This window comes from Pseudobutyrivibrio sp. OR37 (assembly GCF_900113655.1).
Lineage (GTDB): Bacteria > Bacillota > Clostridia > Lachnospirales > Lachnospiraceae > Pseudobutyrivibrio.
Genome location: NZ_FOQF01000020.1, coordinates 1 through 57,671, shown reverse-complemented (window position 1 = coordinate 57,671; position 57,671 = coordinate 1). Strand labels below are relative to the sequence as shown.

General features: G+C 40.1%; 54 protein-coding genes and 1 pseudogene (1 of these 55 running past the window's edge). 49 read left to right on the top strand and 6 right to left on the bottom strand.

What is annotated here, in order from left to right; all coding sequences use genetic code 11:
• From BM097_RS10470 to BM097_RS10425, 10 genes are all read left to right on the top strand, one after another.
• Nucleotides 1-155 carry the end of an amino acid adenylation domain-containing protein gene (locus BM097_RS10470; RefSeq protein WP_090549130.1) on the top strand. Its footprint begins 1,357 nt before the window's first position, so 155 of the gene's 1,512 nt are visible here — the last part of the coding sequence; the start codon falls outside the window, past its left edge; its stop codon occupies nt 153-155.
• A 248-nt stretch (nt 156-403) separates the two neighbouring features.
• Nucleotides 404-637, top strand: a complete 234-nt coding sequence (locus BM097_RS10465) for an acyl carrier protein (RefSeq protein WP_028243032.1) — start codon at nt 404-406, stop codon at nt 635-637.
• Between the two features lie 4 nt (nt 638-641).
• Complete coding sequence (locus tag BM097_RS10460) at nt 642-2,234, top strand: MBOAT family O-acyltransferase (RefSeq protein WP_090549127.1); 1,593 nt, start codon at nt 642-644, stop codon at nt 2,232-2,234.
• A 54-nt stretch (nt 2,235-2,288) separates the two neighbouring features.
• Nucleotides 2,289-3,347: an SGNH/GDSL hydrolase family protein gene (locus tag BM097_RS10455; RefSeq protein ID WP_242944697.1), complete on the top strand. Its 1,059-nt coding sequence runs from the start codon at nt 2,289-2,291 to the stop codon at nt 3,345-3,347.
• Nucleotides 3,348-3,447: 100 nt separating this feature from the next.
• The gene (locus BM097_RS10450) at nt 3,448-4,263 is read left to right on the top strand and encodes a flagellin (protein ID WP_090549124.1); all 816 of its coding nucleotides are present in this window, start codon (nt 3,448-3,450) and stop codon (nt 4,261-4,263) included.
• A gap of 162 nt (nt 4,264-4,425) precedes the next feature.
• Nucleotides 4,426-6,558, top strand: coding sequence for a hypothetical protein (locus BM097_RS10445; RefSeq protein ID WP_090549121.1), 2,133 nt, complete (start codon nt 4,426-4,428; stop codon nt 6,556-6,558).
• A gap of 144 nt (nt 6,559-6,702) precedes the next feature.
• Nucleotides 6,703-8,913, top strand: a complete 2,211-nt coding sequence (locus BM097_RS10440; protein ID WP_090549118.1) for a hypothetical protein — start codon at nt 6,703-6,705, stop codon at nt 8,911-8,913.
• A gap of 165 nt (nt 8,914-9,078) precedes the next feature.
• Nucleotides 9,079-9,951: an NAD(P)/FAD-dependent oxidoreductase gene (locus BM097_RS10435; protein ID WP_090549115.1), complete on the top strand. Its 873-nt coding sequence runs from the start codon at nt 9,079-9,081 to the stop codon at nt 9,949-9,951.
• 30 nt (nt 9,952-9,981) lie between these two features.
• Nucleotides 9,982-10,293: a thioredoxin gene (gene trxA, locus BM097_RS10430; RefSeq protein ID WP_090549113.1), complete on the top strand. Its 312-nt coding sequence runs from the start codon at nt 9,982-9,984 to the stop codon at nt 10,291-10,293.
• A 19-nt stretch (nt 10,294-10,312) separates the two neighbouring features.
• Nucleotides 10,313-10,753, top strand: coding sequence for a MarR family winged helix-turn-helix transcriptional regulator (locus tag BM097_RS10425; protein WP_090549110.1), 441 nt, complete (start codon nt 10,313-10,315; stop codon nt 10,751-10,753).
• A gap of 18 nt (nt 10,754-10,771) precedes the next feature.
• Here the strand turns inward: BM097_RS10425 and BM097_RS10420 are convergent, their stop codons facing one another.
• Nucleotides 10,772-11,956 carry a hypothetical protein gene (locus tag BM097_RS10420; RefSeq protein WP_090549106.1) on the bottom strand — a complete coding sequence of 395 codons (1,185 nt, stop codon included), beginning with the start codon at nt 11,954-11,956 and terminating at the stop codon, nt 10,772-10,774.
• A gap of 25 nt (nt 11,957-11,981) precedes the next feature.
• Entirely contained in the window at nt 11,982-12,929 is a 948-nt protein-coding gene (locus BM097_RS10415) for a tetratricopeptide repeat protein (protein ID WP_090549103.1), read from the bottom strand.
• A 182-nt stretch (nt 12,930-13,111) separates the two neighbouring features.
• On the opposite strand from BM097_RS10415, the gene BM097_RS10410 reads away from it, so the two are divergent.
• Together BM097_RS10410 and BM097_RS10405 are read left to right on the top strand one after the other, a co-directional pair.
• Complete coding sequence (locus BM097_RS10410; protein WP_177197435.1) at nt 13,112-15,448, top strand: hybrid sensor histidine kinase/response regulator; 2,337 nt, start codon at nt 13,112-13,114, stop codon at nt 15,446-15,448.
• A 13-nt stretch (nt 15,449-15,461) separates the two neighbouring features.
• The gene (locus BM097_RS10405; protein WP_090549097.1) at nt 15,462-15,704 is read left to right on the top strand and encodes a hypothetical protein; all 243 of its coding nucleotides are present in this window, start codon (nt 15,462-15,464) and stop codon (nt 15,702-15,704) included.
• 59 nt (nt 15,705-15,763) lie between these two features.
• Here the strand turns inward: BM097_RS10405 and BM097_RS10400 are convergent, their stop codons facing one another.
• Nucleotides 15,764-16,219, bottom strand: coding sequence for an acyl-CoA thioesterase (locus BM097_RS10400; RefSeq protein ID WP_090549094.1), 456 nt, complete (start codon nt 16,217-16,219; stop codon nt 15,764-15,766).
• A gap of 115 nt (nt 16,220-16,334) precedes the next feature.
• Between BM097_RS10400 and BM097_RS10395 the strand changes: the two genes are divergently transcribed.
• The 5 genes from BM097_RS10395 (at nt 16,335) to BM097_RS10375 (ending at nt 22,496) form a co-directional block, all read left to right on the top strand.
• Nucleotides 16,335-17,681, top strand: a complete 1,347-nt coding sequence (locus tag BM097_RS10395; protein ID WP_090549091.1) for a butyryl-CoA:acetate CoA-transferase — start codon at nt 16,335-16,337, stop codon at nt 17,679-17,681.
• Between the two features lie 213 nt (nt 17,682-17,894).
• Nucleotides 17,895-19,457, top strand: coding sequence for a family 43 glycosylhydrolase (locus BM097_RS10390; RefSeq protein ID WP_242944696.1), 1,563 nt, complete (start codon nt 17,895-17,897; stop codon nt 19,455-19,457).
• A gap of 275 nt (nt 19,458-19,732) precedes the next feature.
• Nucleotides 19,733-21,259: a glycoside hydrolase family 43 protein gene (locus tag BM097_RS10385; RefSeq protein ID WP_090549084.1), complete on the top strand. Its 1,527-nt coding sequence runs from the start codon at nt 19,733-19,735 to the stop codon at nt 21,257-21,259.
• Between the two features lie 48 nt (nt 21,260-21,307).
• Nucleotides 21,308-22,255, top strand: coding sequence for a glycoside hydrolase family 43 protein (locus BM097_RS10380; RefSeq protein WP_177197434.1), 948 nt, complete (start codon nt 21,308-21,310; stop codon nt 22,253-22,255).
• Complete coding sequence (locus tag BM097_RS10375; protein ID WP_242944695.1) at nt 22,227-22,496, top strand: DUF6171 family protein; 270 nt, start codon at nt 22,227-22,229, stop codon at nt 22,494-22,496. The genes BM097_RS10380 and BM097_RS10375 overlap by 29 nt, the downstream gene beginning before the upstream one ends.
• 172 nt (nt 22,497-22,668) lie before the next feature.
• On the opposite strand, the gene BM097_RS10370 is transcribed toward BM097_RS10375, so the two are convergent.
• On the bottom strand, nt 22,669-23,589 hold the full coding sequence (locus tag BM097_RS10370) for an ArsR/SmtB family transcription factor (RefSeq protein WP_090549078.1): 921 nt from the start codon (nt 23,587-23,589) through the stop codon (nt 22,669-22,671).
• A gap of 404 nt (nt 23,590-23,993) precedes the next feature.
• Here BM097_RS10370 and BM097_RS10365 point away from each other — a divergent pair, with 404 nt between their 5' ends.
• The 9 genes from BM097_RS10365 (at nt 23,994) to BM097_RS10325 (ending at nt 32,072) form a co-directional block, all read left to right on the top strand.
• The gene (locus BM097_RS10365) at nt 23,994-25,418 is read left to right on the top strand and encodes an ABC transporter substrate-binding protein (protein WP_090549075.1); all 1,425 of its coding nucleotides are present in this window, start codon (nt 23,994-23,996) and stop codon (nt 25,416-25,418) included.
• A gap of 61 nt (nt 25,419-25,479) precedes the next feature.
• Entirely contained in the window at nt 25,480-26,376 is an 897-nt protein-coding gene (locus tag BM097_RS10360; protein WP_036948544.1) for a carbohydrate ABC transporter permease, read from the top strand.
• Nucleotide 26,377: 1 nt separating this feature from the next.
• A complete protein-coding gene (locus tag BM097_RS10355; RefSeq protein ID WP_090549072.1) occupies nt 26,378-27,247 on the top strand; it encodes a carbohydrate ABC transporter permease in 870 nt (289 codons plus the stop codon).
• Nucleotides 27,248-27,389: 142 nt separating this feature from the next.
• Nucleotides 27,390-28,910 (top strand): alpha-N-arabinofuranosidase, encoded by a 1,521-nt coding sequence (locus BM097_RS10350; protein ID WP_090549070.1) that lies wholly within the window; start codon nt 27,390-27,392, stop codon nt 28,908-28,910.
• Between the two features lie 165 nt (nt 28,911-29,075).
• Nucleotides 29,076-29,963, top strand: coding sequence for a DegV family protein (locus tag BM097_RS10345; RefSeq protein WP_090549066.1), 888 nt, complete (start codon nt 29,076-29,078; stop codon nt 29,961-29,963).
• 3 nt (nt 29,964-29,966) lie between these two features.
• Nucleotides 29,967-30,539: a DUF308 domain-containing protein gene (locus BM097_RS10340; protein ID WP_090549063.1), complete on the top strand. Its 573-nt coding sequence runs from the start codon at nt 29,967-29,969 to the stop codon at nt 30,537-30,539.
• A gap of 1 nt (nt 30,540) precedes the next feature.
• A complete protein-coding gene (locus BM097_RS10335) occupies nt 30,541-30,786 on the top strand; it encodes a hypothetical protein (RefSeq protein WP_090549060.1) in 246 nt (81 codons plus the stop codon).
• An 8-nt stretch (nt 30,787-30,794) separates the two neighbouring features.
• Nucleotides 30,795-31,367: a TetR/AcrR family transcriptional regulator C-terminal domain-containing protein gene (locus tag BM097_RS10330; protein WP_090549057.1), complete on the top strand. Its 573-nt coding sequence runs from the start codon at nt 30,795-30,797 to the stop codon at nt 31,365-31,367.
• A 120-nt stretch (nt 31,368-31,487) separates the two neighbouring features.
• Nucleotides 31,488-32,072, top strand: a complete 585-nt coding sequence (locus BM097_RS10325; protein WP_090549053.1) for a manganese efflux pump — start codon at nt 31,488-31,490, stop codon at nt 32,070-32,072.
• Here the strand turns inward: BM097_RS10325 and BM097_RS10320 are convergent.
• Nucleotides 32,016-32,648 (bottom strand): hypothetical protein, encoded by a 633-nt coding sequence (locus BM097_RS10320; protein ID WP_090549050.1) that lies wholly within the window; start codon nt 32,646-32,648, stop codon nt 32,016-32,018. The two genes, BM097_RS10325 and BM097_RS10320, sit on opposite strands and share 57 nt — an antisense overlap.
• A 180-nt stretch (nt 32,649-32,828) precedes the next feature.
• On the opposite strand from BM097_RS10320, the gene BM097_RS10315 reads away from it, so the two are divergent.
• The 20 genes and pseudogenes from BM097_RS10315 to BM097_RS10220 all read left to right on the top strand — a co-directional run bounded on the left by BM097_RS10315 (nt 32,829) and on the right by BM097_RS10220 (nt 54,487).
• Nucleotides 32,829-34,526: a VanW family protein gene (locus tag BM097_RS10315; protein ID WP_177197433.1), complete on the top strand. Its 1,698-nt coding sequence runs from the start codon at nt 32,829-32,831 to the stop codon at nt 34,524-34,526.
• Nucleotides 34,527-34,544: 18 nt separating this feature from the next.
• Nucleotides 34,545-35,543 (top strand): AIR synthase family protein, encoded by a 999-nt coding sequence (locus BM097_RS10310; protein ID WP_090549041.1) that lies wholly within the window; start codon nt 34,545-34,547, stop codon nt 35,541-35,543.
• A 199-nt stretch (nt 35,544-35,742) separates the two neighbouring features.
• The gene (locus BM097_RS10305) at nt 35,743-36,225 is read left to right on the top strand and encodes an Lrp/AsnC family transcriptional regulator (protein WP_028243004.1); all 483 of its coding nucleotides are present in this window, start codon (nt 35,743-35,745) and stop codon (nt 36,223-36,225) included.
• The gene (locus tag BM097_RS10300) at nt 36,222-37,391 is read left to right on the top strand and encodes a pyridoxal phosphate-dependent aminotransferase (protein ID WP_090549038.1); all 1,170 of its coding nucleotides are present in this window, start codon (nt 36,222-36,224) and stop codon (nt 37,389-37,391) included. Before BM097_RS10305 ends, BM097_RS10300 begins: the two co-directional genes overlap by 4 nt.
• A gap of 268 nt (nt 37,392-37,659) precedes the next feature.
• On the top strand, nt 37,660-38,157 hold the full coding sequence (gene trmL / locus BM097_RS10295; protein WP_090549035.1) for a tRNA (uridine(34)/cytosine(34)/5-carboxymethylaminomethyluridine(34)-2'-O)-methyltransferase TrmL: 498 nt from the start codon (nt 37,660-37,662) through the stop codon (nt 38,155-38,157).
• A 9-nt stretch (nt 38,158-38,166) separates the two neighbouring features.
• Entirely contained in the window at nt 38,167-39,930 is a 1,764-nt protein-coding gene (locus BM097_RS10290; RefSeq protein WP_090549032.1) for an energy-coupling factor transporter ATPase, read from the top strand.
• Nucleotides 39,931-39,976: 46 nt separating this feature from the next.
• Nucleotides 39,977-40,777, top strand: coding sequence for an energy-coupling factor transporter transmembrane component T family protein (locus tag BM097_RS10285; protein WP_090549030.1), 801 nt, complete (start codon nt 39,977-39,979; stop codon nt 40,775-40,777).
• A gap of 1 nt (nt 40,778) precedes the next feature.
• The gene (gene truA / locus BM097_RS10280) at nt 40,779-41,516 is read left to right on the top strand and encodes a tRNA pseudouridine(38-40) synthase TruA (RefSeq protein WP_090549027.1); all 738 of its coding nucleotides are present in this window, start codon (nt 40,779-40,781) and stop codon (nt 41,514-41,516) included.
• Between the two features lie 208 nt (nt 41,517-41,724).
• Nucleotides 41,725-43,947, top strand: coding sequence for a family 43 glycosylhydrolase (locus tag BM097_RS16690; RefSeq protein WP_090549024.1), 2,223 nt, complete (start codon nt 41,725-41,727; stop codon nt 43,945-43,947).
• A gap of 236 nt (nt 43,948-44,183) precedes the next feature.
• Nucleotides 44,184-44,612, top strand: coding sequence for a 50S ribosomal protein L13 (rplM, locus tag BM097_RS10270; RefSeq protein ID WP_090549021.1), 429 nt, complete (start codon nt 44,184-44,186; stop codon nt 44,610-44,612).
• A 13-nt stretch (nt 44,613-44,625) separates the two neighbouring features.
• Nucleotides 44,626-45,024 carry a 30S ribosomal protein S9 gene (rpsI, locus tag BM097_RS10265; protein WP_028234846.1) on the top strand — a complete coding sequence of 133 codons (399 nt, stop codon included), beginning with the start codon at nt 44,626-44,628 and terminating at the stop codon, nt 45,022-45,024.
• 341 nt (nt 45,025-45,365) lie between these two features.
• A complete protein-coding gene (locus BM097_RS10260; RefSeq protein ID WP_090549018.1) occupies nt 45,366-46,715 on the top strand; it encodes an MATE family efflux transporter in 1,350 nt (449 codons plus the stop codon).
• 303 nt (nt 46,716-47,018) lie between these two features.
• The gene (locus tag BM097_RS10255; RefSeq protein ID WP_177197432.1) at nt 47,019-48,140 is read left to right on the top strand and encodes an acyltransferase family protein; all 1,122 of its coding nucleotides are present in this window, start codon (nt 47,019-47,021) and stop codon (nt 48,138-48,140) included.
• Entirely contained in the window at nt 48,137-48,571 is a 435-nt protein-coding gene (locus BM097_RS10250; protein ID WP_090549016.1) for a helix-turn-helix domain-containing protein, read from the top strand. The genes BM097_RS10255 and BM097_RS10250 overlap by 4 nt, the downstream gene beginning before the upstream one ends.
• 139 nt (nt 48,572-48,710) lie before the next feature.
• A complete protein-coding gene (locus tag BM097_RS16885; RefSeq protein ID WP_330389623.1) occupies nt 48,711-49,691 on the top strand; it encodes a DUF3795 domain-containing protein in 981 nt (326 codons plus the stop codon).
• 110 nt (nt 49,692-49,801) lie between these two features.
• Nucleotides 49,802-51,136 carry a serine hydrolase domain-containing protein gene (locus BM097_RS10240; protein ID WP_090549013.1) on the top strand — a complete coding sequence of 445 codons (1,335 nt, stop codon included), beginning with the start codon at nt 49,802-49,804 and terminating at the stop codon, nt 51,134-51,136.
• Nucleotides 51,137-51,842: 706 nt separating this feature from the next.
• Nucleotides 51,843-52,355 (top strand): GNAT family N-acetyltransferase, encoded by a 513-nt coding sequence (locus tag BM097_RS10235; RefSeq protein WP_242944694.1) that lies wholly within the window; start codon nt 51,843-51,845, stop codon nt 52,353-52,355.
• A 40-nt stretch (nt 52,356-52,395) separates the two neighbouring features.
• A pseudogene (locus BM097_RS10230) lies at nt 52,396-52,506 on the top strand (TIGR04076 family protein); the annotation flags it as partial.
• Between the two features lie 45 nt (nt 52,507-52,551).
• Nucleotides 52,552-53,325: an SDR family NAD(P)-dependent oxidoreductase gene (locus BM097_RS10225; RefSeq protein ID WP_090549007.1), complete on the top strand. Its 774-nt coding sequence runs from the start codon at nt 52,552-52,554 to the stop codon at nt 53,323-53,325.
• 169 nt (nt 53,326-53,494) lie between these two features.
• A complete protein-coding gene (locus BM097_RS10220) occupies nt 53,495-54,487 on the top strand; it encodes a serine hydrolase domain-containing protein (protein WP_090549004.1) in 993 nt (330 codons plus the stop codon).
• A 30-nt stretch (nt 54,488-54,517) separates the two neighbouring features.
• Here the strand turns inward: BM097_RS10220 and BM097_RS10215 are convergent, their stop codons facing one another.
• The gene (locus tag BM097_RS10215) at nt 54,518-55,393 is read right to left on the bottom strand and encodes a LysR family transcriptional regulator (protein ID WP_090549001.1); all 876 of its coding nucleotides are present in this window, start codon (nt 55,391-55,393) and stop codon (nt 54,518-54,520) included.
• 146 nt (nt 55,394-55,539) lie between these two features.
• Between BM097_RS10215 and BM097_RS10210 the strand changes: the two genes are divergently transcribed.
• From BM097_RS10210 to BM097_RS10200, 3 genes are read left to right on the top strand one after another with little or no spacing between them, the layout of a single operon-like run.
• The gene (locus BM097_RS10210; RefSeq protein ID WP_090548997.1) at nt 55,540-55,764 is read left to right on the top strand and encodes a hypothetical protein; all 225 of its coding nucleotides are present in this window, start codon (nt 55,540-55,542) and stop codon (nt 55,762-55,764) included.
• Nucleotides 55,765-55,779: 15 nt separating this feature from the next.
• Nucleotides 55,780-56,781, top strand: a complete 1,002-nt coding sequence (locus BM097_RS10205; RefSeq protein ID WP_090549153.1) for an alpha/beta hydrolase — start codon at nt 55,780-55,782, stop codon at nt 56,779-56,781.
• 12 nt (nt 56,782-56,793) lie between these two features.
• On the top strand, nt 56,794-57,336 hold the full coding sequence (locus BM097_RS10200) for a flavodoxin family protein (RefSeq protein WP_090548994.1): 543 nt from the start codon (nt 56,794-56,796) through the stop codon (nt 57,334-57,336).
• Nucleotides 57,337-57,671: the final 335 nt, after the last annotated feature.

Sequence of the window (57,671 nt, the reverse complement as noted above, 5' to 3'; positions counted from 1 at the left end):
GCGACATCACAGAAGGCGACCTTATCAAGGCACTTAAAACAAAGCTGCCACGCTACATGCTGCCAAACAAGGTAAATCGCCTTGAAGAAATGCCATTCACAGCCAATGGAAAGATAGACCGTGTGCGTCTTACCAAGATGTTCGAAAGCCGTTAGTCCGCCTGTTACGCTAACAAGCATTATATTTCTCCGTCGAGCTGAAGAAAGCTCTCCTTGAGAAATATAATATCTTGTTAACTACAGGCTCATATAATAAGCGGCAACTCAACCTAGGCAAGCGCGAGGAGGAGGGCCCCATGTAGTTAAGGAGGGACCCCGAAGGGGAGGTTCCCTTGACTGCAATGGGAGGTGGCCTCCGGGAGCACGGAGTACTAAGAGGCCGCTACACGAAAAGGAGATAAAACATGGAAGAATTACTTACAATTTTAGGAGACTTACACCCAGAGGTGGATTTCACAACTGCAAAGGATTTAGTGACAGGAGGAATACTTGATTCATTTGATATTGTGTCACTGATTTCGGAGATTAATGAGGAGTTTGATGTTACAATTGGTGCAGCAGAGCTTACACCTGAGAATTTTGCATCAGCAGAGACAATCTATGCTTTGATTAAAGCTAAATTAGATGATGAGGATTAATTAAATGTTATTTACAAGCTACGAATTTTTATTATTTTTATTAGTAGTATTTATAATGTATTATTTGTTGCCAGGAAGGGCCCAGTGGTCCTTCCTGCTTCTTGCAAGTTACGCATTTTATTTTATGTGTGACCCAAGATATTTGATTTTTATTATGGTCACTACAGTGACTACTTTTTTTGCCGCCAAAAAGATTTCCGATAAAAAGGAAAGCTTTGATGCATGGTTCAAGGAGCATAAAAAGGAATATGAAAAGGAAGAAAGAAAAGCTCTAAAGGCTAAGGAGCATGCAGCTGAAAAGAAGATTTTCCTCGCCTGCCTTCTTTTGAATTTAGGTATTCTTGCGGTTACAAAATACACAAATTTCACCATCGCAAATATCAACGGCATTATGGCAAGCTTTGGAAGGCCAGATGGAATCTCATTTGTGGATTTGATTATCCCAATGGGTATTTCCTTCTACACCTTCCAGTCTATGGGCTACCTTATCGATGTATTCAATGGCAAGTTCAAGGCTCAGGATAATCTGTTCAAGTTTGCACTTTTTGTTTCATTCTTCCCACAGCTGGTGCAGGGTCCTATCAGCCGTTACGCTGATTTGAGCCAGACTCTTTATGAGGAGCACAAATTCGATTGGAGAACTGTAAGCTTTGGCTTAGAACGAATCCTTTGGGGATTTTTCAAAAAGCTTGTTATTGCAGATAGAATACTTGTGGCTGTTCAGGCAATCATTGCAGATCCAGATACCTATAATGGCTTCTACGCCTTTGCAGGCGCAATGTTCTATGCCTTAGAGCTTTATGCAGATTTTACTGGTGGTATTGATATTACTATCGGTGTGGCAGAGACAATGGGAATTAAGGTTACAGAAAACTTTATTCGCCCATACTTCTCAAAGAACATCAAGGAATACTGGAATAGATGGCACATTACCATGGGAACATGGTTTACAGATTACATTTTCTATCCTATATCTGCCAGCCAGTTTATGATGAAGCTTTCAAAGAAGAGTAGAGCACGCCTTGGAAATAATCTTGGCAAGCGTGTACCAGTTTACCTATCCAGCTTTATAGTTTGGTTTACTACAGGTATCTGGCATGGAGCCAGCTGGAACTTTATCGTATGGGGACTTGGCAACTTTGTAGTCATCATGATTTCCCAAGAGCTAGAGCCATTCTACAGATGGTTCCACAGCAAGGTTCATGTAGATGGCACCTTCGGCTGGAGATTGTTCCAGGTAATCAGAACAGTCCTTATCATGTCATCACTTCGTATGTTTGACTGCTACAGAGATGTACCACTTACCTTCAAAATGTTTGGAAGCATCTTTGCAGATTCAAGCTTTGCTCAGCTTACACCAGCAGCCTTTACAGGAATGGGCATTACAGGCTTTGACTATGCTGTTGTATTTGTAGGAATGCTTATTCTTATCACAGTAAGCTTAATTGGCCGAAGTGGAAGCGTCCGTGGCAAAATCGCAACCTGCGCCGCCCCAGTACGTTTTATCATCTGGTACGGATTATTTATGGCCACCCTAATCTTCGGCGCCTACGGCATCGGATATTCGGCCAGCCAGTTCATATATAATCAATTTTAATAATGCCTTCCCCCTCTGGGGGAAGGTGCCCCGAAGGGGCGGATGAGGGCATACATGAAAAAATTTATTTCAATTATATTAATTCTCACCATATCCATCACCGGCATCTTCTTCACCACCAAACTCCTAGAGCCTAAATACATGACAGGCATCCTAGAAGGCGCAATGATAGGTGAATACTACGACGACCCAACAGACCATGATGTGGTTTTCATTGGCGACTGCGAGCTTTATGAAAACATATCACCCGTTTACCTGTGGGAAAATTATGGCATCAATTCGTATATACGTGGCAGCGCTCAACAGCTTATCTGGCAGTCCTACTATCTGGCAGAGGAGACTATTAAAAGAGAGCATCCTGACATGATAGTTTTCAACGTGCTATCAATGAAATACAACGAGCCACAGAACGAGGCCTACAATCGCATGACCATCGATGGCATGAAATGGTCAGAAAGTAAGGTAGGTTCCATCAAAGCATCCATGATGGAGGATGAGCATTTCATTGAGTATCTGTTCCCAATATTGCGTTACCACAGCAGATGGAGCGATTTAAATTCAGACGATTTTAAATACTTACTTCACAGAGACAAGGTTTCCTTCAACGGCTACTACATGCGTGTAGATGTCAAGGAAGCCACAGATGTTCCTGAGGGTAGACCTCTTGCGGATTATCAATTCGGCGACAATGCCTATTACTATCTGGACAAGCTCACAAAGCTTTGCAAGGACAATGATGTTCAGCTTGTGCTTGTAAAGGCTCCAACACTTTATCCATATTGGTATGAAGAGTGGGACAAGCAGATGGTAGATTATGCAAAGGAAAACAATCTTACTTATATTAATTTCCTTGAGGCCCAGGATGAAATGGAATTAGATTGGACAAAGGACACCTACGACGGTGGCTTACATCTTAATCTTGCTGGTGCCGAAAAGCTTTCAAAATACTTTGGAGAGATTCTTTCAAAGGATATGCAGCTTCCAGATAGAAGAGGGGATAAAGCCCTTGAAAATTATTGGGATTCTGTTGAAAAGCGCTACAATGCAGAAATAAAAAGACAGACTACAAATTTAGAAAAGTTTGGTAACGTCCACGGCGATACTGAGGATTAGTAACAGATTTTTCACAGACAATATAATGGCACGGTGTTATAATAGTGTTAAGAATCGGAAAATGTTAAAACATGTATAACGAAAGATTGAGGTGTGTGTTATGAATATTCAATCTAACCTAAATACATCACAGTATAAGAACACTATTAATCACATGAAGGCCACTGAGGCTCACCAGAAGAAAAGTGCAAGGGAGCTTTCATCAGGCAAAAAGGTAAATACCGCAGCTGATGATGCAGTTGCACTTGCTATTTCAAAGCAGATTGAAAAAGAGGTTAACAGCTTAAATCAGGGCAGCAAGAATATATCTTATGGAATCGATGCGGCAAACATTGCCGATGGTGCACTTGCTAATATCTCGGATTCCCTTGGAGATGTTCAGCAGAACACAGTTCGTGCAATGAACGGTCTGTATTCAGACAGCGACAGAGCTATCCTTCAGGAGGCTAATAAGCAATCCATTGCCACAATTAATCAGACTATCAACCAGGCTCAATATAATGAAAAGAAGCTTTTGGATGGAAGCACTGGCGACATCAATATTTATACAGGCAATTCAAGCTCTACAATTGCAGAGGCTGATGCAAAAGCCGCAATGTCCGAGTTAGAGAACTTTGATATTTCAGGAAATCCAGACAAGATTTCCACAGATGCCCTAGATTCTACTTATTCAAAGCTTTCTTCTATGCGAAGCAAGATTGGAGCTGAAACTAATGGTCTTGAGGCTGCCTATAATGTAAATGGTAACACAGCAGAAAATCTTACAGCAGCTCAGTCTCGTAAGGAGGATGCAGATTTTGCAGATGCAATTACCAGAAGAAAGACTAGCCAGGTTGTTAATCAGGCTCAGAACATGGCGCTAAAAAAACAAATGGATAATGAAGCAAATCTTGTAAACAAGATGTTTGAGGCATAAAATTAATAAACTCATTAAAACCAAGCTTTTCGGAGCTTGGTTTTTTATGCCCTGTGTATTCTTACTCAATAATGGAAACTCGTGTCGTAAGTTTTAGTATCCCGCATATTTTCTATATGGTATAATAATCCACGGTTTTTATTTTTATGGGAGGATATTTTTATGAAGAAGAATTGCAAATTTGTTGCAATGATTCTAGCGGGTGCCATAGTTTTTCAGGCAGTTTCACCAATAACAGTATTGGCTGATGATGAAGTTACTGAAGTGACAGAAGCTTCAGAAGTAACAGAAACTACTACTAGCGAAAACGACACAAAAACAGAATCAGACACAACACAAGACGAGACTTCAAAGAAAGAAGAAACAACCAAGTCTGAAGAGGAAAACAATCAAAATGAAATCGATTTAGACAAATACGAGCTAATTGATCCAAAGGCTGATGAAGATTTCAATAAGGATGGTATTTCTGATTTAATGACAAAACGCCTTTGCGATGGAGACGTTCTTACCGAGGATGGCAAAAAGATATTTGGAAATGCTACCTATTTGGAGGTTCAAAGCTCAGACGATTTTGATTCAGATGGCCTCAAGAATGGTGAAGAAATTATTATCAAGGACGATAAGTACGCAGTACTTTTATCAGATCCTACAAAAGTAGATTCAGATAATGATGGCTACAACGATATTGACGAAAAGCAAGAAGACCGCATGGTCTATGGAATCAACGGAGGAGTTGTTGGTTCAGTTAGATTGGTGGCTCGTCATGATGAATCAACCAAGAATCCAACACATGGCCATGTTTACATTGTATACACCAGCTATGTGGATAATCTTAAGATTGATGTAGATGATATTTACGAATATTACGTTACAAACGAAGCTTACAGTAAAAAGCTTCAGGATGCTGCAAAGGCAGCTGAAACTGATGCTGAGGGTGCTGAAATCACATCATGGAGAAGCACTGTAGATGAAGTAAATAAGGCTAATAAAGAACAGCGCGCACAGGCAGCTAAGGATATGTACATTAGGGATGATAATCATGGCACGCATTCGCCAGCAGTAGTTATCCTTAATAGAGGTGATTATGTATCTATTGGCCACTATTCAATGGAAGATGCTAAGACACAGCAGATTTACTACGATATTGTTAATGGCATCTATTCAGAGGAAGTTGTTAATAAGCTTATGGAATTATATGCTGCAGCAACAGGCTCAAATCCTGATATGGAATATGTTAAGGCTCATTTGCCAGAGGTGGCAGGAGTTGTTCTTCCAAAGCTTCCAGAGCTTCTAAATAAGGTTTATAATGCTACTACTCCAGGTGGTGTTTGCATTAATAGAGAATTATATAATCAAAAATTAGAATATGACCAGGGGCCAAATGAAATTGTTGAATGTGACATCACTTTCGACCAGACAAGAAAGCTGTTAGATTATTATGGTGCTGAAAGTGTTAAGGAATATCAGTTCATGCCACATAACTGTACTACAGTTACAACCGAAGCATGGAACACAGTATTTGGATTTACAACAGATGATAATGGAAATGTTGTGAAGACTCAGTACTATGCAAATTCTGGTATCAAATATTTAGACTATCGCGCAGACCTTCCAGTTATGGTAAAGAATTCTATCCGTAACATGGGACTTATGGGCGTAAAGGGTTACGTAGGACCTAGAAAATATGTTACAGGTAAGGCTTTAGATAAATACGAAAAATCAACTGGAGCTACACCAACTACCTTTACAAAGCTTCAAATGATTGGAGCTATCATCAAGGAGAAGATTCAGCCAGTTGAACCTACACCAGCTGAGCCAACACCAGCTCCAGTAGTAGGTCCTACAGCACCTACAAATAATGGAAACAACACTTCTGTTAGCACTCCTGCTCAAAATGCTGCCCAGCCAGGACCTGTTGCAGTAGTAACTGCAACAGAACTTCAGCTTACAGCTCCACCAGCTACTGCAGCACTAAATACTACAAAGCAGGAAAAGAAGACTGCTGTAACTACTTCAAAGACTACAGCACCAGCTGTTGAAGAATCAGTTGAAGCAGAAGATGAAGAAAATGTAGAAATTGAGCCAACAAATGATGTGGCAGATAATACAAAAGATAGTTCAAAAGATAGTACAAAAGATAGTACAAAAGAAACTACAGTAATAAGTGATGAGGATGCACCTCTTGCAATTGGAAATAGTTTAATGGCTGATTTCCCATGGCCTGTGATTGGGGCAGTTGTAGCAGTAGGCATAGCTTGCGTTATCGCTGTAGCTTTAAGAAAAAAGGCTAAATAGCCTATTTATACGCTAAATTTAATAAATATAGCATATACAACAAAAATATCCTCTTGGAAACTAACAGGATAAAAAAGAGTTTCCATATAAGAAATTATATGGTATACTGTTCCTGTTTTTCGGTTTCAGGGAGGATATTTTTTTATGAAACAACATTACAAATTTGCAGCATTGGTACTTGCTGGAGTACTAGGTTTTCAAGCAATTTCACCTTTATCAGTATTAGCTGATAACGATGAGCTTCATGCAACAGAAACTGTAAATGCAGTTGAAGAAGTAGCTGAAGAATCAGTTGAAGAAGCTACTGATGAAGTAGTTGACGGTGAAGAGACAGAAATTTCTTTTGAGGAGCCTGTTATTAATGAAGAAGCAGTAGAAACAGGTGTGGTAGTTAGGGCTGAAGAGAATGACACAACAGATAAAACTACAGAAGAGAATATTTCTAATGAAGAGGAAGAAAAAGCAGAAGAAATCAACTTTGATGAGCTTGAAATGCTTGAGCCAAAGGATGGCGAGGATTTCAACGAGGATGGTATCTCAGACCTGATGACAAAGCTCCTTTGTGACGGAGAGATTCTTACTGAGGATGGCAAAAAAGCCTTCGGTGATAAGACATATCTTGAGGTTCAGGCTAGCAACGATTTAGATGCTGATGGTCTTCTCAATGGCGAGGAGGTTAAAATCCAGGTCATCGATGGCAAGGAATATGCAGTACTTATTTCAAATCCATTACTTGCAGATTCTGACAATGATGGCATCATGGATTTTGATGAAGCTGAAGAGGACAGAATGCTCTATGGTATCAACGGTGGTGTAGTTGGTTCTATCAGACTTGTTGCTCGTCACAGAGAATCATCATTCAATCCTGTAGATGGTCACGTTGGTATTGTTTACACCAGCTACGTTGATAATCTTACACTTAGCATTGATTCCATCTACAAGTATTATGTAACAAATGATGCTTACAAGGAACAGCTTCAGGATGCAGCCAAGGCTGTTGCTGAGGGTGATTATAAAGCAGCTGAAATAGTTTCATGGAGAAGTACAGTTGACGAAGTGACTGAGGCAAATGAGACAGAACGTACAGAAGCTACAAACGAAATGTTTATGCCTCATACAGAAGCGGAGGGCGATGTTTACCATAAGGAAAATACACCTGCTTCTGTTACACTTAACCGTGGCGATTATGTTACTATTGGTCAGTACACAGTAAATTATGTATCAGATCTTGTTGCAGATTATTATGAGCTCGCTAAGCAGATTTATGGTCCAGAGGAAATTGAGGCTGTACAGAAGCTTTACGAAGCAGCTACAGGAGAGAAGATTGACTATGCTTACGTTAGTCAGCATTTAGTTGAAGTTCTTAAAATCCTTGGCGCAAAGGCATATCCTTTATTTGAAGCAGTTTACAACAGTAAGACACCAGGTGGTGTTTGCTTTAATCAGGAGCTTTACAACCAGAAGGTTGGTTATGATCAGGCTCCTAACATGATGATTGAGCATGACATCACAATGGGCGAGACAGAAGCTGTACTTGGTGTTTTTGGAACAAGAGGTAAGGACAAATACAATGTAATGCACAACAACTGTGCATCTATAGCAGTAGAGGCATGGAATACTGCATTTGGTACTTGCACAGATTCAAAGGGCCATAGCTACTATATTCCATCAGGAATCAGCTACAATGGCTACAATATTGATTTACCTTTAATCGTCAAGAATACAATCAGAATTATGGGTATGATTGGTGTTGAAGGCTATGTGGGGTCAAAGCCTTACATCACTGGTAAGGTAGTTGAAAAGTACGTACCACAGCAGGTTGCTACACCTAAGACCTTTGATATTGTAAAGTTATTTATCAAGAAGGTTCAGCCAGAGGTTACACCTGGTAACACAGGCGCTGACAAGCCAGCCAACACACCAGCCAACACACCAGTATTAGTTGTACCTTCACAGCCTACAAGCAATCACACTGTAAACGTAGTAGCAAACGCAGCTACAGTTCCAGCAGAGCTTGTTACAGCTACAGATATCTTACTTGCAGCTCCACAGGCTACTCCAGTAGCTAACGCTAAGGTTGCACCAGCAAAGGCAACAGTTACTTCTACATCAGAGGCTTCTACATCAGAGGCTACAGAAGCTGAAGAAGAGGAAGAAGCTGTAGAGACTGAAGAAGAGTCAAAGGGCAATACAGCTATTGATTCAAAAGAAACAACAACAATCAATGATGAAGAGGCTCCACTTGCAATACAGGAAAATGTATTAAGCTTATCTTCATGGATTGCTATTTTTGCGGTAGCTGCATTAGCTATTGCTTTCATTATCGTTGTAATTGCTAAAAAGAGAAATAAATAGTTTAGCGTAATATAGGGCTTTAGGATATTTATCCTAGGGCCTTATTTTTTTTATAAAAAATTGTGTTGACAAAGGCAATTAGATTGAGTACAATTAAATCAACCTAAAAGATTGTACAAAATCTAATAGGCTTCCTGGGGATTTATCAAGGAGGTATAAAATAAAATGGAAAGATTTGATATTGCAATTATTGGTACTGGCCCAGCCGGCTTGGAGGCAGCCATTACCGCAAAAGTTAGAAATAAGACAGTATTATTGTTAGGTCAGAAGGGCTCATCGGATAAGGTTTCAAAGGCGCACACCATTCAAAACTACTTAGGTCTTCCTAATGTAGCAGGTGATGAGATGGCTAAAGCATTTTTAGACCATGCCGCATCAATGGGCGTTGAAATTACAGAAGATAAGGTAAACGCAGTTTACTCAATGGGTAAATACTTCGCTATTCAGTGCCACGGTGGTGATTACGAAGCCAGCTCAGTTATCGTAGCAGCAGGTATGACCACTATGAAGCCATTCCCAGGTGAGATGGAGTTCTTAGGCAGAGGAGTTAGCTACTGCGCTACCTGTGATGCAGCACTCTATAAGGGAAAGACAGCTATCATCATTGCTTACAGTGCTAATGATGAGGAAGAGGCAGAGTTTTTAGCAGAGCGTGCTGAAAAGGTTTACTACCTACCTCAGTACGAATACGCAGGAAGTCTTTCAGGTAATATAGAAGTAACAACAGGCGTGAAGCCAGCTTCCATTGCATACACAGATGGTAAAGCTTATCTTGCAACAGATGGTGAGACATACACAGCTGATGGAATATTTATCCTAAGAGAGCAGATAGCTCCATCACAGCTTGTTCCAGGACTTACAATGGATGGTAATCACATAGCTGTTGATAGACAGATGGCTACCAATATTAAGGGCTTGTTTGCCTGTGGTGATATTACTGGTGCACCTTATCAGTACATCAAGGCAGCAGGTGAAGGAAATGTAGCAGCACTTTCCGCTGTTTCATATTTAGCAGAGCTTAAGAAGGCTGAAAATTAGCAGTTGATTTAATTTGAAAGGAGATATAACATGGTAAAGAAAATTAATCAGGATGAATTCAAAACAATGGACAAGGCAGGAATCTCAGTTTTAGATTTCAATGCTACATGGTGTGGCCCATGTAAAATGCTTGCTCCAGTTCTTGAGGAAGTATCAGAGGATTTGGCTGGAAAAGCAAATTTCTACAGTGTGGATACTGATGAAAATCCAGATTTAGCTAGGGAGTATGGTATAATGAATATACCAGCCATCGTTGTATTAAAGGATGGAGAAAAAGTAGACATGAATGTTGGCTTCGTTCCAAAGGAAGCTCTTACAGATTTTGTGTCTAAGAACATATAATTAATAGAGGTGAATAACAATGGGCGATAAATACGATTGCTTAAAAATTACAAATCAGCTATGCTTTCCACTATATGCATGCTCTAAAGAAATAGTGAAAAGATATAAGCCATTTCTTGATCCAATAGATCTTACCTACACACAGTACATTACTATGATGGTTGTATGGGAAGAAAAGGAAATCACAGTTAAGGCTTTAGGAGATAAGCTATTTTTAGATTCAGGCACACTTACACCAGTGCTTAAGAAGTTGGAGCAGAAGGGTTATGTTAAGCGCAGCCGCTCTAAGGATGATGAAAGAAATCTTATCATTACACTTACAGATGAAGGTTTGGAATTAAAAAAGCAGGCATGTGAAATACCTGCTAAAATGGGCAAATGCGTTCAGCTATCGCCACAAGAATGTAATCAGCTTTATCAATTGCTTTATAAAATTTTGGGAAGCTTTGCAGAGGATTAATGATATAATAGCAAGTTTTTAGTCGAATATATCAAACACATCTACATTTTCACGAGCTTTATTAATGACATCGTCTATGAAAGAGGCGGTGTCATTTTTTATTGTGTCCCAATCGATAACATTAACATCAGATAAATCTGCGCCAGCATTTTCGAAAACATCACCCATGTTTTCTTCAGCTTTGATGGAACCCTTAATGTAGCCTTCAGCAAGAATTGTGCTGTTTTTGGCTACCTTGATGTTGGTAAGCTCTGTTTTGATTCCAGAATCAACATAGTTTAAAAATACTCCACAATCAATAGTGAAGACATCACCTGCATTTGTTTTATATGTAAGGTTGTCCTGATATGCGTTTGTATATGAAGACTCTCCATCACGCTTAATAGTAGCTGTAATCTCTTCATCATCTGGAAGAGGAGAATAAAGCTCAAGAGTACCAAGATTCTTACCATAGACAGAGATATAAGCACCTTTTGTTTTGTAGGAAAGGTCAAATACAATCTTTCTGGTGTGATTTAATTTATCCAAAAAGAGTGAACACTTCATATCATGGTCAGGAGCCTCCATTCCAAGAAGGTCCCAAATAAAATCACCCTCACCTTGAGGGATTACAATATCAAATTCGCGAGCCTCAGTTCCGTCTTCATCTACGTAAACATTATCAGTTTTGGTTATTTCGATGCTGCGTACAAAATTGTAGATGTTTTTCTTGTTGTTGTGGAACCATTCCCTGTTAATATCGTTGTTAAGGTTTGGAGCCTGAGGGAATAGATTGTCCCCAGTATCAAAGCCGTAGGAAATATCCCCTAGCATTGGAGCTACCAGATAAACTGTACTTTTATCTGCGTAAAAATCCATCTTTCCAATGTTTAGTACAAGAACATCCAAATCTGCCTTGCAAGAAAATTTTTCCTGCTCTGAGGAGCGCTGACCCTTAATGCTTCCACTGATTGAATAAGGAAAGCCTTTGATTTTTTTGATGTAGGCGCTTCCAGAATAACTAATATCCGAGTTGGTGTAGTTACGGAATAAGTCCTTCAAATCGATATTGTAGGCCAGATAATCTGGACTTTTAAGGGTGGACTCGGAAAAGTTGATAACCGATGCAAGCACCCTGACAGACGGGTTGAAATCTAATTCTGCCTTAATGAAAATAACTAGTGTAAAAATAATAATTACTGCAATTCCAATTTTTTTCTTCATGTTTCATTACTCTCCATAGAAGAAATTATAATAAATCGGAAGGTGTATCGGCAATAGACAATGCGATTGCGGTGTCCATCTCCAACAAATGCTGAGTAGCTTCAGCTTCCTTTACTGCAATGGTACCTTCGGCAAATTTAACACAGGCTGTGTGGTATTTTTCAGTATCCCCGCTAAGCTTGTACACCATCATATATAGCTGGGCTGCGTTCAGCTTCATATGTACATCATTTGAGATAGTGGCAGAGGATTCAAGGCTGATAGCAACAGCCTCGGCACGTTCAAATTCCTTCATTCCACAGAAGGTTTCTATCAAAAGGCGAAGGTCTTGAATGTAATCCTGAATAGTAATCCTTGAACTTTTTATAAATGTTACCAGCTCATCGATGTGCTCATAAACGTAATCTTCATCGCCCATGTGATAGTGAAGATTTGCATTGAGAACTGAAAGACTTAAATCGTGATGATGCATATCGTTTTTTATGGCAATCTCTCTAGCTCTATCTAAAAATGCTTCTGCATCAGAGTAGCGGTGGATATGCAAATACGAATAAGCCAAATTCATACATGCGACCATATAAGAATGAGGCTCATTAGGAAAATCAGTGCCATGGTCTTCCAAATCCTGCAAAGCCATTCGGCCATAGTTGATAGCGCTATCATAATCTCCAAGTATCATATAACGGTCACAGATGGTGGTGTAGAAGAAATGCTTTGCACCCAATACCCCTTTTTTATCAATATAGTTTAGAGCAGCCAGGCATTTGTGGAGCATCTTGCTATCGTAACCAAGGATGCCATAAGCAATGGCAAGCCCACGAATTGTCCAAATATATGAGATGTTATCATCTAATTCCTCATAGATACTAAGGGCCATATTTAGATTATCAATGGCAGGCTCAACGCTGTTGGCGTGAATCAGCTCCATCCCTTTATCATAATATTCTCGTGCAATCTGTTCTGAACTAGCCATATTTACCTCCTGTGAAACCATTAATCTACTAATCTTCGTAAAACTACCTCATACATTTTTAGTATAGCATGTTACACTTGTGCTAATGTTTAAAATTCTGTGACATTTTTCGTAACTTGTTGTTTTGGCTACTGTTAATGATTAAAATAAAACTAGTATATTTTGATTATTGGGGAGTTAATATGGAGAAAACTAATAAATTTGTATACCAGATTATTGTTACCTGTGGAATAATTTTATTTATTTTCGTTCTTGTCCTGATGATTTGGGGAGAGCATGCCCTACCTGAAGAACGAACATATAGTGATTTTTCTTTACGTGATTATAGTACTGGTTGGCAACGATTAGATGAGAATGGAAGGCTTGTAGATATACAGGTTCCGGGGGAGTATGAGCAATCCAATGTGAATCAGCTTGTAATTCAAAAGAAGATTACGGATGTTTCCGAGGATGGCTTGTACGTAACCTTCGATTCAGCCAAGCAGGATATCTTCGCTTATGTGGATGACAAGCTTGTTTATGAATATTCTACAAAGGATACCAGGCTGTTTGGTAGCAATAGCCCAGGCGCATTGATGTTTGTCCCTGTTGCAAAAGCTGATGAGGGCAAGAACTTAAAAATTGTTTTCGTAGGTGATAACAATTATTCAGGAGTTGTTGGTCAAATCAGAATAGGTACCCAGCTTGGAATAGTCAGCGATTTATTTGAAAGAGAAAAGCTTTCCCTGTTTCTTGCCGGTTTGCTCCTTATGGTTGGTTTTATAGCCTTCATTATTGGAGTAGGCGTTAAGATTTCCTACAATAAAACATTGCCACTGTTTTATGCTGGCTGGGTTGTAATGTGTGCTGCACTTTGGGCACTTGCTGAATCAAATGCAAGACAGTTTATAGCTCCAAACTTTACACTTATTTCCTATATTACATACCTAAGCCTGATGATGATTCCTTTTGTAATGGCCATGTATTTTGATAAATTGCAGGATAACAGATACCACATGTTTTATATGGTAGTTGAGGTGCTTGATTTGTTCGTGGCATATATTGGGCTGATTTTGCAGTTCTTTAACGATACAGATTTAAGCGGAATACTTCCATTTGCATTTATTGGAATTATTCTAACAGTGATAATATTTGTTATCACATTGATTTGTGATTTCATCCAGGGAAATTTAAAAGGATTGTTACCTGAAATGATAGGTATATTAGGTGGCATAGTTGCAGGGCTTATACAAATTAATGCCTACAGGACTCATCCTACATCTATCGACAGAGTGATTATTCTTTTGGGCTTGCTGTTTATGGTAGTTATGTCTTATATCAAGGCTCTTAATAATGTAAGAACCATGGAAAGAGATATGTATGCAGCAGTCCAGGCGCAAGAAGCTAGCACCGCCTTCCTTTCAAGAATGTCACATGAAATGCGTACACCTATAAATGCCATCCTAGGTATGAACAAAATGATTTTAAGGGAAAGCAAGGAAGAGAATATTCTTGATTATGCCCGTGATGTAAATGGCGCAGGCAATTATCTTCTTAGCATTGTAAACGAGGTCCTTGACTTAGCAAAGGTTACCGCAGGTAAAATTGAAATCGTGGAAGAGGATTACGACCTAATGGAAATGGTCCGCGAGTGCTATTCACTGGTACGTCCTAGAGCAAAGGCCAGCCGTCTTGCCTTTGAGGTAGACATGAGTGATGTTTTGCCTTCTGTATTACGAGGTGACAAGGACCGCATCATTCAGGTTATAACAAATCTACTTACCAACGCAGTAAAATACACTCCTGAAGGACGAATCACCCTTACTATTCGAGGTAAGATTTTTGAAGGCAGACTACTTCTCATTATCACTGTCAGTGATACTGGTATAGGTGTGGAAAAGGAAAACATACCATATCTTTTCGATTCCTTCAGACGTGTTGGGGAGTTCCAACACAAGAAAATAGAAGGAACAGGACTTGGCCTTACTATCACAAAACAGCTTATTGATTTAATGGACGGTTCTATTTCAGTAGAATCAGAGGTTGGAAAGGGAACCTCCTTTACTGTTGTAATCCCACAGGAGATTCGTTCTGTAGAACCATGCGGAGTATTTTCAATGGGCCCTAACGGTGATAGACGTGTGGCTGATCGTCATGAAATTTTCGACATACTTGGCAGCATCCTTGTGGTAGATGATGTGGCCATAAATCTTAGAGTATTTTCGATGCTTCTTAACAACACTGATATTACAGTGGATACAGCAATCAGTGGAGTAGAAGCAATTGAGAAGATAAAAAAGACAAAATATGATATGATATTTATTGATCATTTAATGCCAGGCATGGATGGTATCGAATTAAAGAATATTTTAGATTCTTTAGACGACAATCCGAACAAGGATACACCACTTATCATGCAGACGGCAAATGCAGTGGTCGGCGCCAAGGAAGAGTACGAGCGCCTTGGCTTCAGTGACTACATTGAAAAGCCAATCAAGGAGGAAGAGCTCCGCAAGCTAATTCGTAAATACATAATGTAAGGAGAATAATATTATGGCATTCAATCCAGCAGATTTATTAAGAGTGAGAAGTGCAGCTGCAAACTTCAATGCAAATCATCCAAAGCTTCTCCCATTTTTTAGCGCAGCCCGCACAAAGGCTATGACACCAGGTTCAATCATCGAAATCGCCATCTCAGATCCAAACGGCGAAAAAATCGAGACAAACCTTCGCGTCCACGAATCCGACATCGAATTCATCAAACTCCTAATGGAAATCGGCGCCAAGGGACAATAAATTATAAATGCCCGCCACCTACCCTGTGGTTCCACACCCCAAGGTAGGTGGCGGGCATTTTATTTAAATTCGAAGAATTTGGTGTCCAGTTCGGGATAGGCGCGCTTAATGGAAATTGGTAGCCCGCTGCGATCTATGAAGCAGTGGGTGGTACGTGCTACGGCCCGGTCCTCTCCGGTGGCTTTATCGTATATACGATATGCAACCTCCATTTCGTGGCCATCGTAGGATACCAGCTTTGTGTCTACCACGATGGTTTCGTCAAATTTTACTTCGCTTCTGTATTCAATGGAATGAGATATGATAGGGGAGCTGATTTCCATATCAAGCATTTGCTTGAAGGAAAGTCCCATCTGCTCCATAAGATTCATTCTGGCATCCTCAATCCAGTTTAGATAATTGGATGTGTGAATAATACCTTGTTGATCTGTTTCGTGATATTTAGTGCGATGCTCAAAAGGGGTAATTTTCATCTGCCTTTTAGCACCAGCAACTTCAATTTCTTGTTTTGCCATAGTCTCTTACCTCCTGATGAAATTCTATCTTTATTATACCACTTATATTGAAGTGAGAGTTGTAAAGTGATAAAATATATCTAATTGATAATTTTTTAACGAGCGGAGGTTTATTATGGATTTTCAGGCTGAATACAAAAGCAAGCTCACAACAGCTGAAGAGGCTGTTAAGGTTGTAAAGAGCGGAGATTGGGTAGATTATGGTTGGTGTACAGGTACACCAGATGCACTTGATAAGGCACTTGCAGCACGTACAGATGAATTACGTGATGTAAAGGTTCGTGGTGGTATTTTAATGAAGCTTCCAGCTATCTTCGAAAGAGAAGATGCAGGTGAGCATTTCTGCTGGAACTCATGGCATATGGGTGGTATCGAGCGTAAGCTTATTGCAAGAGGCTGCTCATACTATGCACCTATCAGATACTCTGAACTTCCTAGATACTATCGTGAGCACATCGAGCCAAACGATGTTCTTATGATTCAGACTACAACAATGGATAATCATGGATATTTCAACTTCGGACCTAATGCTTCACATCTTATGGCTGCAGTTGAAAAGTCAAAGCACATCATCGTAGAGGTAAATGAAAACATGCCTCGTTGCCTTGGTGGTTTTGAGGAAGGCATCCACATTTCAAAGGTTGATGCTATCGTAGAGGGCAGCAATCCTGCTATTTCAGAGATGGGCGCAGGCGGTGCTCCTACAGATGTAGATAAGGCTGTTGCAAAGCTTATCGTAGAGGAGATTCCAAACGGTGCATGCTTACAGCTTGGTATCGGCGGTATGCCTAACACAGTTGGTGCTATGATTGCAGATTCAGATCTTAAGGATCTTGGTGTTCATACAGAAATGTACGTTGATGCATTTGTAGATATTGCAAAGGCTGGCAAGATTAACGGTTCTAAGAAGAACATCGATAGATTCCGTCAGACATACGCCTTTGGTGCAGGTACTAAAAAGATGTACGATTACATGGATGAGAATCCAGAGCTTATGAGTGCACCGGTTGATTACACTAACGATATCCGTCAGATTTCTGCACTTGATAACTTTATCTCTATCAACAATGCTGTTGATGTGGATTTATTCGGTCAGATTAATGCTGAGTCAGCTGGAACAAAGCACATCTCTGGTGCAGGCGGACAGCTTGACTTCGTACTTGGCGCTTATCTTTCAAACGGTGGTAAGAGCTTTGTATGTCTTTCATCTACATTCACAACAAAGGATGGTACAGTAAAGAGCCGTATCCGTCCTACACTTGCAGACGGTTCTATCGTTACAGATACACGTGCGAACACACATTATCTTGTAACAGAGTATGGTAAGGTTTGCCTCAAGGGCCTTTCAGCTTGGGAGCGTGCAGAAAAGATTATCAGCATCGCACATCCTGATTTCAGAGATGAGCTTATTGCAGAAGCAGAGAAGATGCACATCTGGAGAAAATCCAATAAGATATCATAGAGTGATTTTAATTAAATAGCTAGATTATTTATTTAGGGCTTTGCGACTGCAAGGCTCTTTTTACTTTATTTTAGGAAATTACAATGTAATTCTTATAAAGAAAAACAAGCTGTCCTTGGAAGCTGTATCTAGCTATTGCCAGTTAAGGAAAATAGTGTTATATATAATGTTGAATTAATTTAGATAATTCTAAAATCAATAAAGGGGGATATGATGAAAAGAAGAGTTATCGCGATAATGCTTGGCATGGTATGTGCCTGCAGTATGGTAGGTTGTGGAGCGCCAAAGGAGGTTAGCATTGATAAATGTGATAAGGGAAATCCTATGGTAGCAGACAATCAGAATATCACTTATGGTGGTGACCCATCAGTGCTTGTTGATGGGGATACTGTGTATCTATACACAGGTCATGATGCTTCTACTGATGAAGAAGTAGGAAAGTCAATTTATAATATTCCAGAGTATCTTTGCTATTCATCAACAGATATGGTGAATTGGAAGGAAGAGGGAATAGTGATGTCTATGTCTGATGTGAAATGGGATAGTAATGACTCAAGCGCCTGGGCATCACAGGTAATGAAGCACACTGACCCTAGTGATGGTAAGGATAAATATTATCTTTACTACTGTAGCTGGGATAAGACAGGAAAGCAGTGCATAGGTGTTGCAGTTTCGGATTCTCCAACTGGTAAGTTTGAGGATATTGGGCAGCCACTTGTAAAGAGTACTGTAACTAAGCCTAATACCAGCACTTTCAATGATATTGATCCAACGGCCTGGATTGAGACAGATGAGGATGGTAAAGAGCACCGTTATCTTGCATGGGGAAATGGAATGTTTTTCGTGTGTGAGCTTAATGAAGATATGATTTCCATAACCGATGTAAATGGCGATGGCAAAATTACTAATGGTAAGGTGCCGGGTGAAGCTGACATTATTACCCGCACTGATGGCTTAGAAGCATATACTGAGGCACCTTGGATATATAGAAGAAGTGATGAAAAGGGAAATTACTATGGTGATTACTATCTTTTCTTTGCTCATCAGTGGAGAGAGTGTATGGCGTATGCAACTACAGATGATTTGCTTGAAGGCAAATGGTCTAAGACTACTAAGATAATGGAGCCAACAGCCACCTCCAATACAAACCATATGGCGGTATTTGATTTTAAGGGAAAGACTTACTTTGTTTATCACAATGGTTCCCTTCCAGCAGGTAGTGGCTTTAGGAGAACAGCCTGTGTGGTAGAGCTTTCCTTTAATGAGGATGGTTCTATAGATATGTTTGAGGAAAGTGCAGTAGGTTTAGATGGAACCATTTCTCAGATTAAGACTACCGATGCTAAGAGTATTGTATGCCATGAACCATTTGTTAATTCTTCTGCTGATGCAGATTATCCATATAGCAATATGAAAATATACTCCCAGGAGAAAGCTGATAATCCTAAGGATGGACAGTGGGTTATTCGTCCCGGTAAGGCGGATAGTGCCAATGATACTTATGTTTCTATAGAATCGGAAAACAAGCCAGGACTCTATATTAACGTAAATTCTGAGGGAAAAGTTACACTTTCTCAGGATACAAAGGCAAATGCTAATTCAGCAGCCAATCAGACATTTAAGACAGTTCAGGGCTTGTCTGATAAAAATGGGGTTTCCTTTGAAAGCGTAGCAATTCCAGGTAAGTACCTTACAGTGGAAAATGGTGTATTGGCTCTTTCAGAGGGTAAGGATAAGGAAAATGCTACATTTATTGTGGAAAACCAACAATATTAGGATTTCTTGGATTTTCCATAGCAAGCCTTTGCACCATATTCTTGATTCTTAGATTCTTCGTTAAATGGTTGAGTAAAAGAAGAAAAAGAAAATACGGTAAAATATTTTAGTTATTAAAAGCTGTTTCACATTAGTGGAGCAGCTTTTTAGTTTAAATATAATTAAAATAATTATTGAAAATCTAAACCTATTCTGATATATTATTTTTTGAAAAATAGCTAAGCATTTTTATTAGGGGCTTGATGCATTAGCAATAAGACAATAGGAGGAAAAGCATGAAAAGATTCTTTTCATGTGTTTTGGCTGTTTCTATGATGGGAAGTCTTGTGGCGTGTTCAGGCTCAGAATCTAAAAATTTTACAGTTAGCTATGACGACATTGCTACAGGCGATGTCTCTTCGGGCGTTTCTGTCCATGATCCATCCATTTTAGAAGTAGACGGAACATATTATATTTACGGTTCACATATGACAGCTGCTAAAAGTACTGATTTGCTTAATTGGGAGAGTATTGCAGATGGATATATGAAAACAAATCCAGTTTATGGTCAGATTTATGATGTGAAGGACAAGGCCTTCGCTTATTCTGGCTCAAAGGATAGTATTATCAAAACTGATGATGGTGGCACTCATGTATGGGCACCAGATGTGATTTATAACGAAACCACTGGTTTGTACTACATGTATTATTGCACTACCAGTACCTTCAATGCTTCAAATCTTTGCTTTGGCACAAGCACTTCGCCAGAGGGGCCATTTGAGTGGCAGGGAGCACTTATCTATTCAGGCTTTACCAGCAAAAATATTGATGCAACAGATGTGCTTGATTATGTAGATGAAGATTATGCCAAGAAGCATTACATCAAGGGTGGCGCCTATAATTACGAGGATTACCCAAATGCCATCGACCCAACAGTTTTCTATGATAAGGATGGCAGAATGTGGATGGTTTACGGCTCTTGGTCAGGAGGAATCTATCTGCTAGAGCTAGATCCTGAAACGGGACTTGTTATTCATCCTAAGGCGGATGAGGCAAATAATGTAGATGTCTACTTTGGTAAAAAGCTTTTAGGCGGCGGTCACATCTCTATTGAGGGACCATACATTATGTACGACGAGGCAACAGATTATTATTATCTGTTTGTTTCCTACGGCGGCCTTACCAGCAACGGTGGATACCAAATCAGAGTATTCCGTTCAAAGACAGTGGATGGAGAATATGTAGATATGAAGGGAGCGTTCCCTGAAAAGAGCGCATTGCATGAAAACTTTGGCTTGAAGCTTTCAGGAAACTACAAGCTACCTAGCCTGGATAAGGCTTATATGGCAACTGGCCATAATTCAGCATTTGTGGATAGTGATAATAAGGTATATGTGATTTATCACACCAGATTCAATGATGGTACAGAAAATCACTCACCACGAGTTCACCAAATGCTCATGAATGCAGAAGGCTGGCCATGTGAACTTCCATATCAGACTCAGGGGGAGACTGTTTCTGATACTGGATACGATAAGGCTGATGTGGTAGGCCGTTATTTTGTGGTTAATCAGGGTACAGATATTTCCAGCGATATTGCTAATCCAAGAATCATTTATCTTAATAAGGATGGTTCTGTGGAAGGAGTAGATGTGAAGGGAAGCTGGAGCATGACAGATGGCAGCTACTACATGAACATAACTATTGGAGATAAGGAATTCAGCGGAGTCTTTTGTGCTATGAAGGATGAGGCGGGCACAGATGTGTTTACCTTCTCAGCAGTGGGAGATAACGAGAGTCTTTGGGGAGTAAAATACAACTGATTTATAAGGTTGTATTTTGTAAATAATAAAGGAGAGTAGAGTATTAAAATGGACAAGAGTTTTGAATACAATAAACCATGGATTTTGCAGCGTGCAGATCCATACATATATAAGCACACAAATGGAAAATATTATTTTACAGCATCAGTGCCAGAATATGACAAAATTATCTTAAGATGCAGCGGAAGTCTTGAAGGCTTAAAGGATGCCAAGGAATTAGAAATTTGGCACAAGCATGAATCAGGCCCAATGTCAAAGCATATCTGGGCACCAGAGCTACACTATCTTTTTGGTAAATGGTACATCTATTATGCAGGTGGAGAGGAAGAGGATATTTGGAAAATCCGCCCATACGTACTTGAGTGCCAGGGTGATGACCCTATGCGTGACCCTTGGATTGAAAAGGGAAAAATGACCAGAGCTGACAGTGATGAATTTTCATTTGAAGCATTTTCTTTGGACGCAACTGTTTTTGAAAACCAAGGAAAGTGGTATTATATTTGGGCAGAGAAAACTGGTGTAGGCAAGCAGATATCTAATCTTTACATTGCACGTATGAAGAATGGTTACACTCTCGAAACAGATCAGGTATTACTTACAACCCCTGATTATGATTGGGAGCGTCATGGCTTTTGGGTTAATGAAGGCCCATCAGTGATTAAGCGTAATGGTAAGATTTTTATGACATATTCTGCCAGCGACACAGGCGTAAATTATTGCATGGGTATGCTTACTGCTGATGAAGACAGCGATTTACTTGATCCTTTATCATGGAAAAAGGAGCGCTACCCAGTACTTAAGTCCTCTGCAGAGCATGTAGTATACGGACCAGGTCACAATTCATTTACTGTTGATGAAGATGGAAACGACATCCTTGTATATCATGCCAGAACAGAAACTGAAATAGTAGGAGACCCACTTTACAATCCTAATCGCCATGCTATGCTTATGAAGTTCAAGTGGCAGGATGGAAGACCAGTATTTAGCTATGATTAATAATCGAGTATGTACCAGATGTTTGCTGAGAGATATGATTGATGCAGACACATCTATGATTGAGAAATACAAGGCGGCTTTAAAGGCAGAAGATATAGTCAGCGATGAAGAATATGAAAGCCGCCTGGATATATGCAAGGGCTGCGATAAGCTAAACGAAGGCACATGCATGGCATGTGGCTGTTACGTTGAGCTTCGCGCCACTGCCAAAGTATCCCGCTGCCCGAAAAAATTATGGTAAAAAAATAGCCTTCCCCCTCTGGGGTTGCTAGGCTCCAGTGGAGCCTGTTTAGCAACGACCGAGCCGGGAGGCGAGACAAGGTGGCTGCGTAGCAGACGGATGAGGGTTATCTCTACATACAGCCCTCATCAGTCACCTGCGGTGACAGCTTCTCCCAGAGGGGGAAGCCTTTTTATTTTACAGGACAATAGTTGATTGCTACACGTATATCCTGTCCATAATTACCGAAGGTCTTTCCGAAGAGTGTAACACCTCCAATGTGTTCAGCGTCATCCTCAACTGCAATTCTAAAATCAAGTGGCGCGCCCTGCGCAAGTTCTAAATCCTCGATGGTGATATCTGAAATCTGTAGACCATCAATGAAAGTTCCATGCTTATTTACAACTAAAAGCTTTAATAAGCCGTATTGATTCCAGTTAGGTGGGAACCAATCTGGTGTAAACATTCCGCGGATGTCTCCGCCAAAATCTCCAGGGCTGGTCCACATTCCAAGCTTTTTACCGTTAAGTGAAAATGATATATCGCTAGGCCAGTTATTATCAATGCCTGGTGCCTCAGATGAAATCTCGAAGGAGATGGAAATCTGAGTAATTTTGTTATTGCTAGGAATAAGGTTTGGAAGAGAGTATTCTACATATCCCTTTGTAAACCATAATATGTCTGCATTAAAGTGATCTGGATGGCTGAAGTATCTGCAGTCATCAATCTCGCCAATAACAGACTGGCTGTTAGCAAGACCGCAGGTTGGGCAAATTTCGTATTTAGAGAACTGGCCAACCTTAATATCAGTAGTAAATGCATTGTTAAGTTCTTCTGGTTTTTCAATTTCTACTACGATTTTGTCCTGGATTACAGAACATATTTTGGAATTGCCATGGCTGGCAGATTCATTAGATGTAGAAATAAGGCCGCATTCTTCTAATTTTTTAATGTGACCTGTTAGAGCGCCGTTTGAAAGCTTTAATTCAGTAGCAAGCTGATTCATGCTCATGTGGTCATTTTCTAATAGTATGTTTAAAATCTGGATTCGTACGTCAGAGCCTAAGGCTTTAAATAATTCAAGTCCATCATCCAGCGAAGTGATGTGAATCATGACACTGCTCCTTTTTAATTTATTCTAAAATATTCTTTTTTATTATAAATTTTCTTATATATGCTGTCAATAAAAGTAGTAAACGTTTAAGTAATATTATTTTAATAAAAAGTAAATTTATTGCTATTGTGATTTATTAAAATTGAGGATTTGTAGACTGATTGTTAAATATGACCAAAAATACTATGTCGAAATTGTGAAGAATAAAAGAATATCTGAAATACTTTAGAAAAACCTAAAATAATTATTGACTTATCTTTAGACCGATTTATAATAATTACATAATCGTTAAAGAACTTTTACAGAAGAGGTACAATTGGCTATCAAGCCTCTGTCAATTGTACTACAAAATAGGGGTTCTAAACAATTAAAAAACACATTTCTTTTTTACAAGGAGGAGAAGAATGAAGAAGAAATTGATTAGTGCATTACTTTGCACATCAATGGCAGCCAGTTTATTTGTTGGCTGCGGCGGCGCAGCATCAGAAGGTGGGGTAGATCCAGATGCAGCAGCCGATGAGACAGCTGAAGAATCAGCTGAGTCTGAAGTAGTAACAAATACTTTCGGTGATCCAAACGGTACACATCTTGAGATGTGGACATTCGTTGAGCTTCACGGTCAGCACTACGGTGTTATGGCAGAGGAGTGGAACAAGGAACACCCAGATAACACAATCGAAATTACATGTACAACATATCCTTATGGTGATATGCATACAAAGCTTCTTACAGCTCTTGAGGCTGGCACAGGTGCTCCAGATATCTGTGATGTAGAAGTTGGTCAGTTCCCTAACGTAGTTGAAGGTCTTGATCAGTGGCTCGTACCACTTAATGATTACGCTAAGGATTATCTTGATACAATGGTTCCTGCAAGAATGGAGACATATCAGGGTGAAGATGGTAACTACTATGGTGCTCCATACCATGTAGGTGCTACAGTAATGTATTACAACGTTGCTGCAATGTCTGAGGCAATGGGCCTTAGCCAGGATGAAGTAATTGCAAAGATTGATGCAGTTAAGACATGGAAAGATTACGAAGCTCTTGGTAATGAATACCTTACAGCTTTAGGAGATGATACAAAGTACTTTACATCAGTTGATACAGGCGGAGTTGATTGGCTCTGGATTGCAATGGCTGAGTACGGTGATGATTGGACAGGTGGATTCGATAATCCAGCAAACGTTCAGCTTGATTCAGTTAAGGAAATGCTTTCAATGCAGCAGTCTTGGTTAAAGTCAGGATTTGCTGAGGTTTCTCCAGATGGTCACGTTGACCTTGAAGCTGGTTTCCAGAATATTATGGATAGAAACATCGTTTCATTCCCTAAGGCAATGTGGTATATGTCACGTTTCACAAACTACATGCCTGATGAAAAGGGCAACTGGTACATTGCTAAGTGTCCAGTATTCAAAGAGGGACAGAAGTGCTCAGTTGGTGTAGGTGGTACAGGTACAGTTGTAACACAGCAGTCTGCTAACAAGGAGCTTGCAGCAGAGTTTACATGCTGGGCTAAGATGTCAGAAGCTGGTGAGCAGCATATCTGGGATACACTTGGATTTGATGTATGTAACACAGCTCTTTGGGGTGATGAAGCATTCGCTCATGATGATAACAACCAGTACAACCAGTTCTTTATCAACTATCCATACGATGTATTAAGCGATATCGGAATGGACAACATTGGTAAGATTTCAGTTGTATCTATCAGCCCAACAATCAACGAGTATCTCTGCACAACAACACTTAATGAAGTGCTTGAAGATCCAGACTACTCAATCGATGATGCCCTTCAGGAGGCACAAGACGCTATAGACATGGAGCAGTAATACGAAGGGTTGCCAGCCATTGGCAGGCAACCCTATTTTTAAAAATGGAGAAAGGTGCATTATGAAAATCAAGAACTTTTTATACTCTCAAAAGGTGGCACCATATGTATTTGTTTTACCTTTTATTTTAAGCTTTTTCATTTTCTGGGTTTACCCACTTATCACAGCTTTCACAATGAGTTTCCAGGATATTGGAGCAATTAAATCTGAATGGATTGGTTTTGCTAACTATGCAAAGCTTCTTAAGGATAATGTATTCCATATTGCTGTATGGAACAGTGTAAAATACATGTTCTTTACATTAGTACTTCTTATCCCATTTCCAATGCTTTTTGCAGTGCTTCTTGATAGCAACTTGGTAAAGGCAAAGGGCGTATGGAAAGCAATTCTTTACATGCCAGCATTAACATCAGTAGTTATTTCTGGTACTTTATTCCGCCTGATGTTTACAGAATATACAACAGGTCAGATGAACATGATTACAGCGGCTTTAGGCCTTGGAACATATAAATGGTTAAAGATGGGTTGGTCTGGTATGCTCGCCCTCTTAATCGTTGCCTGCTGGAGATGGACAGGTGTAAATATGCTCTATTTCCTTTCAGGTCTTAAATCAATCGATACTTCATTATATGAAGCTGCAGATATTGATGGTGCAACAGGCTGGCAGAAGTTCAAGTATGTAACACTTCCACTTCTTAAGCCTACAACAGTTTATGTCCTTACAATTTCAGTATACGCTGGTCTTGCAATGTTCCTTGAGTCATACATGTTATGGGCAGGAAATTCATCACCAAACAACATAGGTCTTACAATCGTAGGTTACTTATACAAGCGTGGTATTGAAAAGAACGATATGGGATACGCATGTGCAGTAGGTGTAGTACTTCTTGTGGTAGCACTTATTATCAACTTTGCACAGCTTATCGTAAATGGTACATTCAAGAAGGGAGAGGATTAATATGGCAAAGCAAAAGACTATGGCTAGCTCTCCTAAAAGAGTAGTAGGCACAGTACTTGGAACAGGATTTTTTGTTATCCTTTGTTTCATTATTATATTTCCTGTTTTTGCAGGTTTACTTGCATCATTCAGACCTGGTACAGAACTTATCCGTAGAGGACTTTCTGTAGATTTGAATGTTACTACAATGAATCTTAACAACTACAAATATTTATTCGGTGGCAATGCTGATAGTATTAAATATTTCATGTGGTACAAGAATTCGTTATTAATTACCATTATTTCGGTAGCGCTTACACTTATAATTTGTTATTTTGTTGCTTATGGATTAACAATGTATGAGTTCAGATTCAAGAATGCACTCTTCACAATAGTACTTGCAACAATGATGGTGCCTTTTGAAATTCTTATGCTTCCATTGTATAAGGAAATCATCGCACTTAAGCTTGTTGATACTTATGTAGGTGTTATTATCATCGGACTTTGTTCCGCATCAACAATTTTCTTCTTTAGACAGTACCTTTCAGGACTTCCAAAGGATTTGCTTGATGCAGCACGTATCGATGGATGTAGCGAATACGGTATCTCAGTAAGAATCATCCTTCCACTTGCAAAGCCAGCCTTTGCATCAATGGGTATTCTTAGCGCAATGGGTGCATGGAATGCTATTCTTTGGCCACTTCTTGTACTTAAGGGAGCAGAGAAGTTTACACTTCCAATCGGACTTAATACACTTTTAACACCATACGGCAACAACTATGATGTACTTATTGCAGGTTCGATGTTCGGAATTTTACCAATCTTTATAATCTTCCTCATCTTCCAGAAGTACATTATCGATGGAATGACAGCAGGTGCCGTAAAAGGATAAGGAGATTTTTTGCAAAACTTGATTTTGCAAAATGTCTCCCACGACGCACCCCATTGCCGGAGGCAATCTTAAATGGTGCGTCTTCCCGTAGACTGCCAAAAAGTAGTGGCTAGCCAATGAGCAAGACTATAAAGGAGAGAATATGGCAAAACTAGTAATTAACAACGAAAACAAAAAGAGCACAATTGCTCCAGAAATCTATGGACATTTTTCTGAGCATTTAGGACGCTGCATCTATGAGGGACTTTATGTTGGTGAAAACAGCGACATCCCTAATGTAAATGGTATGCGTACAGATGTAGTAGAAGCTCTTAAAGAGATGAAGGTACCAGTTCTTCGCTGGCCAGGCGGATGCTTCGCAGATGAGTATCACTGGATGGACGGAATTGGTCCAAAGGAAAATCGCAAGAAGATGATTAACACTCACTGGGGCGGTGTTGTAGAAGACAACAGCTTCGGTACACATGAGTTCTTCGAGCTTTGCAAGCAACTTGGATGTAAGACATACGTAAATGCGAATTTAGGCTCAGGTACTGTTCGCGAAATGAGCGAATGGGTAGAGTACATGACATTTAATGGTGTATCTCCAATGGCTGATCTTCGTAAGAAGAATGGTCACGAGGAGCCATGGGTAGTAGATTATCTTGGTGTTGGTAACGAAAACTGGGGCTGCGGCGGAAACATGCGTCCTCAGCACTATGCAGATGAGTACAGACGTTACCAGACTTATGTAAGAAACTACAATGGAAACAAGCCTATCGCAAAAATTGCTTGTGGTGCTAACGTAGATGATTATCACTGGACAAAGGAAGTACTTGATACTTGCTTCGACCACACACCTGCACAGTTCCACGGCTTTATGGATGGTCTTTCACTTCATTACTATACACTTCCTGAGACAGAGGACGACTGGAATATCAAGGGAAGTGCTACAGATTTCACAGAGGAAGTATTCTACCAAACACTTAAGCGTAGCTACTTCATGGAAGAGCTTATCAACAAGCATGGTGCAATCATGGATCAGTATGACCCAGAAAAGAAGATTGGCCTTATGATTGATGAGTGGGGAATCTGGACAGATGTAGAGCCAGGCACAAACCCAGGCTTCTTATATCAGCAGAACACAATGCGTGATGCGCTTGTAGCTGGTATGAACCTTAATATATTCAACAAGCATGCTGACAGAGTAAAGATGGCATGTATTGCACAGATGATTAACGTTCTCCAGTCTGTAATGCTTACAGATGGAGCTCAGATGATTAAAACCCCTACATATTATGTATTCAAGATGTTCCGTCACCACCAGGGCGCTACTCTTCTTGGCAGTGACTTACTTGAAAACGGTACAGTAGGAAGTGGTAAGAACGAGCTTCCTAAGGTATTCGAATCAGTATCTGAGGATGAGAACGGTGTTATCACAATTACTCTTACAAACAATTCACTTGAGCAGGCTGAAGATGTAGAAATTCAGCTTACAAAGGACGGTGGCTCATACAATGTTTGTGAGGCTGTATATGTTACAGGCGCAATGGCTGCACACAATACATTTGAGAATCCAGAAGTTGTAAAAGAGCAGGAATTCAAGGATTACTCAAAGACAGCTGAAGGCATCAAGGTTACACTTCCTAAGTGCTCAGTTGTTAGCATCCGCCTAAACAAGTAAATTTCTTTTTCATAAATCCTTCCATATAATATAATTCATAATGGGCCGGCAGATTTTCTGCTGGCCTATTGCCTTATTACTGTTTTAATTTGGAGAGGTTGAAGTGGCGGATACTTTGCGTTATACTCAAACGGGTTAAAAATTTTAGAAAGAATAGGAATAAATATGGGAGAATATATAATCAGTTGCTGTTCAACTGTAGATACTACAGAAGAATATTTGAAGGAAAAAAATCTTGAACACATCTGTTTTCATTATTATTTAGATGATGTGGCTTATACAGATGATTTATTCAAATCTATTTCTGCTAAGGATTTCTACCAGAAGATGGTAGATGGAGCCATGACAAGAACATCACAGGTTAATGCAGAAGAATTTGCTACATACTTTAGAGGCTTTCTTGAGAAGGGCTTGGACATTCTTCACTTAACATTATCAAGTGGTATTTCTGGTGTTATTAATTCTGCACGAATCGCAGCAAGTGAGCTTGCAGAGGAGTTTCCTGATAGAAAGATAGTTGTTATCGACAGCTTATCAGCATCAGCAGGCTATGCTCTTATAATGGATAAGCTTGCAAGCCTTCGTGATGAAGGAAAGAGCTTTGACGAGCTTGTTGATTGGACAAATGAACACATTCAGAATCAAAACACATGGTTCTTTACTACAGACCTTACCTTCTTCATCAGAGGAGGTAGAATTTCAAAGCTTTCTGGATGGTTTGGTACAGCACTTAATATCTGTCCACTTCTTAACATCAATGATGAAGGAAAGCTTATTCCAAGACAGAAATGTCGTGGTAAGAAGATGGTTAAAAAGGCTTGTCTTGCAGCTATCAAGGAGCGCGTGGAAAACGGTGCAGATTATGACCAGAACATGTTCATAACTCACTCAGTTTGTTATGAGGATGCCAAGGAAGTAGCAGAAATGCTTGAAGCGGCCTTCCCTAAAATGAAGGAAAAGGTTCGTATTTTCGATATTGGTCCTACTATTGGTGCACATACAGGTCCTGGTACAGTCGCTGTTGGTTTTTGGGGTAGCAAAAAGGAGAAGTAAATCATGAAAGATAAGATTAAAGAATTTAGACTAAACATTACAATCCCTGCAATATTTACTGTTATTGTTGGTGCGTTACTTCTGATTTATCCAGTGGAGAGTCTTGCTACAATTAGCAAAGTAATAGCAATAATAATTATTTTGTCTGGAATCTTTATTGTTATTAATCAGATTTTTGAAAGAGGCTTTGAAAATGGCCTTGGAATAGCTGTTGGCGTTATTGTTGCCATTGTTGGTGTATGGCTTTTTTATGATTCTGGCAAAATTATTAGCATTATACCTATTGCTATCGGCGTGATTTTGGTGATTCACGGCGTACAGGATTTAGGCCTTGCCATCGAAGCCACCCGCGCAAGGGCAGCAGGCTTTTGGATAAGCTACATTCTTGCGGCAGTTAATATTCTTTTTGGCGTAGTGTGTATCGGTGCTGCCTTTAAGGTAGTCAGCCTTGCAACACAGCTTATAGGTATCATGCTTATTTGGGATGGTATTACAGATTTTGGTATTGTTCACTCTGTTAGAAAGGCTACTGGTTCTGTTGTAGATGGAACCATCACCAGAGAGGAAGATATCTAAAATGAGACAAATGGAATTTAAAATGGAACGCACAGGCTTGCTAGAGGTAGGAGATGTGCTTCCAGTTACAGAATATGCCCTTTCTAACTCATATTATTATGTGTTAGGAAGGTCTTATGCTATGTCAGCAAATTATACCACTTTAGAGCGTGTCAAAACCCAAAACGGTAAGACAGAAGCAAAGGTAGTGGACATTAAAGAAACCCCGAAGGGATTCTATGTGACAGTTGAATATGAAGATTCTTGAGGAGAAATATGAATAATCAATCACAGAATGCTATAGATATTGTGCTTGCAGAGAGCTTGAAGGAACTGGCGGCTGTGAAGCCTATCGATAAAATCACTATTAAAGAAATAACAGACAAAGCTGGAGTGATTAGACCTACTTTTTATAATCATTTCCAGGATAAATATGAATTGTTGGAATGGATTACTGTAAATGAATTATTTGCACCAGTTGATCCATTACTTTCCAACGGAATGTTAAAGGAAGGGGTAACCTTCATTCTTACTACGATGGAGCGTGAGAAGGAGTTTTATAAGAGAGCAGCAGCTCTTGAGGGGCAGAATTCCTTTAATGAAATTTATAACAGATGCGTTGCAAAAGCTGTACTTAAGTACATCGATGTTGAAAGACTTGCAACCATGGCTGATTATAAATGGCTTAAGAAAGAGCTTGTGGCAGACTTTTTAGCACATTCCATAAGCTGGGTAACTATTCAATGGATTAAGCGAGGCATGAATGTGCCTGTTGAAGAACTGGCGGATGTTTACATCAAAATCTTCAGAAGTCCTATCATTGAGGTTATCACTAACGAAAAGCGATAATACAAATCTGGATTAATGTAGCTTTGAATCTAACAAGGTAACATATTTGAATATTTTAAGCAGATAGGTATTGAGCTATTATTATTAAGCAAAGTGTAAAAGAATGGAGTAAATATAAGTATGACTTGGTTGGAAAACCTGCTAATTATAGCAGGGATATTATTAGATGTTTTTGCAGCTATGGAAATACAGGGGGCAATGATTGCAAAGCTTAAAAAGAGAACAATTTTTGTTGCCAGTGTAGTTGTTGCGGCATCAGAATTGGTTTTTTATTTTGGCGGATATGCAGTCTGCAGATTATTAGCCATCAATGGATATATTGTTAATCCGGTTAAGCAGGGCGAAGTACTGGCTGTTATCGTCCTTGCACTTCTTGGAATTAGGCTTATATTAAAGGCTTTAAAAAGAGAATTTATACAGGAAAGACGACGTGAAGCACTGATTGTATTTGATTACATCAGAATCGTTATTGTTTCTAGCTTCTATACAACAGCTGCTGGTTGTGCCTGCGGACTTGTTGGAAATACTGTATGGCAGATAATTGCACTTATTCTGGCAATTTCTGTTTTAGTAGTATTAGGCGGCTTGTACACAGGAATGCACTTTGGCTTCGAGAAAAAGACTATTGCTTATATAGCAGGTGCCTTATTACTCTGGGCTGCTGGTGTAGAAATTTTCCTCAGTAGAGTTGTCGATCTTATTTAAAATTGAATCTTTCAATAGTAGATTACTATTTAAAATGCGCTCCCTGAGAAAGCCTAGCTTTTCTTGCTGTGAGCGCTTTTTGTATAAATTGGCTAGCATGATATAGCTTTCGCTAATATCAGTGCCTACACCGATGGCAAATTCCAAAACCTTAACGGCATCCTCCTCTTTGTCAGAAGAGATTAGTATTTTGGAATAGGAATTTAGCAAAATACACATTTTATCAAAATCTTCGCCGATTTGTGTCATTGTTTCAAAGTTTGGAACACCATAAGTTAGCTTTAAATCGGTGTTGGAAATCCCAGAAAGATTGAGAAGCTTGTGGGTGGATAATTCTATAAGTTCACTTTCTATTTCCATAACTTTTTCGTCATTACTAAAATTTAATGGAAATTTCTCTATTGGAATGGTAATATATCTTAGATTAGATATATCCATTGCTGGGGTAGCATTAGCGGCTTTTTCCTTAGCCCAGAATTCAGCTTCCTCCTGCTCTTGTTTAGCATCGAGGGTTTTGATTCTAATTGCTAACCAGATTAAAAATAATAAGACAAAAGGTAATATTGGGAAGCCCATAGTTGCTCCTTTACTTATGCGAGGTATTTTATGAAAAGATCAAAAAAACAACAGCTTATAGCTGGAATAATTTTAGTAATTGTTGTGGTTTGTATGGTATTTACCACATTTGCAAGTGCTTTAATTTAAGTTTATTTTAATAGATTAGCGATGTCAAATAATAATGAGGGCAAGAATATTATGAAAAAAAGATTTTTATCAATTATTATGTCTTTGACATTTGCGGGTACCCTTGTAGCTCCTACAAATGTCTATGCAGAGGAAGCAGGCGAAGCAGCCTCAGTCTCAGAAGAGGAGCTTGCTAATGAGGAAGCAGAAGCAGTTTCCGAGGATGAGGACAATCTACGAATCATTCCAAAAGGAATTTCAATAGCAGGTACATCTGTAGGCGGAATGACAGTAGCAGAGGCTAAAAGCGTGGTAGATGATTATTTCGCCCAGTATGATGATGTTTCCTTTACATTATCGGCCAATGGCCAGCAGATTAATGCAACTGGAGCAGACATTTGCATCGGAGCTAAAAATAGCGATGTAACCACCAAGGCAGCCAACTACGGCTCATACGGAAATTTTGCCGAAAGATTCAAGGCCAGCAAGGACTTAGAGGAAGGAAGAGGAAAGGACTTTGCTCTTTCTTTAGGAGTAGATAGAGCAGCACTTAACACCTATCTTTCATCAGCCTCTTCTCAGGTAAATGACGAGGCTAGCGATGATTATCTTACAAGGGAAAACGGACAGTTCGTATTCCACGAAGGTTCTTCCGGTGTAGTAGTGCAGGTGGATGAATCGGTTGATATCATTGCAGATTTCATAGAAAACGATTGGGACAAGCAGTCAGCTACTATCGAGCTTTCAACTATCGTTAAGGAGCCTAGAGGAAGCAAGGAAGAGCTCGCCGAAATCAAGGATTTACTTGGAAGCTTTAATACAGATTATAGTTCTTCATCTACAGCCAGAAAGAACAACGTTGCAAACGGTGTAGGCTTTATCAATGGAACTATCCTTTACCCAGGAGATGAATTTTCAGTTTTAAATACAATCACACCTTTCTCTGCAGAGAATGGATACATGCTTGCAGGTTCCTACGAAAACGGAACTACTGTTGAAACCTATGGCGGCGGTATCTGCCAGGTTTCTACCACACTTTATGGTGCTGTCAGAGAGGCAGAGCTTGGGATTGTTACACGTTCCTGCCACTCCATGATTGTTACCTATGTTCCACCTTCACAGGATGCAGCTATTGCTGAAAGTGGCGGCAAGGATTTCCAAATCCGTAACAACAAGAATTACCCTATTTATATAGAAGGCTATTGTGACGGAAACAAGGCCTACTTCAATATCTATGGTAAGGAAGAGGATGACCCGGCACACAGTGTAAAATACGAAACAGAAATCACTGGTGTAAACGTGCAGAATACACAGTGGGTGGCAGATCCAAATGTACCACTTGGCAAGATGACAACTACTGTTGGCGGTCATACAGGCTATTCGGCTCGTCTTTGGAAAATCGTTTACGAGAATGGCGAGGAAGTAAGCCGCGAGGTATATAATAATAGTAAATACAATCCATCTAACAGAATGGTTACAGTAGGTATTGCATCAGAAGACCCAAATCTTTCCTATGCGATGCTTCAGGCAGTCAACACTCAGGACGTAACAACTATTGCAAACGCAATTGCAACCTACGCTCCAGGAGTTGCCAATTCAACACCATTTGTTATTACACCTAAGTACAAGGTGACAAATCCACCTGAAAATGCTCAGGATGGTGCCGCACCAGCTACACCGGAAACACCAACTCCAGCACCGGATGCTACAACACAGCCAGTGCCAGAGGAGATTCCAGCACCACAGGCAACAGGAGACACAGCTAACTAGTTTTTTAGGATAATATTTATGGAAATCGGAAAATTAAAGGAGAGTGTTCTTAAACGCTCGGTTATTAAACAATTACACGTTAAAAGACCAGAAGTTGGCAATGGTCCTAGCATTGGCGAGGATTGTGCCACTCTTCAGGTAGGACCTGATGAAGAAATCGTAATGTCCACAGATCCTATCACAGGCACAGCTTCTGATATTGGAGAGCTTGCAGTTACTGTTTCAATCAACGATTTGGCCAGTGCAGGAGCAGAACCAATTGGCATTTTGCTTACAGTTTTGCTCACTCCTAGGATGAGGGAGGCCAAACTCAAGGCGATTATGGAGCAGGTTGATAATGCCTGCAAGAGATACAACGTCCAGGTTATGGGCGGCCACACCGAGGTTACAGAGGCAGTCAATCAGCCACTTATTTCTGTAACAGCAGTTGGTAAGGTTAAAAAGGGTTGCATGGTTTCCACTGGCGGCGCTAAGCCTGACATGGATATCGTGCTTACCAAATGGATTGGCCTTGAAGGCACATCCATCATTGCAAAAGACCACGAAGAGGAGCTTCTTACCAGATTGCCTCAAAGCCTTATAGATACAGCCAAGGGCTTTGACCAGTACTTAAGCGTTCTCCCAGAAAGCCGCATTGCAGTAGAGCATGGGGTAGCAGCTATGCATGATGTTACCGAAGGCGGTATCTTCGGTGCATTATGGGAAATGGCAGAAGCCTCTGGAGTAGGAGTTGATGTAGATTTAAAGGCCATCCCTGTTAAGCAGGAAACAATAGAGGTGTGCGAGTTCTTTGGAATCAATCCATACGAACTCATATCATCAGGCTCTATGCTGATAGCCACAAACGATGGCAATGGACTTGTTAGAAAATTGCGTGATGCGGGGGTAGCATCCGCCATTATCGGAAAGTCCAACTCTTCAAACGATAAGTGCGTCATCAGTGGCGACGAGGTCCGCTTCCTCGAACCACCAAAAGCCGACGCACTCTATTCCGTACCAAACGTAGAACGAAAATAAAGTATTTATGTAAACTAAGCCTGCTAGATGGAGGCTGAATATATTGCCATGAGCCCGTGGAGTAACGTCAGCACTTAGTGAGCGCAGAGCGCGAGCTTAGTACTGCTACGTTACGTATAGAGCGAGAGCGTGGCGAATGGAAATATATTTAGACTTCATATAGCAGGCGTAGGCTAGAGAAAGATTAAGGGGTGAAAAAATGAGAGAGAAGATTTTAACTTATATTGAGCATAACAGTAAGATTGATTTAGAGGACTTGGCAATGATGCTTGGCTGCGACCAGGCCACAGTAGTGAACGAGCTGGAGGCTATGGAAAGCGAGCATATCATTTGCGGTTATCCTACTCTTATTAATTGGGAGAAGGCCAGCGTTGAAAAGGTTTCAGCTCTTATTGAGGTTCGCGTTACACCTCAGCGTGGCATGGGATTTGATAAGGTTGCAGAGCGCATCTACAATTATCCAGAGGTAGATGCAGTTTATCTTATTTCAGGAAGCTATGATTTCATGGTTTCAATTGAAGGTCATACACTTAGAGAGGTTGCAGATTTTGTTTCTGCAAAGCTTTCTCCACTTGATTCAGTGCTTTCAACACAGACAAACTTCGTCCTTAAGAAATACAAGGATCACGGCATCATTATGGCAGAAAAGCACGTTGATGAGAGGGAGAAGGTGAGTCTATGAGAAATCCTTTAAATCATACTATTACAGAGATAAAGCCTTCTGGCATCAGAAAGTTTTTTGATATTGTGGCAGAAATGCCAGATGCTATTTCACTTGGTGTAGGTGAGCCAGATTTTGATACACCATGGAAGGTTAGAGACGAAGCAATCTATTCATTGGAAAGAGGCCGCACCTTCTATACATCTAACTCAGGATTGAAGGAGCTTAGAGTAGAGATTGCAGATTTTTTAAAGCGTCACTATAATTTGGATTATAATCCACTTACAGAGATGCTTATGACAGTAGGTGGTTCAGAGGGTATTGATATTGCTCTTCGTGCCATGCTTGATGTAGGAGATGAGGTTCTTATTCCTCAGCCTTGCTATGTAAGCTACGAACCATGTACAATACTTGCTGGTGGTGTGCCAGTTCCAATCAACCTTAAGGAAGAAAATGAATTCAGACTTAAGCCAGAGGAATTAGAGGCAGCAATCACCGATAAAACAAAGATTTTAATCATGCCTTTCCCTAATAACCCTACAGGAGCTGTTATGGAAAAGGAAGATTTAGAGCCAATCGTAGAGCTTGTTAAAAAGTACGATTTGTTTGTGCTTACAGATGAAATCTATGGAGAGCTTACCTATACAGGGGAGGGGCATGTTTCAATTGCCAGCTTCCCAGGTATGAAGGAGCGCACCATCTACATCAATGGTTTTTCAAAGAGTCATGCCATGACAGGATGGAGACTTGGTTATGTTTGTGCTCCAGAAATTATAGTAAAGCAGATGACAAAGATTCATCAGTTTGCTATTATGTGTGCACCTACTACCAGTCAGTACGCTGCAGTAACAGCTATCCGTGACTGCGATGAGGATGTAGCTCACATGCGAGAGGAATATAATGACAGACGTCGTTATCTCCTTAATCGCTTTAAGAAAATGGGAATCAAATGCTTCGAACCATACGGAGCCTTCTACATTTTCCCATCCATCACAGAATTCGGAATGACTTCCGAAGAATTCTGTACACGCCTCCTTCGTGAGAAAGAGGTTGCCGTGGTTCCAGGAACAGCCTTCGGTGAAAGCGGAGAGGGCAACGTACGTATTTCCTACGCATACTCCCTTGAAAGCCTAAAGCGCGCTATGGACCGCATCGAAGAATTTGTCGACGAACTACGTAAATCGTAGGCTGAGCACAAAATCAGCGTAGGCTGTGTGCATAATTCTACGTTAACAAAGAAAAAATATTCTTCATTCGACTAAGAATGTCTCATTCAGAACATTTTTACTTTGTTAACTGAATTATGTTCGTTAGGTTTATGAGACGTAGTTGATTAAAAAAAACGTATAGAACAGAATGTAAAAGGCTTCCCCTTGAGGGGAAGCTGTCAGCTTTAGCTGACTGATGAGGTGGATTGTCGCCGTAACACTCTGTACACAGACTAGAGGTTTTAAAATGTTAAATATTGTATTACATGAGCCTGAGATTCCTGCAAATACGGGGAATATTGGGCGAACATGCTGTGCTACAGGAACTCGTCTTCATTTGATTGAGCCACTTGGTTTTGTGCTTACAGATAAGACAGTAAAGCGTGCCGGCATGGATTACTGGGATAAGCTAGAGGTTTTCCGCTATGATGATTGGGAAGACTTCAAGGCAAAGAACCCAGATGCTAAGGTTTATATGGCTACCACAAAAGCCAAAAGAAAACATACAGATGTTCATTACGAACCAGACTGCTACATAATGTTTGGCAAGGAATCAGCAGGAATCCCTGAAGAAATCCTTGTTGATAATGAGGAGAATTGTGTTCGTATACCAATGGGACATGATATCAGATCCCTTAATTTATCAAATTCAGTTGCCGTAGTTTTATACGAGGCACTGAGACAAAACGACTTCCTCGATTTAGAGACCGAGGGTAATTTGCATAGACTTGACTGGAAGGAATAGCAGGTACCAATGTCAATTATCAGATCTAAAGATTTAGTACATGAATATATAAGACGTGACGAAGAGGGCAATGTTGAAAGCATTCACACTGCCCTCGACCACGTTAATCTTAATGTAGAGCCAGGACAGTTTATATCCATTTTAGGACATAACGGTTCTGGTAAATCTACTTTCGCAAAGCATATTAATGCTCTGTTAACTCCATCGGAGGGCACTATTTGGGTTGATGAAATGAATACATCTGATGACGAGTATACATTTGCAGTTCGTCAAACAGCTGGCATGGTTTTCCAAAACCCTGACAATCAGATAATCGCTTCTGTTGTAGATGAGGATGTGGCCTTCGGCCCAGAAAATATCGGCGTGCCAACTGAAGAAATTCTTGTTCGCGTAGACAAGTCTCTCAAGATGGTTGGAATGCAAAAATACAGAAGCCATTCACCTAACAAGCTCTCAGGTGGTCAGAAGCAGCGTGTTGCCATCGCAGGCGTTATGGCCATGGAGCCAAAGTGCATTATTTTGGATGAGCCAACAGCCATGCTTGACCCAGATGGAAGAGCAGACGTGCTTAGAGCAGTTCACACTCTTAACCGTGAAAAGGGAATTACAGTTATTCTCATTACACATTACATGGAAGAGGTTGTTGATTCTGATTATGTATTTGTAATGGAAAAGGGTAAGGTCTTCATGGAAGGCACCCCAAGAGAGATTTTCAAGGATGTTGAGCTTCTAAAGGAGCACAGCCTTGATGTGCCACAGGTTACACTTTTGGCGCATGAGCTTAGAAAATCTGGCCTTCAGATTCCTGAATGTATTCTTACTAGAAAGGAATTGTTAGAGGCTCTTTGCCAATTAAACTTACGCAAGCTAGCAGCAGGTCAGGCATCAGTTGCATCACAGCCAGAAGATAAAAAATCATTTGGTGACAACGTACTCATTCTTGACCATGCATCATATAAATATTCGCCAGGAACAGCCTACGAGGTTACAGCCTTAGACGATGTTAGCCTTTCAATAAAAGAGGGCGAGTTCATTGGTGTTATCGGCCACACAGGTAGTGGCAAGTCTACACTTGTTCAGCATTTGAACGGCCTTATTAAGGCTACAGACGGTCATATCTATTATCGTGGGCAGGATATCTACGATAAGGATTTTGATTTGAAGGATTTGCGTACTCAGGTGGGTATGGTATTCCAGTACCCTGAGCATCAGCTTTTCGAAACTACAGTATTTAAGGATGTTCAGTTCGGCCCTAAGAATCAGGGCTTGGATGAAAAGGAACAGATAAAGCGTGCCTATGAGGCACTTGGTCTGGTTAAGCTTCCAGAGGAATTATATCTGGCATCCCCATTCGAGCTTTCTGGTGGACAGAAGCGTCGTGCAGCTATTGCCGGTGTTATCGCCATGAAGCCAGCAGTTCTTATTTTGGATGAGCCAACAGCAGGTCTGGACCCTAAGGGACGTGATGATATCTTAGGTCTTATCAAGGACATGCACGAAAAACGCGGCGACACAGTTATCCTTGTATCTCATTCAATGGAGGATGTTGCCAACTATGTTGATAGAATCATCGTTATGGATGCAGGTCGCCCAGCATTTGATGGTACACCAAAGGAAGTTTTCGCTCACTACAAGGAGCTTGAGAAAATGGGACTTGCAGCTCCTCAGGTTACATACGTAATGAACGATTTGATAGATGCAGGCTTTGATGTAGATGCAAGTGCAACTACAGTTACAGAGGCCAGAGATTCTATTTTAAAGGCGTTGAATTAATAGCAGATACCAGTTTTGGATTTGACTAAAAAAGGAATTTATAAATATGCTTAGAGAAATAACATTAGGACAATATTATCCAGCAAAGTCTATTCTCCATTCATTGGACCCTAGAGTGAAGCTGTTTTCTACACTAGTTTTTATTATCACTTTGTTTTCTGTGGATAATGTTGTTTTATTTGCAATAGTTTTACTTACACTTTTTGGAATTATAAAAATGAGCCATGTGCCATTTTCATTTATGGTTAAAGGACTTAGGTCCATAGTTGTCTTGCTGATAATCGCAGGCTTGTTTAACTTGTTTTTGACACCTGGTATTACCATCTTTTCATTTGGCTTTTTAACAATCAGTGATGTGGGACTTAAGAACGCAGTGCTTATGACCAGCCGTATGATTCTTCTTATAATCGGTACATCTTTAATGACACTTACAACCACACCAAATCAGCTTACAGATGGTTTGGAGAAATCTTTAGGATTTATGAAGAAATTTGGCGTTCCAGTTCATGAGATTTCAATGATGATGTCTATTGCCCTTAGATTTATACCAATCCTCATTGAGGAGACTGATAAAATCATGAAGGCGCAGATGGCCCGTGGTGCTGATTTTGAATCAGGCGGTCTTATCAAAAAGGCTAAAAACATGGTTCCACTTTTGGTTCCACTTTTCGTATCAGCCTTCAGACGTGCCAACGATTTGTCATACGCAATGGAAGCAAGATGCTACAATGGTGGTGAGGGCAGAACTAAAATGCGCCCACTTAAATACAGCTCACTTGATCAGAGAGCTTATATTTGTATAGTAGCTTATATAATCATTTTTTATGCGGTAAAGGTAGTTTTATAATATGAGAGTAATGATAGTAGTGGCCTACGATGGGTCAAACTATAGCGGCTGGCAGATTCAGCCAAACGGAGTGACAATAGAACAGAAATTAAACGAGGCTCTTACAGATCTTTTGCAGGAGCCTATATCTATTATGGGCGCAAGCCGTACAGATGCAGGCGTGCATTCGCTTGGCAATGTAGCAGTTTTTGATACTAATTCCAGAATGCCTGCCGATAAAATCAGCTTTGCACTTAATCAGCGCCTTCCAGACGATATTGTAGTTCAGTATTCATGCCAGGTTGAGGATGATTTCCATCCTAGATATGCAGCTTGCCGCAAGACATACGAATACAAGATTTTAAACCGCAAGATGCCAGACCCAACCAAGCGCAAGGATACATTCCATTACTATTACGATTTAGATGTAGATAAGATGAATGAAGCAGCGGCCTATCTTATAGGTCAGCATGACTTCACTTCATTTTCATCTGTAAAGGCACAGGTAAAATCCCGTGTTCGTACCATCTACACTGCAAAAGTATACAAGGAGGATGACGTAATCCACATCCGCCTTACAGGAGATGGATTCCTTTACAATATGGTTCGAATCATTGCAGGTACTCTTATCAAAGTAGGTGCCGGTGAAATGGAACCAATGTATATGCTTGAAATTTTCCGTGGTCGCAACCGTGAGCTTGCCGGCCCAACAGCCCCAGCTCACGGCCTTACCATGATAGGAATTGAATACGAAGAATAAAGCCTTCTCCTTGAGGAGAAGGTGCCCCGAAGGGGCGGATGAGGTGTTATATTCCTGGAACAATTATATGTTATGGAGCTTCCAACTACTGGAAGCTCTTTTATTTTTAGAAATATTTTATATAGAACCACATAATAATATTATTATGGTATAATTGGCGTTAGGAGAGTTATGAATAAAAATAAGGGGAGAGAAAGGGAGAAAAGAAATGAAAAAAATGAGGGGGATAGTAGGGTTGATGGCCGCAGCAATTATTCTTGCTGGGGCTAATCCATCTGTGGCAAAGGCTGATAATCCGATTGTGCAAACAATCTATTCCACAGATCCCGCACCAATGGTGTACAAGGACACGCTGTATGTGTACACCGGACATGATGAGGACGGAGCCAAGTACTACGACATGAGAGACTGGCACTGCTACTCAACAAAGGACATGGTTAACTGGACAGACCATGGAACTGTTTGTTCACTTAACACCTTCAGCTGGGCAAAGTCTGATGCCTGGGCTGGCCAAGTCGTAGAACGAGGCGGCAAATTCTATTATTATGTTCCTGTCATTGCAAAACAGGGTGGCAATTCTATCGGAGTGGCTGTATCCGATAGTCCAACAGGCCCATTCAAGGATGCAATAGGACATCCACTTTGCCAGGGTTATGGCTTCATCGACCCAACAGTTTATGTGGATTCAAACGGACAGGCATATCTCTATTTTGGAAATCCAAATTTATGCTACGTAAAACTTAATCCAAACATGATTTCATATTCAGGTGGAATCAACAAGGTCAACACAACAACTCAAAGCTTTGGACCATACCCAGGACGTGCCAGTGCATACGAGGAGGGACCATGGTTCTACAAGAGAGGTAACCTTTATTACATGCTTTTCTCTGGTAATGGTATTCCAGAACACATCGCATATTCTACAAGTACATCACCAACTGGTCCATGGACCTACAGAGGCGTAATCATGCCAACAGAAGGTAGAAGCTTCACAAATCACTGTGGTGTTGTAGATTTTAAGGGACACTCATATTTCTTCTATCACAATGGAGCGCTTCCAGGTGGTAGCGGATTTGCTCGTTCAGTAGCAGTGGAGGAGTTCAAGTACAATCCAGATGGAAGCTTCCCAACCATTAAGATGTCTACATCTGGACCAAATCCAATAGCAACTCTTAACCCATACACAAGGGTAGAGGCTGAAACAATCTGCTTCTCAAGCGGTGTTAAGACAGAGGCTTGTGGGGAGGGTACGCAGAATGTAGCCTTCATCGAAAACAATGATTGGATTAAAGTAAGAAACGTTGATTTTGGCAAGGGCGCTAAGGCATTTGCAGCGAGAGTTGCATCACCAGTAGGCGGCGGAACAATTGAGCTTCACCTTGATTCACTTACAGGAAGAATTGTAGGTACAATCAAGGTTCCTAACACAGGCAACTGGCAGAAATATGTTACAGAATACTGTGATGTAAATAATGTCAGCGGACGCCACGATTTGTATTTTGCATTTAAGGGCAACGGTGGTTCGTTGATGAACTTTAACAATTGGCAGTTCTTCCCTGTAGAAGAAACACCTACTCCACCACCTGCGCCTAGCACAGAGAATGTTAATAACAACAGCACCGCTCACATTGATAATGGCTGGTATTATTTGAAGAATACAAATTCTCAGAGATATCTGGCTGTTGAGGGCGACAAGGCAGAAGCCGGTACAAACGTATGCATCTTCAAGGGAACAGGCGCTGATGGACAGAAGTGGTATGTTGAAAACACATCTGACGGATATATCACATTAAAGTCTGGCCTTGGAAACTTTATGCTTGATGTGGCCAATGCAGAAAATGTGGATGGTGCAAATATCGGTATTTACCATGGATATTCAGGAGATGCTCAAAAATTTGTAGTTAAGAATACAAAAAAATCTGGTGTTTATACCATCGGCACAAAGGTTTCCTCAGCTACTAAATATATAGATGTTTATGAACATAAAAAGACTGATGGTACTAATGTATGCCAGTGGCTATACTATGGTAATCCAAATCAGGAGTGGATATTTGAACCATGCCAGGGACCAGCTTCTGGCACACAGACAGATGTTCCTTCAGTTCAGCCAACACCAGCTCCAACACCTACACCATCTGTAAGCACAAAGGGGCTTGAGGCAACTGCTACAGTAAACAGCTGGGGCTCAGGCTATACAGCATCTGTAAAGGTTTCTAATTCTACAGGCCATCAGGTAAACGGATGGACTGCAAAAATCAAAAAAAGCCAAGCAAAGATTGATTCAATCTGGAATGTAAATCTTAAGGAATCTGGCGACTATTATGTTATTACACCAGTAGACTGGAACACATCTATTGGAAATGGTGGAAGTGTAGAGTTCGGCTTTAATGGAGTTGGCTCAGTTGATAATATTTCCATTGAAATTGAATAGTAAATGATGTTAAAATATCCTTGGTTACTTTGTGCACCAAGGGTATTTTTTGTTACTCCAAAATACAATTTTTGTGTTGACGTAATATGATTCCTATAGTACAATGTAACGGTTGATGTAGTAAGGAGACTTGTGTCCATTAGCCCGGAGACAGGTTTTACTATAACATTTCTTGTGGGTGCCCGGACATCACCGGCAGGAAGCTTTTTTACAGATTTATTTAAGGAGGAATTCTCATGAATACTTATATGCCAAACCCATCTCAGCTTGAGAGAAAATGGTATGTAGTTGATGCAGAAGGACAGACACTTGGTCGTCTTTGTGCAGAAGTTGCAAAGGTTTTAAGAGGTAAGAATAAGCCAGTCTTCACTCCACACGCTGATTGTGGTGACTATGTTATCGTAGTTAATGCAGAGAAGATTAAGGTTACAGGTAAGAAGCTTGATCAGAAGGTTTACTACCATCACTCAGATTACGTTGGTGGTATGAAGGAGACAACTCTTAAGGAAATGCTTAACACACATCCTGAGAGAGTTATCGAGCACGCTGTTAAGGGCATGCTTCCAAAGGGACCACTTGGTCGTCAGATGTACACAAAGCTTTTCGTTTACGCTGGACCAGATCACAAGCAGCAGGCACAGAAGCCAGAAGTGCTTACATTTTAATAGGAGGTAGATCATGGCTAAGAATACAACAAAGTATTATGGAACTGGTAGAAGAAAGTCTTCAGTTGCTAGAGTATATCTTGTACCTGGCACAGGTAAGATTACAATAAATAAGAGAGATATCGACGAGTACCTTGGTCTTGAGACATTAAAGGTAGTTGTTCGTCAGCCACTTGTAGCTACAGGTACTGTAGAGAAGTTTGACGTTATCGTTAACGTTAAGGGTGGCGGATACACTGGCCAGGCTGGTGCTATCAGACACGGTATTTCACGTGCACTCCTTGAGGTAGATGCTGAGTACAGACCTACACTTAAGGCTGCAGGATTCCTTACAAGAGATCCTCGTATGAAGGAGCGTAAGAAGTACGGTTTAAAGGCTGCACGTCGCGCACCTCAGTTCTCAAAGAGATAATCGTTTCTCTATACGAGATTACAAAGCATTATACAAGAGAGTCATCCGATTGGATGGCTCTTTTTATGTTTAATAATAGAGAAACATTGATTCTATGGGATTTTCAATGGGGTTGTATAGAGGATAAAACTAAATAGCAATAAATTGGTTGCTGTAAATACATATTTGTGAAAAACAATATATTTTTCCCTTGGCGATAGAGAGGCACGCACTCGCAACACGCTTCTTAGCACAGTTGAAGATAAGACCGGAAAAGTTTATAATCAATACAAGAATAAGGGCATAGAAACTACGTTTGAAATGAATCCCGGAAATCATTTGAAAGACCAAAGAGAGCGGCCATGACAAATACAGAACAGACCACACAAAATATGACCTCAGGAAACAGTATGAAACAGATCATACTGTTCTTTTTGCCCTTATTATGGGGAAACCTTTTCCAACAACTATATAGTCTTGTGGATAGCATTATAGTTGGCAAGGGAATCTCGGATCAGGCGCTGGCTGCTGTTGGGGCAACCGGGACACTTAACTTCCTTATACTTGGATTTGTTGTGGGGATGACCAGAGGATTTGGCATAACCTTTGCCCAGAGCTTTGGAAAAAACGATATGGCTATGCTGAATGCATACATCAGAGCAGCCAAGAAGCTCAGTATCACGTTTGGAATAGCCTTTACTGTTGTATGCGTTTCTTTGCTCAATAAGATGCTGACGTTCTTGAACACTCCTGAAGATATCTTTGACGATTCGTATAGATATTTTGCTGTGATCTTATTGGGAATTGTAGTGACGGTTATTAATAACCTTGAGATTACAATTCTCCAGTCAATGGGAGATTCCAGAACGCCCCTCACTGCTATGATCTGCTCATCACTCGTGAACATCATGCTTGATATTATTTTCATAATGGCCTTTGGCACAGGAGTTGTCGGAGCAGCAGTGGCAACAGTGGTCTCTCAGTTTGTATCATACCTTTTGTGCCTTAAAAAGCTTAGAACCATCGATTTTATGAGTCTGGGAAAAGACACGTCAGAAATAGCAGATGAAAAGAATATATTGGTTGAACTGATGAAAATAGGACTTCCTGTGGCACTTATGAATTCGGTCACAGCTGCAGGGGCCATGGTATTGCAGTACTTCGTAAATCTTATGGGAAGCGCATATGTGGCAGCCTATTCAGCCTGCATGAAATTTGCATCACTCTTTGAGCAGTTCGGAATGTCCGTAGGTCTTTCCATGATGACATTTGTGGGGCAAAATAAGGGCGCTGACAAATATGACAGGATACGCACAGGAGTAAGACAGGGTCTGATGCTCTCTACACTTGTGAATGTGCCTATATCGCTCCTTATGATATTTGTGCCCAGAAGCCTGGCAAGGATGCTGTTGACTGACAACATGATAATCGGTTATTGTACCGATTTCATGCCGATCATGGGAATAAGCTTTTTTGCCCTGGGCTGGCTTTTTGTATACAGATACTCTGTTCAGGGGTTGGGCAATACCTTTATACCAATGCTCTCAGGCGGGCTCGAAGTCATTATGAGACTGATCTTTGGCTTTTTGGTAGGAAGGAACGGATTTAAGGGAATTGCCATTTCTGAAGTATCTGCATGGATAGGCGCTTTTCTGATGCTCATGGTGACATACTATTGTTTAATTGGCAAAAGAACTAAAGCAATAGCATAAAGTAGCACTGAACTTTCTACCGTACGCAGCAGGTAAACAGCAACTTGAAGGAGAAATGCCTAAAATACGGAACTTTCAGTTCATTAATAGTTCTCAAAGAGGTAATCTGCGCGAACTACAAGCGGTGCAAAAGAAATGCAATCAAAACTCCCTGGATGCTTGCATCCATGGGAGTTTTTTATTTGTGTTTGTTTTATAGCGCGACAGCAAACACATTATGTAATAATGCTTTCGCAACCAAATTTAACAAAAAAAGCAAAATGTGTAAGCTTCGCTTGGTAGACAGGCGGAGCTTACTTTTTTATGATTAAGAAAAATGTTATATTATTTAACAAAGGTGGTATAAATATGAGAAAGATATACTTGGATAATATTCGTTGGATAACAGTAGTGCTGGTTGTCATCTATCATGTAATCTACATATTCAACGGTGTAACACAACATGGCATCATCGGACCTTTCAGTGAACATCAGCCCCAGGATACATATCAATATATTGTATATCCTTGGTTCATGTTACTTCTGTTTGTGGTATCCGGTATGTCAGCCCGCTATGAACTAATTAAACGAACAGAAAAGGAATTCATCAGAGTAAGAACGAGAAAATATCTTGTGCCATCAACAATCGGCCTTCTGGTTTTCGGCTGGATTCTTGGCTATTACAACATGCTGATGTCTGGTGCATTTAATTCCATGAACAACGTACCGGGGCCAATTCTTTTCCTGATAATGGCAGTCAGCGGCTCAGGTCCTCTGTGGTACGTTCAGATGCTCTGGCTCTTTAGCCTAATGCTGGTACTGCTCAGAAGGATTGAAAAGGACAGATTCTTTAATATCTGTGGCAAAGCCAATCTTTTGATACTTATACTTCTTGTCATACCCGTATATGGAGCGGCGCAGATACTTAACACACCGATAATAGTGGTATACAGATTCGGTATCTACGGACTGGGCTTTTTGATTGGCTACTTTGTACTGTCTCATGAGGTCGTGATGGATAGACTTGGCAAAAATTGGCTGCTATTAAGCATCCTTGCTCTCGCATCCTGCATAGCCTTCGTGATTTTATATAAAGGTCAGCCATATCCGGATCACGTGGTTCTGGATAAAATCATGTGCAATGTATACGCATGGTTTGGAACTCTCGGTATACTTGCCTTCATGAAAAAATGGGGCAATTTCACGAATGCTTTCTCAAAGTGGATGTGCCAGAAATCATGGGGGCTCTATGTATTCCATTATCTGATGATAGCGGTCAGCGGATGGTATCTGCATACATTATTTCCTTCCCTTGCACCCATCATCGTATACCTGTTGGTTACATTAGCAGCATTCGCAGGTTCATACCTTCTGTATGAAATCATAAGCCGCATACCTTTCATAAGGTGGTGTGTTCTGGGAATAAAAAAGGAGAAGAAAGAATGAGTTTTGCAGATAATCTCATGGAATTGAGAAAGCTTAATAACTTGTCACAGGAGGATATTGCGGAGAAGATAGGCGTATCAAGACAGACGCTTTCAAAATATGAGACAGGAGAGTCGCTGCCGGATATAGAGAGATGTAAGATGCTGGCTGACCTTTTTGGTGTAACCATGGACGACCTTATATCATATGAAAAGAATGATTCGGACAACCTGGGATGTGTTATACCGCCGAAAGGAAAGCATATCTTTGGAATGGTCAAAGTGGGAGATAAGGGTCAGATTGTTATTCCTGCCAAGGCAAGAAAACTCTTCGATATTAAAACAGGCGACAATCTGATCGTCCTCGGAGATGAATTCAAGGGTATAGCTCTCATCAAGGAGGCAGGCCTTCTTGGTCTTATCAACAGTGCAAAAGAAAGAAAAATGGAATAATAATGATGAATTAACCGATGAGAGAAGATAGATTATGGACAAATCATGGTCAGAAAACAATAAAGAAATACAGAAATTGTTGACGAAGGAAGCAACATTTAAAGATGCTATTCAGAAGCTTTTGGCTTTCCGCGAGTAAATGTTTGAGCAGATTACTCAGATTGTGAGTGGATACCCAGATGAGGCCTTTGCCAAAATGCCTTTTGCGGGTGCAGATGGATATCACAGTAAAACCCTTGCCTATTCTATCTGGCATATTTTCAGGATTGAAGATATAGTTGCCCATGAGATGATAGCAGGGGATAGTCAAATCCTTTTTACACATGACTTTCATAATCGCATTGGCGCACCTATTATTACTACGGGTAATGAACTTCAGGGAAACGAGATTGCAGAGTTTTCAGAAAAACTGAATATCAAAGAGCTATACCTGTATGTAAAAGCTGTAAAGGAGTCTACGGATCAGATTCTTAGAAATCTGACATACAAGGATTTAAAGCAAAAATTCGGCGACGATGTAAAGGAAAAACTTATCCGCAGTAAATGCGTCAGCGAGAATGAGAATGCCTTTTGGCTGATTGATTACTGGTGCGGAAAGGATATAAAAGGACTGATTCAGATGCCATTTAGCCGTCACTGGATCATGCATATCGAAGCCATGCGCCGCATCAAGAATAAACTCTGCAAGATAGCACGAAATGGTGTTGATCCTGTTGCTTATTGTGGCTTTTCCTGTAATCACTGTTTCCTTTCAGAGTGGTGCGGATCCTGCAGAACGAAGTACAATGTCTGCTCTTTTGCCACCTGTGCGGAGGACAGAATATGTCCGAATGTGAAATGCTGTAAGGAAAAAGATTTGGACGGATGTTATGAGTGTGATGAGCTCGAAAATTGCAATAAAGGGTTCTATATTCCATCAAATGACGGAGCAAATGCAGCAAAGGCTCAGGCATTATATATAAGGAAATATGGAAAGAGGGCGTTCCTCAAGGTTCATGACAGACTACATGAGAAATATGACTTCCAAAAGACACAGGAAGTTTTAGGACAGGATTATAAGGAAGGACTGAGAATTCTGGAGGAAAGCTATACTATGGACCCTGGAGAAGAACAAAGATGATATCCGTTTTTACGAGGCGCATAACTTTAAGCTTAATGGAAAAAGACAATTAGAAGAAGGAACACAGAATACATTGTGATGTTGGAGCGAGACTAAAAAGGATTAGTTTTATGAAACAAAGCAAAATAATACTTAGAAGAATACTTCTGATAATTATGATAATTACTGCAGTCATCTTCTTTGTTTTGCACTATGATTCAAAAGAATATTCCCTGCAAAATGAACAGGAATATATCAACAAAATCTCCAGGATGACACATAACAGAGCAGTCGCTGTAGGAATAATGGACGGCGATGAAAACATTTATCTGGAATACTGTGATATTGCAGGAAAAAGTGTTGATGAGCATACTCTTTTTGAATTAGGGTCGACGACAAAGGCATTCACGGGGCTGGGGATACTTAATCTTCAGAAGGAAGGCGTGATAAAACTGGATTCACCTGTTACAGACTATATAGACTGGTTTAAGCCACAGTATAAAGGTCGTGATGCTGTAGTCACAGTCAGGCATCTTATGAATCATTCAAGCGGGATTCCGGTATGGACCATTTCGCTTATTCCGGAAGGCAGTGAAGGAGAAATAACATTAGAGGATACTGTTAGAAAAATAGCTGATGTTAAGCTATCTCATGCACCCGGCGAAGTTCATGAATATGCAACGATCAATTATGATGTGCTTGCACTTATTATTGAAAATGTTACCGGTCAAAAATACGAGGATTATATTACAGAGACTGTTCTTAAAGATGTAGGAATGAATGAGTCATTTTTTAGGACTTCAGACTCTGACAGACAGCGTATCTTTACGGGACGTAAGGCTAGCTTTTTTGGAATGTGGCAATATGATGCACCAACCTATTATGGAAATACTGCAGCCGGCTATCTTGTTTCTGACACTAATGATTTGGTTACATGGATGAGGTATGTCAGGGGAAAAATTGATTTTAATTCTTTTCAGATAACAGACGCAAATAATTACTATGCAGGTTGGAATTTACATCCGGAAACTGTACACCACGGGGGAAACAATCCAAATTATAGTACACAGATCATCATTTCCAGAGAGCGTGATCTTGGGGTTTTTGTTTTGTCTGCTTCTGCAGGGGATATTGCCACAAGAATAGCCGATGGCATATATGGTATGCACATGGGAGTGAATGCGAGAATTGGACTCTGTGTGTCTGGCCATGAGCTTCAAGACTTTTTATTTGTCATGGGGATACTTTTGACTTTGTATATTGCATTGTTGCTGGATTATAGGAAAAAGAAACTTTGCCTTTACGGTGGGATCATGGTTCTGATTGTTTTGATTCTGATTCCTGTGATCTCTCGTATCAGCTACAGGTTCATGTTTGTTTGGATGCCCTATAGTTTTAGTGTGATGATCATTAGTATATTGGCATTTGCAATTTGGCTTATTGCCCGGGGAAGGGAAGAAAAATGATTTAAATAATAATATCAACAATATTATATTACAGTATTATCGACTAAGACAAATCGGCAGTTTATAGGGCTATTCTATAATCGAAAGGGCTTGATAATTTACATAGGGCAGTTATTTCGAAAGAGATAGCGTTCCTTTTTTGTGAAGTGTTTTGTGGGGTCAGGCAGTGCTAGAGAAGAAAATGTTTCCAGTACTGCCCTGAAGTGGAGAATTACCCCTATGAATTTAGAATGGTGGGATACAGTGGTAAAAAATAGTAGGATATTACTTAGGAGATATGGCTTATTACGTGAAAATAGTGAGAATATGAATTTGTGATGTAATGACTTCAGGCAGTGTGGCGTAACTTGGCAACGTATTTGAAATATGGTGAAATACACTTTAATAAACAAAAGTAAACTAAAATAAGTAATAGAAAATCAGTCCAATCTCAGCGAAATATTACGGTAAGAAGTAACTATTCATAGCATATTGCCGTAGCATCACAAATCCCAAATCCACAAAGCCCATTCGGAAGAAGAGAAATGAGCAGTGCTAGAAGCAAAAATGAATGTAGCACTGCTCGGGAGTAGAAAAATATCACTTTTAAATTGTGTATTTCTTGCTGGATGTGGATTCTGTATAATTGAAGGCAGTAAGATTAACAAATTTGTCGATCTCTTTCAAACTTTAATAATAAATGTTACATAGCGAGGAGGGTTATTATTTGATTAAAATAGAATTATTATCAGAAAAGAATTTCTCTATAAATTCATTGGATTCATATAACAGAAAACAGGATGTAAATAAGGTATATCGCAGAATTGACGGGGAATATATATTGATTGAATGCAAATATACCGAAGATTGGGATCTAAATAAAAAACGTTCAGTAGCCAAGCAAATAAGCAGTGATGAATATATTACATACATTGCATTAGAAAATGATAGAGTTGTTGGTTTTATAGGTCTATTAAAACAACTAAAAGGTCGATATATGATTCTTGATATGATGCAGGTATCTTCTGAATGTAGAGGTCAAGGCATCGGCAGACGATTATTTGAAGTAGGAAAAGATGAAGCAAGAAAAAATGGTGCGGAAGCTTTGTACATATCTGCTTGCTCTTCAGAGGAGACGATTGCGTTTTACAGAGCGATGGGGAGTGATTTGACAGTTAACCCAATAAAAGAAATTGCTGAAGAAGAACCATTTGACCTTCAGATGATATGCCCTGTGTAAGATTAATTACAGAATAATTGACTAATGGAGATAAGGAAATATGAAAAAGTGGTATGACGAAGAATATGAATTTACGATAGAAGTGACAGGTTTTTTGCATGGAGATCATACAGAAAGATATTGTCGTAATGGCGAAGAGATTGGTTACAAAGGATACATTAAAAGGTTATTACTTAAAGATAAGTAGGGAGGCATTATGGTAAAAATTGCAATCGTTACTGGTGCTACCGGCGGACTTGGACAGGAATTCATCAAGGAAATACAAAAAATTGACGAGATAGATGAGATATGGGCAGTAGGACGAAATGAGAAGAAACTTGAAGAACTTAGGAAAAAATATTCTATCATTCGTCCTGTTATTGCAGATTTTAGTACAGATGGAGTTGAAGTCATTAAGCAGAAAATACGGAAAGAATTACGAGCTAATATTGATGACGTTCGATTTCTGATCAACAACGCTGGAATTGGATATATGGGTCATTTTGATAAGCAGGGTACGGAAGATATTGAGAAACTTTGCAAGATTAATTGTAGTGCTCCTGCAGCTCTTATGTCGCTTTGCATTCCATATATGAAGAGAGGGGCAAAGATAATAAATGTTTCGTCAGCATCTTCATTTCAACCTAATCCTTATTTAAGTATGTATTCGGCCAGCAAAGTTTTTCTGAAAAATCTTTCTAGGGCTGTAAGTGTTGAGCTTAAAAGCCGTGGGATTACGGTAACGTGTGTTTGTCCTGGATGGATAGATACGGAGATGCTTCCTGATGAGAAGGATGGCGAAAAGATACATTATACTGGTAAGATCAGTGCTGAAAAGGTAGTGAAAAAGGCTATGAGGGATTGTCTAAAGGGTAAGGATATTTCTACACCAGGAGCCTTTGCAAGTTATTTTAGAATCTATTCAAAATATACACCAACAAAGATTGTGATGAAGCAGTGGGTGAAAGCGATAAGGAGATATGTAGCATGAGATATATGATTGAAACGGAAAGAAGATGATGAGGCTGTCGGATCTATGTGATGTCTTTGAAATGATATCCTGGAATATAAAGATTTTTAAGATTTTTCTTGAAAAAAATTTTTAATCATATTAGCCTTTTCTTAGGACGTCTGAATCTTTCCTAAGAGGAGGCTTTTTTATGACGAAAGAACAACTTCATAAATACGTTTCTGAAAGCACCAGAAACGAGAGTAACATATGCCAGATTTATGCCATTAAAGACAATGAGGTGGCACTTGATGATTGTTGGCATGGGTTCAAGACGCTAGATGCGATGAATGTCAATTCCGTGACGAAAGGTATTATGGCATTACTGGCAGGGATTGCTTTGGACGGGGGATATATCAAAAACCTGGATCAAAAGGTGATAGATTTTTTCCCTGATTACATTGTAAAGCGTGGGGAGAAGACCATATATGATGTCACAATTAGGCAGCTGCTCACTATGACAGCTCCTTATAAAGGCAGGTCAGAACCCTGGAAGAAGGTGTGTACTTCACAGGATTTTACATATGCGATACTTGATTATCTCGGAGGACGTAGCGGAATTACAGGTGAGTTCAGATATGCTACGCTTGGTATTCAGATTTTGGCAGGGATAATCGAGAAGGCAGCCGATGAGAAGTGCATTGATTTTGCTAACAATAATCTGTTTGTGCCGTTGAACCTTCCTGAGCGAATAGCGCATGGAGACAGCTCCAAAGAAGATCAGTTTGATTTTTTCATGAATAAGAATCCAAGGAAATATGAATGGTACAGCGACCCTCGGGGCTGCGTTACTGCGGGCTGGGGATTATGTATGTCAGCGAAAGATATGGCTGTAATCGGCGCTATGGTGTTGAATGATGGCCTGTTTAACGGAAATAGAATAATTTCAGAAGAATATCTGAAAGATATGCTCTTTCCCCATCTCAAGCTTGGTGAGCGCTTTGGATTCATGAACTATGGATACTTATGGTATAAGCCTTACGATGACAAAGATGTATATGCGGCAATTGGTGACAGCGGAAATATTATCTATGTAAACAAAGAGGAAAATGTATCGGTTGGAATGACAGGTACATTTAAGCCGAGAATCTTTGACAGAGTTGAATTTATTGAGCAAAAAGTATTGCCTTCACTTAATGAGTGATTGTCGGGGTTAGTAGTCCAAAAAGATGGGTTATAACACTAGAACTTTTAGGTGCGATAAAAATCTTTCTGCTATAGGTGTAAATGCCTGATAGCGGTTCCATGCGAAATATATTTTGTTTTCAAGTTTAGGAGACAACGGTCTGAATGCAAGGCCGTTGTTTTTTGATGTATCAATAAGGTGATCATAGGTGAGAAGATACCCAAGACCTTCCATTGTGAAAATAGAGCCATTGTAGGAAAGACGAAAAGATCCTTCAAGCTGTAGCTCTGAAAATCTGCTCCCGGCCCATTTCTTTATATCTCCGTTCCAAGCCTGATCTGAGCAGAAAAGAGGTAATCCTATCAGGTCATCCAAACCAATGGATTCCTTTTTTGCCAGAGGGTCATTTTCAGGAATGATAAGTCCCCAGGTATCAGCCTGTGGAAATTCTATATATTCATACTTTCTGATGTCCGGCTGCTCAACCAGAACAACAAAATCAAGAAGCCCTTTTTCTGTTTTTTCAGATAGCTGCTCTGTATCACCACTTGTGATGTGATAATGGAGGTTGGGATAGCTTTCTTTAAAGGTCTTGATTGCTCTTGCAAGGAATCTTAGCTGATAAGATTCTGCAAGTCCGAGGTAAAGATCGCCTCCGCTTATGTCATCAAGTGAAACAAATTCCTGCTCGATTTTATCAGCCATGCTCACAAGATCTTCTGCGCGGTTTCTGAGAAGAATTCCTTCTTCTGTCAGCTTTATACTGAAACTGTGCCTTGTAAATAGCTTCTTACCCAATTCTTCTTCCAATGATTTTAATTGTTTGGATAGAGTTGGCTGAGTCACATGCAGTATCTCAGCGGCTCTGCTCATGTTTTCTTCTCTTGCTACAGCTAAAAAATATCTTAAAGTCCTGATTTCCATGGTGCTTCCTTTCCTGTACTGCTCAATGCTAAATGATATGCCAAAATGGAATAATATGATATTCATTATAACTATTAGCAAAAAATCTTACAAGCTCATACAATAGAATTGTAAGTGAAATAGTTACATGGAAATGAGGAATACTCATGGATAAAGAATATCTAAAGCAAAGCCTTTCAGATGCGGGATGCTGTAATGAGGCAACAGACGCTATTCTGGAAAGATTTGAGTCAGGCAGTATCGATGAAATGGTAAGGCTTCTGAAAAAAGAAAGATGCCGAGCCATGGACGAGTACCACGAATGTGGAAGAAAAGTTGACTGCATGGATTTCATGCTAAGAAAAATCGAAAACGAAATGAAGCAGAGATGACGGAGGTATCAAATGATGATCAGAACAGAAGAACTTAATTTAGTAACAGAGTGGGATAAGACCTTTCCAAAGAGTGAGAAGGTAGAACACAGCAAGGTGACATTTGCAAATCGCTACGGGATAACTCTTGCGGCAGATATGTATATACCAAAGGATACAGATGGCAAGCTTCCGGCTATTGCAGTATCAGGACCTTTCGGAGCTGTTAAGGAGCAGTGTTCAGGATTATACGCTCAGACTATGGCAGAAAGAGGATTTCTTACAATAGCCTTTGATCCCTCTTTTACAGGAGAGTCAGGCGGCAACGTAAGATATATGGCATCACCTGATATCAATACAGAGGATTTTATGGCTGCAGTTGATTTTCTTTCACTTAATGAAAAGGTAGATCCGGAAAGAATAGGAATCATAGGAATCTGCGGATGGGGCGGAATGGCTATCAATACGGCAGCGCTTGACACAAGAATCAAAGCTACGGCTGCAATGACCATGTATGACATGACAAGAGTTAATGCAAAAGGTTACTTTGATGCTGATGACAGTGAAGACAAGAGATATGAAGCGAAGAAGGCTATGTGCGCTCAGCGTCTTGAAGATTTAAAGAATGGAGAATATAAGCGCGCTGGAGGCGTTGTAGATCCTCTACCTGCAGATGCACCTTTCTTTGTAAAAGACTATTTTGATTACTACAAAACTGATCGTGGATATCATGCCCGTTCCCTTAATTCCAATGATGGATGGAATATGATAGGCTGTGAATCCTTCGTGAATCAGCCAATCCTTAAATACAGCAACGAAATCAGAAGTGCAGTGCTTCTTGTACATGGCGAGAAGGCTCACTCCTGCTACTTCAGTAAAGACGCTTATGCCGACATGATAAAGGACAGCAAATATGCTGATAATAAAGAACTGATGATCATTCCAGATGCAGTTCATACAGATCTGTATGATGGAGGAGATAAGGATTATATTCCGTTTGACAAACTTGAGAGCTTCTTTAATGAATATCTGAAATAAGGAGAGGTGACGATGAGTAAGATTTTGATAATAAAGACAAGTCTTAGAGCAAAGAGCAATTCTGATATTCTGGCAGATAAAGTATCTGATGGAGCAAAAGCTGCGGGACATGATGTGGAAGTCATCAGCCTCAAGGACAAAACAGTTGGATTCTGCAAAGGATGTCTTGCATGCCAAAAGACGCAGAAGTGCGTGATAAATGATGATGCTGTGGAGATTGCGAAAAAAGTAAAGAATGCAGACACGCTTGTATTTGCGACCCCTATCTACTATTACGAGATGAGCGGACAGATGAAAACTCTCCTTGACAGACTTAATCCGCTTTATCCTTCTGACTATAGATTTCGTAATGTCTATATGCTTTCGACTGCTGCTGAAGATGAGACATTTGTTCCTGAGAAAGCTGTCAGTGGTCTGAATGGTTGGGTAGAGTGTTTTGAGAAAGCTTCATTTAAAGGTTCACTGTTCTGCGGCGGAATAAATGACATGGGTGAAGCAGAAGGCAAAGAAGAGGAAAAGCGGGAGGCTTATGAGTTTGGAAAATCTCTTTTGTAAAAATACATCTGCGGAAGAAATGAAAAAAGGCTCGGTATGATATACCAATGTCATTAAGTTAACATTGCGGTGGAGGCTACGATGAAGAAAACGAGATTGAAGTGATATGCTTCAATCTCGTTTTTTCCTTTTTTAGACATTAAAAGAAGACAGATTGTATATCTGCCTAAATAACATTTTTAACTTTTCATTTTTATGCTACTCTATATAAGAAACCTCTAAAGATTCTTGCTGACTGGTATCTTTCACGATGTCGGTCTGGTCTAATGGGTACAAGATTTCTTGATATGATGGTTTCTAAATCAGGTGGAGATGTAATACCGCGGTAAAACTTT

Bases quoted from the DNA above. Each gene is read 5' to 3' on its own strand.
- BM097_RS10465 (WP_028243032.1), top strand. From the start codon at position 404: ATGGAAGAATTACTTACAATTTTAGGAGACTTACACCCAGAGGTGGAT.
- BM097_RS10460 (WP_090549127.1), top strand. From the start codon at position 642: ATGTTATTTACAAGCTACGAATTTTTATTATTTTTATTAGTAGTATTT.
- BM097_RS10455 (WP_242944697.1), top strand. From the start codon at position 2,289: ATGAAAAAATTTATTTCAATTATATTAATTCTCACCATATCCATCACC.
- BM097_RS10450 (WP_090549124.1), top strand. From the start codon at position 3,448: ATGAATATTCAATCTAACCTAAATACATCACAGTATAAGAACACTATT.
- BM097_RS10445 (WP_090549121.1), top strand. From the start codon at position 4,426: ATGAAGAAGAATTGCAAATTTGTTGCAATGATTCTAGCGGGTGCCATA.
- BM097_RS10440 (WP_090549118.1), top strand. From the start codon at position 6,703: ATGAAACAACATTACAAATTTGCAGCATTGGTACTTGCTGGAGTACTA.
- BM097_RS10435 (WP_090549115.1), top strand. From the start codon at position 9,079: ATGGAAAGATTTGATATTGCAATTATTGGTACTGGCCCAGCCGGCTTG.
- trxA (WP_090549113.1), top strand. From the start codon at position 9,982: ATGGTAAAGAAAATTAATCAGGATGAATTCAAAACAATGGACAAGGCA.
- BM097_RS10425 (WP_090549110.1), top strand. From the start codon at position 10,313: ATGGGCGATAAATACGATTGCTTAAAAATTACAAATCAGCTATGCTTT.
- BM097_RS10420 (WP_090549106.1), bottom strand. From the start codon at position 11,956: ATGAAGAAAAAAATTGGAATTGCAGTAATTATTATTTTTACACTAGTT.
- BM097_RS10415 (WP_090549103.1), bottom strand. From the start codon at position 12,929: ATGGCTAGTTCAGAACAGATTGCACGAGAATATTATGATAAAGGGATG.
- BM097_RS10410 (WP_177197435.1), top strand. From the start codon at position 13,112: ATGGAGAAAACTAATAAATTTGTATACCAGATTATTGTTACCTGTGGA.
- BM097_RS10405 (WP_090549097.1), top strand. From the start codon at position 15,462: ATGGCATTCAATCCAGCAGATTTATTAAGAGTGAGAAGTGCAGCTGCA.
- BM097_RS10400 (WP_090549094.1), bottom strand. From the start codon at position 16,219: ATGGCAAAACAAGAAATTGAAGTTGCTGGTGCTAAAAGGCAGATGAAA.
- BM097_RS10395 (WP_090549091.1), top strand. From the start codon at position 16,335: ATGGATTTTCAGGCTGAATACAAAAGCAAGCTCACAACAGCTGAAGAG.
- BM097_RS10390 (WP_242944696.1), top strand. From the start codon at position 17,895: ATGAAAAGAAGAGTTATCGCGATAATGCTTGGCATGGTATGTGCCTGC.
- BM097_RS10385 (WP_090549084.1), top strand. From the start codon at position 19,733: ATGAAAAGATTCTTTTCATGTGTTTTGGCTGTTTCTATGATGGGAAGT.
- BM097_RS10380 (WP_177197434.1), top strand. From the start codon at position 21,308: ATGGACAAGAGTTTTGAATACAATAAACCATGGATTTTGCAGCGTGCA.
- BM097_RS10375 (WP_242944695.1), top strand. From the start codon at position 22,227: ATGGAAGACCAGTATTTAGCTATGATTAATAATCGAGTATGTACCAGA.
- BM097_RS10370 (WP_090549078.1), bottom strand. From the start codon at position 23,589: ATGATTCACATCACTTCGCTGGATGATGGACTTGAATTATTTAAAGCC.
- BM097_RS10365 (WP_090549075.1), top strand. From the start codon at position 23,994: ATGAAGAAGAAATTGATTAGTGCATTACTTTGCACATCAATGGCAGCC.
- BM097_RS10360 (WP_036948544.1), top strand. From the start codon at position 25,480: ATGAAAATCAAGAACTTTTTATACTCTCAAAAGGTGGCACCATATGTA.
- BM097_RS10355 (WP_090549072.1), top strand. From the start codon at position 26,378: ATGGCAAAGCAAAAGACTATGGCTAGCTCTCCTAAAAGAGTAGTAGGC.
- BM097_RS10350 (WP_090549070.1), top strand. From the start codon at position 27,390: ATGGCAAAACTAGTAATTAACAACGAAAACAAAAAGAGCACAATTGCT.
- BM097_RS10345 (WP_090549066.1), top strand. From the start codon at position 29,076: ATGGGAGAATATATAATCAGTTGCTGTTCAACTGTAGATACTACAGAA.
- BM097_RS10340 (WP_090549063.1), top strand. From the start codon at position 29,967: ATGAAAGATAAGATTAAAGAATTTAGACTAAACATTACAATCCCTGCA.
- BM097_RS10335 (WP_090549060.1), top strand. From the start codon at position 30,541: ATGAGACAAATGGAATTTAAAATGGAACGCACAGGCTTGCTAGAGGTA.
- BM097_RS10330 (WP_090549057.1), top strand. From the start codon at position 30,795: ATGAATAATCAATCACAGAATGCTATAGATATTGTGCTTGCAGAGAGC.
- BM097_RS10325 (WP_090549053.1), top strand. From the start codon at position 31,488: ATGACTTGGTTGGAAAACCTGCTAATTATAGCAGGGATATTATTAGAT.
- BM097_RS10320 (WP_090549050.1), bottom strand. From the start codon at position 32,648: ATGGGCTTCCCAATATTACCTTTTGTCTTATTATTTTTAATCTGGTTA.
- BM097_RS10315 (WP_177197433.1), top strand. From the start codon at position 32,829: ATGAAAAAAAGATTTTTATCAATTATTATGTCTTTGACATTTGCGGGT.
- BM097_RS10310 (WP_090549041.1), top strand. From the start codon at position 34,545: ATGGAAATCGGAAAATTAAAGGAGAGTGTTCTTAAACGCTCGGTTATT.
- BM097_RS10305 (WP_028243004.1), top strand. From the start codon at position 35,743: ATGAGAGAGAAGATTTTAACTTATATTGAGCATAACAGTAAGATTGAT.
- BM097_RS10300 (WP_090549038.1), top strand. From the start codon at position 36,222: ATGAGAAATCCTTTAAATCATACTATTACAGAGATAAAGCCTTCTGGC.
- trmL (WP_090549035.1), top strand. From the start codon at position 37,660: ATGTTAAATATTGTATTACATGAGCCTGAGATTCCTGCAAATACGGGG.
- BM097_RS10290 (WP_090549032.1), top strand. From the start codon at position 38,167: ATGTCAATTATCAGATCTAAAGATTTAGTACATGAATATATAAGACGT.
- BM097_RS10285 (WP_090549030.1), top strand. From the start codon at position 39,977: ATGCTTAGAGAAATAACATTAGGACAATATTATCCAGCAAAGTCTATT.
- truA (WP_090549027.1), top strand. From the start codon at position 40,779: ATGAGAGTAATGATAGTAGTGGCCTACGATGGGTCAAACTATAGCGGC.
- BM097_RS16690 (WP_090549024.1), top strand. From the start codon at position 41,725: ATGAAAAAAATGAGGGGGATAGTAGGGTTGATGGCCGCAGCAATTATT.
- rplM (WP_090549021.1), top strand. From the start codon at position 44,184: ATGAATACTTATATGCCAAACCCATCTCAGCTTGAGAGAAAATGGTAT.
- rpsI (WP_028234846.1), top strand. From the start codon at position 44,626: ATGGCTAAGAATACAACAAAGTATTATGGAACTGGTAGAAGAAAGTCT.
- BM097_RS10260 (WP_090549018.1), top strand. From the start codon at position 45,366: ATGACAAATACAGAACAGACCACACAAAATATGACCTCAGGAAACAGT.
- BM097_RS10255 (WP_177197432.1), top strand. From the start codon at position 47,019: ATGATTAAGAAAAATGTTATATTATTTAACAAAGGTGGTATAAATATG.
- BM097_RS10250 (WP_090549016.1), top strand. From the start codon at position 48,137: ATGAGTTTTGCAGATAATCTCATGGAATTGAGAAAGCTTAATAACTTG.
- BM097_RS16885 (WP_330389623.1), top strand. From the start codon at position 48,711: ATGTTTGAGCAGATTACTCAGATTGTGAGTGGATACCCAGATGAGGCC.
- BM097_RS10240 (WP_090549013.1), top strand. From the start codon at position 49,802: ATGAAACAAAGCAAAATAATACTTAGAAGAATACTTCTGATAATTATG.
- BM097_RS10225 (WP_090549007.1), top strand. From the start codon at position 52,552: ATGGTAAAAATTGCAATCGTTACTGGTGCTACCGGCGGACTTGGACAG.
- BM097_RS10220 (WP_090549004.1), top strand. From the start codon at position 53,495: ATGACGAAAGAACAACTTCATAAATACGTTTCTGAAAGCACCAGAAAC.
- BM097_RS10215 (WP_090549001.1), bottom strand. From the start codon at position 55,393: ATGGAAATCAGGACTTTAAGATATTTTTTAGCTGTAGCAAGAGAAGAA.
- BM097_RS10210 (WP_090548997.1), top strand. From the start codon at position 55,540: ATGGATAAAGAATATCTAAAGCAAAGCCTTTCAGATGCGGGATGCTGT.
- BM097_RS10205 (WP_090549153.1), top strand. From the start codon at position 55,780: ATGATCAGAACAGAAGAACTTAATTTAGTAACAGAGTGGGATAAGACC.
- BM097_RS10200 (WP_090548994.1), top strand. From the start codon at position 56,794: ATGAGTAAGATTTTGATAATAAAGACAAGTCTTAGAGCAAAGAGCAAT.